Annotated in this window: 35 protein-coding genes and 2 tRNA genes (1 of these 37 only partly in view); 11 read left to right on the top strand and 26 right to left on the bottom strand. The window is 57.4% G+C overall.

Translation table 11 applies throughout. The features are described 5' to 3' along the window. Nucleotides 1-628: 628 nt before the first annotated feature. The 13 genes from DXD77_RS04210 to DXD77_RS04150 all read right to left on the bottom strand — a co-directional run bounded on the left by DXD77_RS04210 (nt 629) and on the right by DXD77_RS04150 (nt 13,747). Entirely contained in the window at nt 629-1,447 is an 819-nt protein-coding gene (locus tag DXD77_RS04210; protein WP_117647841.1) for a TraX family protein, read from the bottom strand. Between the two features lie 193 nt (nt 1,448-1,640). After that, a tRNA-Lys gene (locus DXD77_RS04205) sits at nt 1,641-1,716 on the bottom strand. Nucleotides 1,717-1,744: 28 nt separating this feature from the next. Next, the gene (locus DXD77_RS04200) at nt 1,745-3,025 is read right to left on the bottom strand and encodes an aminopeptidase (RefSeq protein WP_117647839.1); all 1,281 of its coding nucleotides are present in this window, start codon (nt 3,023-3,025) and stop codon (nt 1,745-1,747) included. Nucleotides 3,026-3,114: 89 nt separating this feature from the next. After that, nucleotides 3,115-3,690, bottom strand: coding sequence for a hypothetical protein (locus tag DXD77_RS04195; protein ID WP_117647837.1), 576 nt, complete (start codon nt 3,688-3,690; stop codon nt 3,115-3,117). After that, nucleotides 3,691-4,569 (bottom strand): phosphoribosylaminoimidazolesuccinocarboxamide synthase, encoded by an 879-nt coding sequence (locus DXD77_RS04190; protein WP_035136481.1) that lies wholly within the window; start codon nt 4,567-4,569, stop codon nt 3,691-3,693. It abuts the gene before it with no gap. Between the two features lie 118 nt (nt 4,570-4,687). Next, nucleotides 4,688-6,253 carry a cell wall metabolism sensor histidine kinase WalK gene (locus tag DXD77_RS04185; protein ID WP_117564000.1) on the bottom strand — a complete coding sequence of 522 codons (1,566 nt, stop codon included), beginning with the start codon at nt 6,251-6,253 and terminating at the stop codon, nt 4,688-4,690. 11 nt (nt 6,254-6,264) lie between these two features. Next, complete coding sequence (locus tag DXD77_RS04180) at nt 6,265-6,987, bottom strand: response regulator transcription factor (protein WP_006236208.1); 723 nt, start codon at nt 6,985-6,987, stop codon at nt 6,265-6,267. 153 nt (nt 6,988-7,140) lie between these two features. Beyond that, a complete protein-coding gene (locus tag DXD77_RS04175) occupies nt 7,141-8,352 on the bottom strand; it encodes a twin-arginine translocation signal domain-containing protein (protein WP_117647835.1) in 1,212 nt (403 codons plus the stop codon). Beyond that, complete coding sequence (locus tag DXD77_RS04170; protein WP_089572560.1) at nt 8,352-8,615, bottom strand: TIGR03905 family TSCPD domain-containing protein; 264 nt, start codon at nt 8,613-8,615, stop codon at nt 8,352-8,354. The genes DXD77_RS04175 and DXD77_RS04170 overlap by 1 nt, the downstream gene beginning before the upstream one ends. A gap of 113 nt (nt 8,616-8,728) precedes the next feature. Then, nucleotides 8,729-10,528, bottom strand: a complete 1,800-nt coding sequence (locus DXD77_RS04165) for a GGDEF domain-containing protein (protein WP_117647833.1) — start codon at nt 10,526-10,528, stop codon at nt 8,729-8,731. Then, entirely contained in the window at nt 10,525-11,361 is an 837-nt protein-coding gene (locus DXD77_RS04160) for an ABC transporter substrate-binding protein (protein ID WP_158549080.1), read from the bottom strand. The genes DXD77_RS04165 and DXD77_RS04160 overlap by 4 nt, the downstream gene beginning before the upstream one ends. A 141-nt stretch (nt 11,362-11,502) precedes the next feature. Continuing rightward, nucleotides 11,503-12,849: an adenylosuccinate lyase gene (gene purB / locus DXD77_RS04155; RefSeq protein WP_117647831.1), complete on the bottom strand. Its 1,347-nt coding sequence runs from the start codon at nt 12,847-12,849 to the stop codon at nt 11,503-11,505. 823 nt (nt 12,850-13,672) lie between these two features. Beyond that, nucleotides 13,673-13,747 (bottom strand) — tRNA-Gly (locus DXD77_RS04150). 297 nt (nt 13,748-14,044) lie between these two features. Between DXD77_RS04150 and DXD77_RS04145 the strand changes: the two genes are divergently transcribed. Further along, nucleotides 14,045-17,476 carry a SpaA isopeptide-forming pilin-related protein gene (locus tag DXD77_RS04145; RefSeq protein ID WP_117647829.1) on the top strand — a complete coding sequence of 1,144 codons (3,432 nt, stop codon included), beginning with the start codon at nt 14,045-14,047 and terminating at the stop codon, nt 17,474-17,476. Between the two features lie 66 nt (nt 17,477-17,542). Here DXD77_RS04145 and DXD77_RS04140 read toward each other — a convergent pair whose 3' ends face one another. Further along, nucleotides 17,543-17,761, bottom strand: a complete 219-nt coding sequence (locus DXD77_RS04140; protein WP_022094153.1) for a hypothetical protein — start codon at nt 17,759-17,761, stop codon at nt 17,543-17,545. Between the two features lie 21 nt (nt 17,762-17,782). Beyond that, nucleotides 17,783-20,959, bottom strand: a complete 3,177-nt coding sequence (locus tag DXD77_RS04135; RefSeq protein WP_117647827.1) for a hypothetical protein — start codon at nt 20,957-20,959, stop codon at nt 17,783-17,785. 198 nt (nt 20,960-21,157) lie between these two features. Between DXD77_RS04135 and DXD77_RS04130 the strand changes: the two genes are divergently transcribed. Together DXD77_RS04130 and DXD77_RS04125 are read left to right on the top strand one after the other, a co-directional pair. Beyond that, nucleotides 21,158-22,180, top strand: coding sequence for a YafY family protein (locus DXD77_RS04130; RefSeq protein WP_117647825.1), 1,023 nt, complete (start codon nt 21,158-21,160; stop codon nt 22,178-22,180). Continuing rightward, nucleotides 22,167-23,084: a YafY family protein gene (locus DXD77_RS04125; protein WP_117647823.1), complete on the top strand. Its 918-nt coding sequence runs from the start codon at nt 22,167-22,169 to the stop codon at nt 23,082-23,084. The genes DXD77_RS04130 and DXD77_RS04125 overlap by 14 nt, the downstream gene beginning before the upstream one ends. Here DXD77_RS04125 and DXD77_RS04120 read toward each other — a convergent pair. Both DXD77_RS04120 and DXD77_RS04115 read right to left on the bottom strand, forming a co-directional pair. Next, the gene (locus DXD77_RS04120) at nt 23,081-25,975 is read right to left on the bottom strand and encodes a helicase C-terminal domain-containing protein (RefSeq protein WP_117647821.1); all 2,895 of its coding nucleotides are present in this window, start codon (nt 25,973-25,975) and stop codon (nt 23,081-23,083) included. The genes DXD77_RS04125 and DXD77_RS04120 overlap by 4 nt on opposite strands. Further along, nucleotides 25,969-26,934: a D-alanine--D-alanine ligase gene (locus DXD77_RS04115; protein WP_117647819.1), complete on the bottom strand. Its 966-nt coding sequence runs from the start codon at nt 26,932-26,934 to the stop codon at nt 25,969-25,971. The genes DXD77_RS04120 and DXD77_RS04115 overlap by 7 nt, the downstream gene beginning before the upstream one ends. 85 nt (nt 26,935-27,019) lie before the next feature. Here DXD77_RS04115 and rlmN point away from each other — a divergent pair, with 85 nt between their 5' ends. Next, nucleotides 27,020-28,072, top strand: coding sequence for a 23S rRNA (adenine(2503)-C(2))-methyltransferase RlmN (rlmN, locus tag DXD77_RS04110; RefSeq protein ID WP_055251319.1), 1,053 nt, complete (start codon nt 27,020-27,022; stop codon nt 28,070-28,072). A gap of 199 nt (nt 28,073-28,271) precedes the next feature. Here the strand turns inward: rlmN and DXD77_RS04105 are convergent, their stop codons facing one another. The 9 genes from DXD77_RS04105 to rpmH form a co-directional block, all read right to left on the bottom strand. Next, nucleotides 28,272-28,526 carry a hypothetical protein gene (locus tag DXD77_RS04105; RefSeq protein WP_089572569.1) on the bottom strand — a complete coding sequence of 85 codons (255 nt, stop codon included), beginning with the start codon at nt 28,524-28,526 and terminating at the stop codon, nt 28,272-28,274. Next, entirely contained in the window at nt 28,516-29,421 is a 906-nt protein-coding gene (locus DXD77_RS04100) for a ParB/RepB/Spo0J family partition protein (RefSeq protein WP_199408998.1), read from the bottom strand. The genes DXD77_RS04105 and DXD77_RS04100 overlap by 11 nt, the downstream gene beginning before the upstream one ends. Then, complete coding sequence (locus DXD77_RS04095) at nt 29,414-30,214, bottom strand: ParA family protein (RefSeq protein ID WP_117647817.1); 801 nt, start codon at nt 30,212-30,214, stop codon at nt 29,414-29,416. Before DXD77_RS04095 ends, DXD77_RS04100 begins: the two co-directional genes overlap by 8 nt. 134 nt (nt 30,215-30,348) lie before the next feature. Further along, nucleotides 30,349-31,086, bottom strand: a complete 738-nt coding sequence (gene rsmG / locus DXD77_RS04090) for a 16S rRNA (guanine(527)-N(7))-methyltransferase RsmG (RefSeq protein ID WP_233506732.1) — start codon at nt 31,084-31,086, stop codon at nt 30,349-30,351. Nucleotides 31,087-31,182: 96 nt separating this feature from the next. Continuing rightward, complete coding sequence (locus DXD77_RS04085) at nt 31,183-31,752, bottom strand: R3H domain-containing nucleic acid-binding protein (protein ID WP_117647813.1); 570 nt, start codon at nt 31,750-31,752, stop codon at nt 31,183-31,185. Nucleotides 31,753-31,797: 45 nt separating this feature from the next. Further along, nucleotides 31,798-32,568 carry a YidC/Oxa1 family membrane protein insertase gene (locus DXD77_RS04080; RefSeq protein WP_117647811.1) on the bottom strand — a complete coding sequence of 257 codons (771 nt, stop codon included), beginning with the start codon at nt 32,566-32,568 and terminating at the stop codon, nt 31,798-31,800. Between the two features lie 29 nt (nt 32,569-32,597). Next, nucleotides 32,598-32,822: a membrane protein insertion efficiency factor YidD gene (gene yidD, locus DXD77_RS04075; protein WP_117584026.1), complete on the bottom strand. Its 225-nt coding sequence runs from the start codon at nt 32,820-32,822 to the stop codon at nt 32,598-32,600. Next, nucleotides 32,819-33,157: a ribonuclease P protein component gene (gene rnpA / locus DXD77_RS04070; RefSeq protein WP_117647809.1), complete on the bottom strand. Its 339-nt coding sequence runs from the start codon at nt 33,155-33,157 to the stop codon at nt 32,819-32,821. The genes yidD and rnpA overlap by 4 nt, the downstream gene beginning before the upstream one ends. A 20-nt stretch (nt 33,158-33,177) precedes the next feature. Then, complete coding sequence (gene rpmH, locus DXD77_RS04065) at nt 33,178-33,312, bottom strand: 50S ribosomal protein L34 (protein ID WP_019127408.1); 135 nt, start codon at nt 33,310-33,312, stop codon at nt 33,178-33,180. Nucleotides 33,313-33,657: 345 nt separating this feature from the next. Between rpmH and DXD77_RS04060 the strand changes: the two genes are divergently transcribed. The 7 genes from DXD77_RS04060 to gyrA form a co-directional block, all read left to right on the top strand. After that, the gene (locus tag DXD77_RS04060) at nt 33,658-35,007 is read left to right on the top strand and encodes an ATP-binding protein (RefSeq protein WP_117647807.1); all 1,350 of its coding nucleotides are present in this window, start codon (nt 33,658-33,660) and stop codon (nt 35,005-35,007) included. Nucleotides 35,008-35,022: 15 nt separating this feature from the next. After that, complete coding sequence (locus DXD77_RS04055) at nt 35,023-36,747, top strand: DnaA ATPase domain-containing protein (RefSeq protein ID WP_117647805.1); 1,725 nt, start codon at nt 35,023-35,025, stop codon at nt 36,745-36,747. Between the two features lie 238 nt (nt 36,748-36,985). Next, complete coding sequence (gene dnaN / locus DXD77_RS04050) at nt 36,986-38,089, top strand: DNA polymerase III subunit beta (protein WP_117647803.1); 1,104 nt, start codon at nt 36,986-36,988, stop codon at nt 38,087-38,089. Between the two features lie 14 nt (nt 38,090-38,103). After that, nucleotides 38,104-39,204: a DNA replication/repair protein RecF gene (locus DXD77_RS04045; protein ID WP_369831494.1), complete on the top strand. Its 1,101-nt coding sequence runs from the start codon at nt 38,104-38,106 to the stop codon at nt 39,202-39,204. Further along, nucleotides 39,191-39,754 (top strand): DciA family protein, encoded by a 564-nt coding sequence (locus DXD77_RS04040; RefSeq protein ID WP_117647799.1) that lies wholly within the window; start codon nt 39,191-39,193, stop codon nt 39,752-39,754. The genes DXD77_RS04045 and DXD77_RS04040 overlap by 14 nt, the downstream gene beginning before the upstream one ends. 105 nt (nt 39,755-39,859) lie before the next feature. Beyond that, a complete protein-coding gene (gene gyrB / locus DXD77_RS04035; protein ID WP_117647797.1) occupies nt 39,860-41,890 on the top strand; it encodes a DNA topoisomerase (ATP-hydrolyzing) subunit B in 2,031 nt (676 codons plus the stop codon). A 208-nt stretch (nt 41,891-42,098) separates the two neighbouring features. Continuing rightward, a protein-coding gene (gene gyrA / locus DXD77_RS04030; protein WP_199408999.1) for a DNA gyrase subunit A crosses the window boundary here: on the top strand, nt 42,099-43,541 show its 5' portion. Its footprint extends 1,269 nt past the window's final position; 1,443 of the gene's 2,712 nt are visible here — the first part of the coding sequence; it begins with the start codon at nt 42,099-42,101; its stop codon lies beyond the right edge, outside the window.

Genomic DNA, 43,541 nt, shown 5'->3' with positions numbered 1-43,541 from the left:
CCGGTCCGACCGGGCCGCGCGGCAAGGAGATATATTGCCAGACCGGAGGGGCGCCGGGGGCGGGAATCGCGCACTCCATATTTTGTTCACAAATGAATAGGTCCCTCAGTCGCATCACTGAGGTTAAAACTGAAGCATTGGCTTCTGATATTGGCGATGACCAGCTGGTTTATAGGTGTTAAGGCATCGGTCATCTCTGGAGCGCCACTTTACTCCAAAAGCATCAGCTATTTGTTTCCCGTCGGTAAAAGGCAGGTTTTGTTCGCCAAGCGTTCTTATATATAGAGAAGTTCGGGTTCGAACCCGTGGCACGGCAACAAAAAAGCGACCAGCCGGAGCCGATCGCTTTCTATTCTATGCTGGATCATCCAGAGGGCGCTTCCGAACTCATTTTCTCGCTGCCATTCATGCTTTCGAAGCATCGTTCGACCTCCACAGCCTCATGTTTTGAGGATCTGCCGTGTTTATCACTGTTATTAATGAGTGTGTGGAAGTGATCCTCATACAGATACGTGCGATCCGCCAGAGAACTGAGAAGCATCTCTCTGCAGCCCTCGTTGCCTATCCTCGCATCTCTCAGGTCTTCCGGAAATTCACAAGCAGTCTTAGAGTCAATTTGTTTCCGTTTTCAGAGACTTGTTTGAGAGTTTTTAAGACAGTTCAAAACAATAAGTGAGACACCATAAAGCAGAGCAAGATGTGCCGGATAGAAAATGTAGAAGAAATATTTGAGCTTCAGCCCTCGCTTACCATTATAAAGATTGATAAGCAGCAACGAAACGACCGCGGCAGCAACATCAGGATTAAATACATTAGCTGTAGCAAACTCAAATCCGCCGCCAACTATATGGCATGACGAAAGGAGCACTGCACATACTGCAGCAAAGAACATCTTGGCCTTGCTGTCGTGGAATAAATAGAATGCAGCCACAAGCATAATGCCATACACACCGCCATCTAGTTTAGTGTATTCAGCTGCCAGTGCTGTCAAAACAATCAGAGCAGTTTCTGCGATGTATCTTTTCCGTTTTGAAAGACTTTGTATCTTTTCCAGAACAATCAAAAAGACCAAGGAAAGCAGGAGCTCACACATAACATTTTGTTGCCGAAGGTCAAATAGTTGCCCGGTTTGGACGAAATCGTATATGGGCTCCGCAATGATTGCGAAGACAAGCATATTTCGCAGGTACTTCTTTAAGTCATGAGTATGCAAAAATCCCTGAACTATCAAAAAGCAAAATAAGGGAAATGCAATTCTGCCAAGAACATGAAGCACATCCGAAGCCTCGCTTAGAATCGCCCACTGTTCGTCTGATATCTGACTGTACGATGCGTGAGTCATGATTCCATTGGTCAGGACGATCCTGCTTACATGATCGAGAACCATCGAAATGGCTGCTATTATCTTTAATGTGCTGCCGCTAATTCCGTATCTATTTGTTTTCATTTCGTATTCCTTACTTTGGGTGGGCCGTCAGGGGTTCAGCCTGCTCCGCAGGCGGCCGCTGCGGCGCTTCGCGCCTTGCGCGCTGCGCTGGCAAACGCTCACGCGTTTACTCAGCTCCGCGCCCTTTCGGGTTCGAACCCGCGTCGCGGCAACAAAAAAGCGGCCGGCATCCGCCAGTCGCTTTTCCATTCTATGGTGGGCCGTCAGGGGTTCGAACCCTGGACCTTGGGATTAAAAGTCCCCTGCTCTGCCAGCTGAGCTAACGGCCCGCGGGTGGCATTGTACCACGGTCTGGGACTATTCCCAACTCCATTGGCCGTTCTGGAAAATCACAACTTCACGTCCATCAGGCGTAATGCCCACAATATCGATGTCGTCCGTGCCGATCATAAAATCGACGTGCGTGCTCGAGACGTTAACGCCATGCTCCAGGAGCTCCTCCTTGGACATATCATACCCACCCTCGATGCATTCGGGGAAACCGACACCCAGCGCGAGATGGCAGCTGGCGTTCTCATCATAGAGCGTGTCATAGAACAGAACGCCACTTTCACGGATCGGCGTGTTCTTGGAGATAAGCGCAACCTCACCCAGATGAGCGGCACCTTCATCGGTGTCAATAATGCTTGCAAGCGTCGCCTTACCCACGCGGGCATCGTAGTCCACTACGCGGCCCGCCTCGAACTTGATCCAAAAATCATCGACCTTGTTGCCGTGGTGGATGAGCGGCATGGCCGAGTACACGATACCGTCAGCGCGCATGCGATCGGGCGAGGTGAAGACCTCCTCGGTGGGGATGTTGGGGAAGAAGGGATGACCGTCGGGGGTCTCACCCTTACCGCCGGCCCACTCATGACCCTTCGTCATACCAATCGTCAGATCAGTTCCGTTCGAAGCGGTGTAGTGCAGGTAATCAAATTGATTATCGTTTAGAAAACGCAGGTTCTTTTCGAACGCCGCGTCATGAAGCTCCCAATCGCTCTCCGGGTCCTGGCCATCTGCGCGAGCGGTGTGCAGAATCGCATTCCACAGCTTATAGATTGCGACCTCATCGGCGTCTCCCGGGAACACCTCACGCGCCCAAGCCACGACCGGAGCGCCGGCGATACACCACGGGTTGATGTTGTAATCCAGTCCACGGCGAAAGACCTTGCACTGCGTATTCCTTGCCTTGGAAGCCGCGGCTGGCTTGGCGGGATCGATACCCTTGAGAGCTGCAGGGTCCGCACCCTCGATAAAGATAAAGCAGGCACCATCCTGGGCCAGGGAATCAAGCTGCAGGCGCTTCCACTCGGGCGTCTGCTCAAAATAGCTTTGCTCGACATGCTCGTACGTGAGCCTCGTCACGGCATCATCGGCCCAAATAACCGTCACGTGACCGGCACCGGAGGCATAGGCCTCCGCGACCACCACGCGCGCAAACGGCGCGCACTCGACCGGAGACTGAACGACAACCTCCTGGCCGGGCTTGACGTTTACGCCCTTGCGGACAACCAGGCGCGCATAGTTTTTAATCTTGGGCTCTAGGGCCTTCATGCCCTCCAGAGCCTCTTCGACCGTCAGGGCAGCTCGAATCATGTGCCACTCCATCTATCTATAGAACAGTAAAAAGGCGCGCCGCAAAAACGACGCGCCTTATATCTTAGCGATAAGTATGCATGCAAACGCTACTTCTTCTTGGAGTCCTTCTTGTCCTCCTCGGCAGCCGAGCGCTCGATAAGGGCGTTGAGCTTGTTCTCGGACATGCCCTCGGCCTGCGTGCGGTACATGTTGCGCAGGGGACGAATACGAACGAAGTCGTAAATAAAGTCACCCAAAATGACGACGTAGGACAAAACGATGCCGACCATCTGAACAGGGCTGGACACCATGCCAGCGGGAGCGAAGTACAGCGAAGCCCAAATGGCCACGACGAGCACCATGCCGATAGCGAGCACGGCCCACCAAATACGGCGGCGCTTGGTGTAGTCCTCATCCTGCTTGAGAAGGATATTCGACACCGTGTAGATGCGATCCTCTCGGGCGCGCTGCTTGGCCTTGCGGGCGCGTTTTTCCTCCTTGGAAAGGCCTTCCAGGTTTTCGCCCTTCTCGAGCTCTTTGCGGCGTGCCTTAGACGAAGCCGGCACGACGCGGACAGAGCTCGCTGCCTGACGGGCGGGCTTGGCGGATGCAGCGGACTTGCGCGCAACCCCGGTAACCTCGTGGGATTGCGTGCGCTTGTTCGTGGCGCTACGGGTACTCACTTATGCGTTCTCCTTCATGCTTGTGAACTGGGAGCCCGTGATGATCTGGAAGGCCTCGCGATAGCGCTCGGACGTGCCATCGATGACCTCGGCGGGCAGGTGCGGGGTCTCCCCCGTCATATCCCAGTTGGCTTTGAGCCAATTGCGGACGAATTGCTTGTCGTAGCTGGGCTGAATCTTGCCCTCCTCGTAGCTGGCGGCAGGCCAGAAACGGCTGGAATCGGGCGTAAGGCACTCGTCGATCAGCGTGACCTTGCCATCGATGACACCAAACTCGAACTTGGTGTCGGCAATGATGATGCCACGGGTCGCGGCGTACTCGGCAGCGGCCTTGTAGATCTTGAGGGAAAGGTCACGAATCTGCGTGGCGATATCCTCGCCCACGATCTCGCAGCAACGCTCGAACGAGATGTTCTCGTCGTGGTCACCGATCTCGGCCTTCGTGGACGGCGTAAACAGCGGCTCGGGAAGCTTGGAAGCCTCGGTCAGGCCCTCAGGCAGCTGGATGCCGCAGACGGTGCCGTTCTCGTCGTAGGTCTTCTTGCCCGAACCGGTCAGATAGCCGCGGACGATGCACTCGATAGGAATCGTCTGGGCCTTCTTAACCAGCATGGCGCGGCCGGCGAGGTAGTCACGATACTCAGCAAACTCCTCGGGGAAATCCGCCGGGTCGATGGAAACGAGGTGGTTGGGAACGATGTCGGCAAACTTATCGAACCAGAATGCCGAGATGCGGTTGAGCACCTCTCCCTTAAACGGAATCTCGTCGGGAAGAATGAAGTCGAACGCAGAAATGCGGTCGGTGGCGACCATCAGCAGGTTTTCACCGGCATCGTAAATATCACGAACCTTGCCACGGGAATCCGGACGACGCTCCATCGTTGTCACGTGAGTCACTCCTTACCTAAATACGACAGAAATGCGGGTTCTTTCCCGCATGTTTTCGCAAACTCGGAGCGGCAGGGACGCGGCCCCTCCTTCACCGAATAGCGAAAAGCTAGTGCTCCATTGTAGTAGATGCCGCGTCCGCCGTGTGCTCGCGAGGCAGATGAATCGTAAAAGTCGTACCCTTTCCAAGCTCCGACTCCACGGAAATGTAGCCATGATGGCGCTCGACGATTTGTTTAGTCACGGCGAGGCCCACGCCCAGGCCACCCGCCTCGCGGGCGCGACTGGCGTCGGCACGCCAAAAACGACCAAAGATGCGCGACAGATCGTCCTTGGCAATACCGATGCCGGTATCCGAAACGGCAATACTGACATGCTTGCGGTCACTGAGCACCGACACCACGACCCAACCGCCCTCGGGGGTGTAGCGCATGGCGTTGCTCATGAGATTGATGACGCATTGTGTGATCATGTCGGGATCGGCTTCGACGACATCGTCGTGACCCTGGGTTTCATCTGCAAAGCGCAAGCGCAGATCGCGGTCGACAAACAGGCGCTCCTGGGCATTGACGATGGAACGCACGAAAGGAACCATGTCCACCGGCTCAAGGTTGAGCGGAGCCGTGCTGTTTTCCATGCGCGACAGGTCGAGCATCTGCTGCACCAGACGAGCCAGGCGACGCGTCTCGGAAGCAACAGTCTCCAAGTGCTCATCGTCGGTAGGATATACGCCATCCTGCATGGCCTCGACTGTCGCGAGCATGGCCATAAGCGGAGTACGAAGTTCGTGAGCCACGTCTGAGGTCAGGCGCTTCTCGTGTTTCATATCCTTCTCGAGCGAAGTGGCCATCTCATCGAAGGTCTCACCCAGCTGATCAATCTCGTCATCACCGCGCAAACCAGTACGAGCGGACAGATCGCCATCGCGAATTTGCTTGGCCGTGCTCGTAATACGATGAATCGGCTTGGTGAGCATGCGCGACACGAGCGATCCGATAACGACCGAAATGCAGATTGCAACAACCGCGGCGAGGGCCATGGCGTTAAAGGTCTTCTCCCTAAATGCAGAATCCGCCTTGGTGAGCAAGGCATCGGAGCCGATGGCCCACAGCTTTACTTGTCCGACATGCTCGCCCGAAGACGTTATGATTTCGACGTTGGCAACGCTATCGGAGTCGGTTGGAGCAGACGAGACCGGGCTATGCGATGCTTTTTTACCGCTCGAGCTGCTCGACGCCGATTCGCTCTCGCGCACATCGGCGGTCGCGCTTGCCGAAGGCCATGAGTCGTCATAGACGACAACGCCCTTCTTGTTGACGACCTGCATACTCAGGTCGTCGGATACCAAACTCGATGTCGCGACCGTGCGCAGCTCGCCCGCAGTCCAGTTGCCGTTTTCCTCATACGACGTCGCAAGCTTTTCGGCAGCAGAATTGGCGATCTCGACGATATTGGAGCGCGTGTAATCCGAAAAGACCGTGCCCCACACAACAGAGACCACGCCCACCAGCACCAATACCGTCATGAGCGATGTCAGAGCAAAAGCAAGTGCCATGCGCGAGGGATAGCTCATCGTTGGCCGTGAATCGGAACGAGGCGTGTTCCAACTAGCCTTGGAACCCGCCTCGCTCTCCTGCTTGTGCTTTTGTCCGATTTCAAAGCGCGCAGGTGTCATATGTGATTTCCCTATTTCTCGTCCGACTTATCGGTCTTGGCCGGAGCCTCGAAGCGATAGCCGACACCGTGGACGGTGTAGAGCCACTTGGGCTTCTTGGGATCATCGCCCAGCTTGGCGCGAAGGTTCTTCACGTGGCTATCGATGGTGCGCTCATAGCCCTCAAAGTCGTAGCCGAGCACCTTCTCGACCAGCTCCATGCGGTTGTAGACGCGACCGGGGTGACGGGCAAGCGTGGTGAGCAGCTTAAACTCGGAAGCCGTCAGGTCGACTTCCTTGCCCTCGACCAAAATCTTGTGGCCCGAGATATCGATGACCAGATCGCCGAAGTCGAGTACCTCGACGGCTGGCTCGTCGGCCTGATGGGCACGGCGGAACAAGGCGCGTACGCGCGCGACAAGCTCGCGCGGCGAGAACGGCTTAATCAGATAGTCGTCGGCGCCGAGCTCAAGACCGATAATACGGTCCTCGATCTCGCCCTTGGCAGTCAGCATGATGATGGGGACATCCGAGGTATCGCGAATGGTGCGGCAAACGCGCTCGCCGGGGATCTTGGGGAGCATAAGGTCGAGCACGACCAGGTCAAACTGATGCTTCTCGAACTCCTCGATCGCGGACTGGCCGTCGCCGACACCCACAACCCAGTAGCCTTCGCGCTCGAGATAGGCAGCGACGGCGTCACGGATTGCCTTCTCATCCTCGACCAGCAGAATCTTTTTTGCATCTGAAGCCATAACACGGCCCCCCTGTCTCAATCAGCTAAGAACAAGCCCATTTTAACGCACCTGAGCCCGCCGGATGCCACTATGACGCGGCAGCTCGGCGGGCGGTACTCACAATTACAACGCGTTTATTCCCCTGTTGGCGCCTTTTTAACCCCTCTAAGCTTAAAGAGAGAATAGGCGTGCGGTGACCGTCTCGGGTATACCCTGGCTGTTGCGCACCGTGGCGTACGTAAGGAATGAGTCCGATTTTCCCGCCGTAGCTGGATAATCGCCATATTCCAAAGCGCGGTCGGGCGACAACAGCGAGCCATAGGTCTTGGCAGAGGTGTCGATGAGAAAATGCGATGCCTGTACCTTAACGAGATATTTATTCTTCTTGCCGGCAGCACATGCGAGCGGCTCGCGGGACAGAAAGAGGTATGGCCCTCCCTCATTACCGATATACGTGCCCATGTTGCCCAGGCTGCCCACGCCACTATAGGTCGCCTCGATAGAAAACACGAAGGTATCGCCCATATATACGGCCTCGAAAGGCGAGACTGACGAGGGAAGGACTAGCTGGGCACGTTTGGTGTTGTTGCCATCGGTCAGATCGATTGCCGTTATGCCGTAGTAGACGCCTTCGTCGTTGCGGACACGCGGCGAGATGGTCAAAATGCCGTCGCTCGCGCGCGGGGCCGATGCAAAGCGGCCCATCGATTTCCAAACTACCTCGGCCTTGGATTCATCAAGCGAGCGACGATAGCAAAACGAATCACTACTCGTTTTATTGCCGCCTGCCGAAGGCATTTTATACCAGATGACCGATGACCCGAACGCCGTAAACAGGGGCGGATCATAGTCCTTGCCACCTCGATCGAGCTCAGTCACGTCGCCAGAGAGCGAAGCGCCCGACAGATTTTGAGCGTAGAGCTTCCACGATGAGTTGGCAAAGTTCATCTCGACCCACGCGAACACGCCATCACCCGCGCGAACGTCGTAAAACGCATAACCGGTTCCCTCAACGGGATCCTCGATAAGTGTGGTAAGCGAGCCATCGCCCAGGTTGAGCACACCAAGCGTATTGGCATGCAGGGCAGAAGCAGGCGCCATCATCGCGGCGGCGTGGTCGCCATCGCAGTAGTACAGCAACGTGCCCAGCGGCAGCGTCCACGACGCCGCCGGCTCAAGATCGATATCAACAGCTTCGTACTCATCAGTGATCGAGACAATCTTCGAATCGTCCTTGATAACCTGCGGCTCGCCGGCGGCATCGTCGCTGGTGCCCGTTTTTTTCGAGCAACCGGCAAGCACCGTGGCAGCGCCCGCGGCAGCACCGCCGAGCACAAAGCCACGGCGCGATATTCCATTCTTGATGTGGTCGGCGATACCCATTAGGCGATCTCGGCGCGAGCGGCCTCGATAGCGCGCGTAAGCTGATCGGCGCAAGAGGTCTTTTTCATACCGCAGGTATTACCGGCGAGAACCTCGATTACGCGATCGGCAGGAGCACCCTCGACTAACTTGGAGATTGCCTTGAGATTGCCGTCACAGCCGCCGGTAAACTCAACGCCCAGCACCTTGCTGCCATCGTCAGAGAGATTGAGGTGAATATTGCGAGAGCATACACCCTGCGGCTTGTAGTCAAAACTAATCATTGAGATCCCCTCTCAGAAAGAAATTTCAGACGTCTATTATCCCCGCCTGGGCCGACTTATTATCGCAAGCACCGATTCAACATCCTACGATGCATGGACTCGCGGGGGCAAGATTAGCAGTCCGCACCCTGTGCGTGGACCGTGCGCTTCTCCCGATACATATTGTGGTCGGCGACACGATATACATCGGCCAGCGTATTTCCAGCCGTCTCGACGGTCGCCACGCCAATCGATGCGCTGACCGTCAGGGCCTCATCGCTTACCGCGGCAAGACCGAGACGAAGATCCTGTTCCAGCCCGAGCGCAGACTCGTTGTCAGTATGGGGGCAAACCAGCAAAAACTCGTCGCCGCCAAGGCGCATCGGCAGATAATCCGCACCAGCCACCCGCCGCAGCACGGACGCCGTCCGTCGCAGCAGTTCATCCCCCATCTCGTGACCATAGATGTCGTTGGTCCGCTTGAGATAATTGCAGTCCAACATAATCACGCTCACGGGCAAGTCCTCGTTTACCAGGCTATCTCCGCGCGATTCAAGATAGTTGCGGTTGCGAAGCCCCGTCAGTTTGTCTTGATATGACAGCTCCTCGGCATGCTTGACCATCGATATGTTGTGCGTCGCCACGACGACCGACTCCAGCCGGCCTTGCTCATCGCGATGCTGGGGGACAACCTGTAGCGAGTACCAAGCGCCTCGACAATCTCGCACCTCGGCAGCCAAGTACGGTACGCCCTCCATACGTTCACGAAGCGAACTTATATCTACGAGTCCCACAACCGCTTCGCGGCTTTCGGGGCTCACGATATCCCGGCAGACCGTGTCCATAAAGTCATATGCCTCGCTGTGCTCGGCAAATATCTTCGCTATCGCCGGCGACATATTGATCCCCTCGATCTCGAGGGTGTCGAGATGCAAAAGGAAGGTCGAATCGTAGATGGCGCTTATGGCATTGATAATGCCGAGCTGTTTATCCTTTTCGACCAAATTGCGGTGGTCAACGATATTTCGAGCCAACAGCACCACGACCCAAAACGCAAGACACACCAAGACGCCGACGGCGACAAATGAAATCCTGTCAGACATGACCTCAGATTTGGGATATAGCGCAAACAGGCGGTAGTCCTTATATGCCGCACGCACGGCATACCATTCGTCTCCTCGATATTCGATGCGCGTCAGGCCGTCGTCTTTCCACTCAACTCCTACGCTGGTGAGGAGTCGGGCGAGCGACACGTCAGCATCGGCACTGTTGGATGAGACAATCTCCGCATCCTCCATAACAAGCACCGTGGGACCCTGGTGGAAGGTACTGTTCGAAAGCACGTCGGCTATGGCATATGAATAGTCGTCCGCCGTATCGGAAACAAGTGAGCGGTATGCCAGGGCAACGCCGTCGCCATACGGAACAGCACAGACGGCAAAAACGACACCACGGCGCTCATCGACAGTTGAGTAGGTCACTTTGGAACCTTGATACATCGATGCGACCGGCGAACAGGCCAACTCATCTCGCCACAACATGAGCGGGTCGCGACCATCGATGTCGTAGTGGGCAGCCATATGGCCATCGGAGTCCATGACCATCAGCCCCGAAAGGTTCTCGGCATGGACAAATTGCTCGATAAGATCGTCGTTAACCTCAACGCGATCAGAGGACAGGAACGTCACAAACGATTCGACCGCGGCGAGCAAATCGTGCGTCGCCTCGGTTTTTCTCCCCTGTTCGTAGCGGTCATATTTTTCGCAAGCGTTCTCCAAAAACACCATGGTTTCTTGGCCAAACCCAAGCGTTTTTTCGAGGCAGCGATGGGTTCCAACCGTATACAACAGGCCTAACAAGACGGCGCTGACAATAACGCTGGCAGCTATGACGTTCAGAGTCTTTCGACTCAAGCGGTGCTCATCAGTTGTCATGAATTTCCTCCTTGCCCGCCCGTCGTCGCTCCTGTCTTGTAATTGCCCACAATACGGTCAATCGTGCCATCTCGATCCATGTCGAACAGCGCGGTATTGAGATCCTTTACGACCGATCCTTCATAGCTGTCATCAAACGCGACGCCCAGGTCAACCGTCATAACATTGTCGGCAAACACACGGTAAACGCCGGGATACTGAGCAACGAGTCGGTCAAGCGACTGGACATCCGCCATCCAGCAGTCAACGTACCCTTTGACTAGAGCGGCTTTGCAGAGTTCGGCAGAGCCATATGATTTGATTTGAACGTCCGACGAGACCCCCAGATCCCCCGCAAGCAATCGGCGTTCACTCACCGAACCCGCAATCACCGCAATGGTCTTACTTCCATCGAGATGTGCCAAGGACTTGATGCCACTCGTTTTCTTGGCGGCAACCGAGACCGTCACGGTTAGATACGGCTCGGTCCAGTAATACTTATCCTCGCGATAACAGGGAGAATAGTCACACCACAGGCAATCGATATCACCGTTTTTGAGCAGCCGGTCGCGATCGTTCCAGTCAATATCGACAAACTGTGGCTTGAGCCCCGCACGCTTGCAGGCCTCGCGGGCGATGTCGATATCGATACCGGCGTAATCGCCCGTGGTATCGACATACACATAGGGGTCGTTATCCGTAACGCCGATTTTGAGCACCGGGAGATCTCTATCGGCTTCATTCGAGGAGGAAGAACTGCTTCGAACGGTATACGTCAGGGCGCCCGCAAAGACGGCAACAAGGAGTATGAGCGTAAACGAGACGATGGTGGCCCGCTTGATGCGTCTGGGCACGTGCCCCCTTTCATCGAAACAGCAGTCGGAGTTCATTTTATTACCCGGGCGCATATGCGACAGTAAAAAAAGCGCCTCGCCCAAGACGGGCAAGGCGCCAAAGGTTGAAATGCATCCGCAAGCGGTCGAATTAGGTTAACCCTACTCGAAGCTCAGCTGCTCCAGGCGATCGAAGACCGTATCGATGCGGGTGAGGAAGTCCCACGGATCAAAAATCTCGTCGAGCTTCTCCTGGCTGACGGTGCAGCGCGGATCGGCCTCGAGACGCTCCTTAAAGGTGGGGCCAGAGACACAATCCTGCACCTCGTGCCAGGTTGCCATGGCGTTCTCCTGCACAATGGCGTACGCATCCTCGCGGGTGATACCCGTATCGACGAGGGCAAGCAGGACCTTGGAGGAGAAGATGAGGCCGCGGGTCTTGTTGAGATTGGCCATCATGCGGGCCGGATACAGCTGCAGGCCGTCGATAACGCGAATGAGGCACTGGAACATATGGTCAAGCGCGATGAAGCTATCGGCCTGGGCGACACGCTCGGCGGAAGAGTGCGAAATGTCGCGCTCGTGCCACAGGGCGACGTTGTCGAAGGCGACCTGGGCGTTGGACTTCACGACGCGCGACAGACCGCAGACCTTCTCCATGGTGATGGGGTTGCGCTTGTGCGGCATGGCGGAGCTGCCCTTTTGGCCCTTGCGGAAGGGCTCCTCGGCCTCGAGTGTATCGGTCTTCTGCAGGTTGCGGACCTCGGTCGCGATGCGCTCGCAGGTGGCCGCTGTAGTGGCAAGCACGCCGGCAAGATAGGCGTGGTGATCGCGGCTGATGACCTGCGTGGACAGCGGGTCGTGAACCAGACCCAGGTGCTCACAGACGTACTCCTCGACGAACGGCTCGATGGAGCTGTAGGTGCCGACGGCACCGGAGATGGCACCGAAGGCAACGTTCTTGCGAGCATCCTCAAGACGATCAAGGTCGCGCTTGAGTTCCCATGCCCAAGAGCCAAACTTCATGCCGAAGGTCATCGGCTCAGCATGGATGCCATGGGTGCGTCCGGCGCAGAGCGTATTGCGCTCCTCGAAGGCGCGGCGCTTGCAGATCACGCCGAGCTTCTTGACGTCCTCGATAATCAGGTCACACGCCTGAGTAAGCTGATAGCACAGAGCAGTATCACCCAGGTCGGAGCTGGTCATACCGTAGTGAACCCAGCGACTAGGCTTGGGCTCGCCCTCGGGAACATCGGCGTCGATATATTCCTTCATGTTGGTCAGGAAGGCGATGACATCGTGGCGCGTGACCTCCTCGATCTCATCGACCTTCGCCTTCTCAAAGTTGGCATGGTCGCGGATCCACTGGGATTCGTCTTTAGAAATGCCGATCTTGCCGAGCTCCGCCTGGGCCTCGCAGGCCAGGACCTCGATCTCCTGCCAAATGGCGTACTTGTTCTCGAGGGAGAAGATGTGTCCCATCTCCGGGCGGGTATAGCGATCGATCATAGCGGCTCCTTTTTGGTTATTGGCACGTTGGTCGTAACCCAACCATTGTACCGTGCGCAGGTGCAAGTATGGGCAGCAGGCATGAACCTAACATTTTGAAGCAGGAGCGGGCAACGGGACGTCCGTGCGTCCGCGTCGCGGACGCACGCCGGCTGTGGTCAGCATGCCCCGGTCCTCAAAGCCGTCGAAGGAGACCGGATCGAACCGAGTGTCCCAGCATCCCCCTTGGCTGATGGAGCGGGCAACGGGACGTCCGCGTATTTGCTTCGCAAATCCGCACCGGCTGCGGCGACACACCCGGACCTACACCCATGCGCGGGCAAAACGGGTTGAATCTGACGCCCCCGGCTGTCTCCCGTGCTCGGTGGAGCGGGCAACGGGACATCCGCGTATTTGCTTCGCAAATCCGCACCGGCTGCGGCGGCCCACCCGGACCTACACCCATGCGCGGGCAAAACGGGTTGAATCTGACGCCCCCGGCTGTCTCCCGTGCTCGGTGGAGCGGGCAACGGGACATCCGCGTATTTGCTTCGCAAATCCGCACCGGCTTCAGGCGGAAAAACTTGGCCCTACGCACACGCGCGGGCAAAACGGGTTGAATCTGACGCTCCCGGCTGTCTCCCGTGCTCGGTGGAGCGGGCAACGGGACATCCGCGTATTTGCTTCGCAAATCCGCACCGGCTGCGGTCGCCTATCGGCGACCTTGCCTGCTCGCTATAAACGCTTCGCGTTTATTTAACGCTCGCACCCTGGCGGGTTCGAGTCCCGGCACTTTATTGAAAAAAGCACGGCACCGTGATGGCGCCGTGCTTGTGCTTTTTACTGGAGCGGGCAACGGGACTCGAACCCGCGAGTGTCAGCTTGGGAAGCTGATGCCTTACCACTTGGCGATGCCCGCTTGTGTGTTGGCTAGTATAACGCGGTTGTCTTGTTCGATACAAGGGTGGCGATACTTGTTTTAGCTGTGGAGATTCGTTTGAAAATCGCATCAATTGTGGAGACGAGGACCTTTGACCTCCTTTTCTCCTTATCTTCTACCTGCGCTTTTGCTTGATTGTTGTATTTGAGCTCTATTTGTCAGGAATTGGGCAAGCTTTTGGTCAGGCTCCGGTACTTACCCGCATGAACCTCGGGGGTAGCCTCATCCTACGCGCCGCAACCTCCCCATGCGGCGCACGAGGGATAAGGAGCAGCCATGTCCAACGCACCCACGCACTCTGTCCACAGCGCAATCGCAACAGGTCCGCTGCTCCTGCTCCTCTTCCTGCTTTTCGGCTGCCTGGCACCGGGAGCCGCATTTGCCGTCGATGGCTACGACCAGCTCGGCTTCCGCACTATCAGCGATGATTGTGGGCCCTTCTTTATCGGCAAGTATGAAGCTCAAGACGCCTCGATTGCCTACTGCATGAACCAGGAGCGTCCCGGCCCCACCAAGCCGGGCGGCCCATGGCTCAACTTTGATCAAGGCTGGGTGTGGCTCGACGACGAATTCGCAGCAATCGTTTGTCACGGATATCCTACCGCCACGTCGTTTGGCGGTTACCATCTTTCACCCGATCGCGCCCGCGCCGCCACCCAGCTTGCCGTATGGATGCTCAACGGCACCACCCATGTCGACGGCACCTACTCCTACACGACCGCTCAGGGCAAAACCAAGAGCGGGCGCTTTACCGCCGACAATGAAGTCGTGGCGGCTGCGCGGTGGCTCCACGACAGCGCAAAATCAGGAAGCATCAAAGCCGCTCCGCACCGCGCGCGGCGCTATCTAGGAACCGTATCGGGCGGCAGCAGACGTCAAGATATGCTCTATGTACTGCCGGCGGTCTCTGTTTCCTTCCAAAAGCAGTCTGCGAACACCGTTATTACCAGCGGAAACAATACCTATCAGTTTGACGGGGCAACATTCGATGTTTTTGAGAACGCCAGCGACGCACGTGTCGGCACCATCCAGATGGACGGCAACGGTCGAGCACAGGCAACACTTCTGCCCAATACGGCATACTACCTAGTTGAAACGAAGGCGCCGGCCGGCTATGTCCCCCGTCGTGATCGCATCGCCTTTACCACGGGGAATGACGGTGGACAGGTCGCCATTGAAGAACAGCCCGGCACCATCAACCTGTGTATCGTAAAACTCGATGCCGCGACGAATGCCGGCCCCCAGGTGGGATCTTCACTCGCGGGAGCAGAGTTCACGTGTGTGTCGCAATCAACCCCTGGATGGGCGCAAATCCTCACGACCGACGAAAGCGGTCGAGCCACCCTCAGCGATGTCCCCCTAGGAACCTTTACCATCTATGAATCAAAAGCCCCCGAGGGCTACCTGCCATCCAACGATAGCTGGTCCTATACCGTTAGAGCCGACCAGCTCGGCGATTCAGGCGTGGTCGAGATCGAATCGCGCGTTTCCGATATCCCCATTGCGTTTGACCTTGAGATTTCCAAATTCAAGGACTACGGCAATAGCAATCAATCCGGCCTGGAGCAGCCGGCGGGAGGTGTTGTCTTTGAGGTTGTCAGCAACAGCTCTCAGCAGGTTGTTGGCACACTGACCACAAACATCTATGGTTTTGCCTCCACCAAAGATCAGCCCGAAGCATGGTTCGGCGCAGGCAAGCGACCCGCCGGTGTCCACGGAGCCATCCCGTACGACCGCGCCGGCTACACGGTTCGTGAGGTTCCGGAAACCGTCCCCGAGGGTTTTAAACGTGCGGGGGAATGGACCGTCGAGGCCAATCAGATTTCCGACGGCGCCGAGCTTCAATATATCGTGGACAACCACGCTCTGTCGACGCATCTCCAGATTGTAAAACGCGATGCCCAAACAGGCGCCTCTGTTGCCCTAGCCGGATTCACCTTCCAACTCCTCGACAGCAATCACAAACCTGTCTCACAAACATGCTGGTATCCAGCATATAACGTAATGGACACCTTTACGACTGACGCGGCCGGGACCGTCACACTGCCCGAATCGCTCGTGCCGGGCACCTATTATGTACGCGAAACCTCGGCCAAAGAGCCCTATCTTGTCGGCGGAGAGATCGAGGTAAACATACCCGCCGATATAAACCTAACGCCCGTTGCAATCGTCTCGTATTATAACCACGCCGCGACCGGAAACATCAGGATCGTTAAAACCGATGCCGTAGACGGCAGCAGCCTCGCGGGCGCCATCTTTGAGATCCGTGCCTCAGGTGATATCGTGCGCCCCGACGGTAGCATTGCCGCGCTCGACGGCGAGGCTGTCGCTACCGTCACGACGGATGAAACTGGAGAAGCACGCGCGGACGACCTCCCGCTGGGATCTGGCACCGCACGCTACGAGGTTGTCGAGACTCAAGCGCCGACCGGCTTCTTGCTCGACCGGACGCATCATATCGTCGACCTAACCTATGCCGACCAGAAAACACCCGTTGTGGAAGCACGGCTTAACGTATCCGACGATTACACCAAGGTTGATATCTCCAAGGTCGATGCAAGCGGAGAGCAGGAAGTGAAAGGCGCACAGCTCGCCTTATATGGTCCCGATAAAACCGAAATAGACTCCTGGACCTCATCCGACAAGCCGCACCGCATCGAACATCTTGCACCCGGCACCTACTCGTTGCGCGAAACGATGTCTCCGCGGACCTATGACCTTGCCGAGGAGATAACGTTTGAAATAAAGGGTACGGGAGAAGTCCAATCCGTCGCGATGAAGGATGCGCCCATCGAGATCAAAGGACAGGTCGACAAGCGTCAGGAACTTGTCCAACCTATCGGGAAGGGTCTGTTGGCTAACGGCGATGGAAAAAACCGCGCCGCGATGCAAACCAATACGGATGGGCTTTTCTCCTATACCATCGATGCTCGAAACGATTCCGCTACTTGGGTTGATGAGTTTACGATTACCGATGATCTTGAGTGCGCCAAAGACGGCACGGCGAGATTCGTCTCAATCGAAACCCCCGTCGCCATCGGCGACCTCAACGGTCTGTGCAACGTGTGGTATCGCACGACGCCGTTGGACTCGACAGACGTCGATGAGCCGGCAAACGCGACGCTTGACGATGGGCACGAAAATCCTTGGCTTGAGTCCGACGAAGTAAAAGAGAGTCTGGGTGAAGATTGCCGCCTCGTCGATTACGACGGCTGGCACCTCTGGAAGGCGGATGTCTCGACCACGGAATCCGCCACACTCGAGGCGAAAGAACTCGACCTTGCATCCAATACCGTCGTAACGGGCATTCGCATTGAATACGGTGCGGTAGCCGCCGACTTTACGACTCGAAGCGATATGGATTCTTGGACCCGCGATGATCTCAAAGATGAGCACGACGACCTTGACGATGCCAAAGCAATCCTTGGCACAGATGCTCGGGGCGCAGTCGTGCACATGCAGGCAACGTCGGCTTACACACCCCAAACTGCACTCACCAACAGCACACGCGTCGATCTTTGCCGCAACGGCGGCGGCGATAAACTTGAGTCACATGACGAGGACCGTGTCATTCAACGCTGTACCCTACCGCAGGACCTACCGGCAACAGGATCAGCTCCCATCGCCGCTTGCATCACCGCGCTCCTGACCTCGGGTGCCGCAGCCCTATGGTTCGCTCGCCTTAGGTCAATCCCAAAGAAGCGCTAGCGCGATGAAAAAGCGGGCGAGCCAGTCCCCCGGCTCGCCCGCTTTCAATCATTTAAATCGCCGCATCTACTCTGCAGACGAAGATCCACCATCAACGATTGCTTGCTCGGACTCAGGAATCCCATCGGCACCCGTACTCTGTTCTTGCTCCACCTCTTCGCTGATTGCGGAGGCGGGGGTCGAGCCCTTCGCGCCCACGATGTAGGCAGCTCCAAACCCTAACGCAATGGCAATCAAGGTCAAAATCACGTAGACAGGCCAATGGCGCTTAATATACGAAAACACGTTGACTCCTTAGAGCTCCGTCTACGAACGGCGGATAACCTCGGTCACGACCTCGGATACCGTGGCAATGTTCGTCGGGTTGACATTGTGGGGCAGGTCGTCCTCGGTACGAGCGCAAGCCAGACGCGTGCCGTCCACGCCGGCGATGGTGAGGGCTCGGCGGCTCGCCTCGAGCGCGGCGTAGGCATCGGTCTTGGCATAGGGCATCTCGAGCGCGCCACAATCGACATGGAACGACTTGCACACCTTGCTGACCAGGTTCATGATGCGGCGATCGCCCTTGAGCAGCTGCTGTTCGCCCTCAACCGTCACCACCGAAAGCCTACCGGCACCGACGGATTCAAGATTGATGAAGAAGACGCCGCGGAGCTTATCGCGATGCGAAGCCAAGAAGGCCTTCATACCGGCGCCATCACAATCCGAGGCGCCCGTTGCCACAAACCAGATATCGTGACCGAGCAGCTCATCGTCGCCCATAGAAGCGACAGCCGAGAGCATATCTTCGGAAGAAGCACCGTCGGAAGACGTAGCGCCGCCCTTCCAGCCATCGTTATCGTCCTCGAAATTATCCCACGAACCGATGCCGCGACCGGACTTCTTGGCATCGTAATCGTCTTCGACGCCCAGCCAGTCACTCATGCTGTCCTGTTCGTTTTTCTTTTTACGACCGAACAGGCCGCCCAGGCCGCGCTTGCGAGACTTGGGTGCCGCCGGGGCGGGAGCCGAAATGGTCTCGATCGGCTGAGCGCCCGACGCAACGGGCCTAGGAGGCGCAACGGGTGCCGATGTGGGTTCGGGACCCTGAGCGGTAGCAAAGGGGTCGTTGACCTGTGCGGAGGGGTCGGGAAGGTCGAACAGCGACGTGCGAGACGCAACGTTTGCCTGCTTCATCGACGGCAGCGACGGATCGGGGACCGAAGCCAGCGGAGACGAGGAAGGTGCAGGCGACGGAGCCAACGCCGGATCGGGAACATTCATCTGCGGACGTGGTGATGCCTGGGAGGAAATCTGGGCCATAAGGGAATCGACCGTTTCGTCCTGGGTGGGAGCAACATCGGCAACCGTGGCACCGGAACCACTCGGGGTCGGCATGGTGAAAATCTGCGTGGAGTAAGGCCTCGACTCATCTGTCTCGGGAGCCTCGGAAACCGCAGGCACTTCCTCCTGCTCGACCTCGGTCGAATCATCTTGCTCGGCTGCCGCGTATTGCTCTTCGTCAGAGTTGGCCTCGACGGGCTCGTCCTCGGCGGCATCTTGGATTTCGGCAGCATCAATAGGCTCGTCATCGTCTGCCGCGTCGCCCTGCTCATCGGAAACAGGAAGGGACTCGGCAATCGCGGTGCCTTGCTTTTCAAACGTTATCGTGGAATCGAACTGCGCGGCATCAAACGACATGGTGCTATTGACGTGCTGCTGAGCCTCGAAAGACGTCGTCGCCTCAACAACATCCGCGGACGCCGGTTGCTGGGACTCAAAGGACGTCGTAGCTTCGGCAGCGTCGACGGGCACGGACTGCATAGCCTCGTTCTGCTCGAACTCTTGCGCCGCGAGCTCACGTGCCGCCTCAGCTGCCTGCTGCTGAGCGATAGCTTCCTGCTCGGCAGCCTCGCGTGCAGCAGCGCGCTTCTCTTCGAAATCGTCGACAAATTTCTTGCCCTTTGCAAGCGCGCCCTTAAAGAAGTTGGAAGCGCTGGCGCCAATCGAAGAGAACGCGGATGCAATATCGGCATGGGGCGTTGCCGCGGGAATCTCGGCCGAGAAATCAGTGTCGCTCTCGTAAGACACGCGCCTCGGCTGTTCAACGTAATCGTCGTCAGACTCATCCGCAACGTCTTGCGCCGGCGCGGCGGGAGCCAAAATGTCCAGTCCTGCCGCGGGATCGATCGCGGACACCGCCTCGGACTCGGCAACGGCAGCGGTGACCGCGGCAGACTCATCATCCACGGTCACGACGGGGGCAGGCTCGGGCTCAAACGTCGGCTCCTCGCCCTCCTCGTAATCGAGCGTGCAGGACTCGGGAAGCATTCCGAGCGCACGGATGGCATCCGAACCAAAGCGGATGTTGCCGGCGGCATTGCGATAGAGCTTGGGCTCGGGCTCGGCCGCGACAGGCTCCTCCGCCGGCTCGGCAGCGGGAACCTCGTCATTGAGCTCTTCGGCCTGGACAGCCTGATTCTGATCCTCGGGCACAATGGCGCCAATCAGCGTCTCGTCGGCAGACGCACCCTCAAAGCCCTCGATCTGCTCGTCGAAAGCCTCACCCTGTTCGGGCTCGGCCTGAGCGTCGGGAGCAATCGGCTGACCGAACTCGTCCTCGGCGTAGGTAGGCTCTTCATACTCGATGGTGTTGCCGTAGTCGTTTTGCTGCTGGGCCGCGGCATACTCCGCCGCTGCGCGCGCCATCTCCTCGGCACGACGCTTCTGCTCCCCAAAATAGGTATCGAACGGAACATCGTCGGGAAACTCGTTTTCGCCCTGGAAGGGAGCAACGTTGTCCATAACGCCGAGCATAGCGGCGACAGAAGACTTGTTGCACACTGCGCCGGACGTATAGGGAAGCACAAAACGGTTAGAAATGATGTTTGCCGCGTTGGCGAGCGCAACGAGGGAAGCGAGGATCGCGACAATCCACAGCAGAACCTTGAGCGCGCCGGGGAGCGGCAGGATACGCAAGATGGCAACGGCAGCAGGGGCAACCGTGGCAACGGGCAACAGCTTGGCGATGAGCGCACGATACGAAGCATAGGGCTCGCGGGCGAGCAGCTCAGCACGGGGAGAGTCGTAGTGTGCGACAACGACCACCGGGCGGTTGCGCGGAGACGCGAGCGGGCCCGAGGCCTTGTGGTAGGCGATGACATTTTGGCTCACGCCCGTCTTGCCCAGGCGCGAAACCACGGGGTGGCCCGCGCGCTCGAGCACGTAAAGAACGGCGCCGACAATGGCCAGCAAGGTGCCGACCAAGCCGATGCCGCCACCGATGCCCATCAGCAGGGCGCCGGCAAACGCAAGAATACCGGTAACGGCAAATGCCAACCTGCTGGGCGCCGGGGCATTGAACTCCTGAACCTCGGGATCAAAGCCGTGGTTGCGGAAGATCTGAGCGATATCCTCGGCAGCCAAGCGCTCTTCTTCGCTGCATGCCGGCGTGATGCCGGTGTTCTGCAGCAGGTGGTTAATATAGTTCTGGGTGTTCGCCATGTGCGCTCCACATCCATAATCCGACAAATAGGCCCAATGCATGCACATTAGAACCGTATATAGTCGAAAGTATACCCCGAGCGAGCGCAAACGACCGAATTCGGGCCATCTTAACGCCCCGAGCGGACAAGGATATAGCCTAATCTCCATATCGGACTAAAATCATGGCAGCAAACCACCTTCTCATGCGAGGACTCTATGACGGCAAGCGACGCGACCGCGACAATTAAAAAGGGGAATTCGGAGCCCAGTTTCGATAAAACGGCTCAGCGCATCCTCAATCTTTTCTTTGTGCTCAACAGCTCCCCCGAACCGCTGACGACCGAGCAGATCGTCTTGGATTCTGACCTGGGATATGGCTCGGGCAATATCGACTCGGATAAGCGCAAGTTTCGGCGCGATCGTGACAAACTGCTCGAACGCGGCATCTTAATCAAGGAGGTTCGCCCCGCCGGCGCGCAGGAGACCGAGGAAAGCTCATGGACAATCGACCGCGAGCACACGTTTGCGGCAGGCGGCCTCATCACCGCAGACGACGCCGATATCCTGCTCAACGCTATCGACCAGACAATAGCGGCCGGCTCATCCACTTTTGCCGCGCCGCTTGCCGATATTCGTTCCAAGATTGCCTACCTCACCGGCAGGACGACGGCGGACGAAGCACCGATCCGCCGCTCTCCCACCGTCGATGCGGTATGGAGCGCCTTTGCCGAGCGATGCGCGCTGCGATTTTTATATCAGAACGGACGCGGTGAGCAGAAAGAGCGTACCGTCTGCGTCTACGGCATGTTCGAGCGCGAGGGCGTTGCGTACTTCTGCGGCCTCGACAATGCCACCGACGACATCAGGACATTCCGCTGCGACCGTATCGTTCGCGCTTGGCGTCCTTCGAAGGCCTACGCCATCCCTGCAGACTTCAATCTCAACGACTACCTGTTCTTTGAATTCGATTTTGCCGACCGCCCGCCCGTTGCGGCTACGTTCTCGTTCGCCCCGCAGACGCAGATCGATATGATCAACGGCCTCACGCGCGGGCGAGGTGAGCTCGCACACACCGATTCGGGATGGACTTGGACCGTTGACGTGCGAGATCTTGAAGCCGCCGCCTCATTTTGCATGGCCCACGCCATGGACGGCATGAGGCCCATGGCCCCCAAATCGCTCAAGCAGGCGTGGAACCACCTCATTGAAAGGACGGTGCACGAGCATGCCCGTGCGTAAACTCACCAGCGAGCAGAGGCTCTCGCGCGCCATCGACATCATGGAGGCCCTCTACGCCGCCGGCGAGAGCGGCATGACACGAACTGAGATTTGCAGTCGCTTTGACATCACGGGAGTGTCGCTCGACGAGATTCTCGAGATCGTCTCGACGCTCGCGGACCGAGAATCGGGTGCGCGCATCATCTGCGAATGCCACGGCGAGCGTGTGGTCCTCACCGGTGACGCCGGACGTGTGCTACCGCTGCGCTTGAGTACCGCCGAGGGCGCTGTGCTCAACCACGAACTTGAATCGTTGGGGATCGAGCCGCAGACGGCAGCTCGGATTCGACACGCTCTTCTACCCGAAGAGCTCGGCTATAACCAGCGCGTCTTTGACACCGTCAACCACGGGTCGCACTGGCAGCAGCTGAGCTGCGCCATTCAGGACGGCGTTCGCTGCCTCATCTCGTATCGCTCGATGGACGATGCACGGCCACGCGAGCGTCTGGTCGACCCCTTGCGCATTACGGCAAACGGCGACCAAACATACCTGATTGCCTGGGACATCGCGGTCGATGAGCAGCGCACCTATCGCATGGATAAAATCGAGGGACTCACCTTGACGGAAGACTCCGTCGTGCCTCACGCACCGGACGTCGCATCCCTCCACGATTCCCTTGCCCGGACGCAGCGTAGCGCAAAGCTCTTGATGCCATTCGATATGGCGGAGCATCTGGACTGGGCCGGCATCACCCTCATCGAGCGCAGCGGGGCAGACATGGCAACGGTAACCGTGCATTACGGCTCCGAGCGTTGGCTAATGAGCCAGATAATCGCAGCGGGCGGAGCCATCCGCATCTTGGATAACCCCACCCTGTCAAAGCGTCTGTGCGATATGGCAAAAACTCTCGTCTGTCCGCTTTAGCGCCGCCGCTCGTGGCGTGCGCGCCACAGTTGCAGATAGTGCCCGATCTGCGCCGATTCGATGCGCTGGTAGGAGCTCGTGGGCAGCGACGTTAAGAACTTCTTGCCATAGCCCTTCGTCACCAGGCGAGGATCCGCCAAGATCAGCACACCGCTATCGGTCGACGAGCGAATCAAACGCCCCGCGGCCTGCTTAACCTCGAGCACCGCCTCGGGCAGCGAATAGCGCGCCCATGCGCGGTCTTCGCGCAGGTTGCGCTCGCACGAGAGCGGGTCCGTGGGGCTCGAGAACGGCAACTTGGGAATGATGACGCAGCGCAGCGTCTCGCCGCTGGCATCAAACCCCTCCCAGAAGGCCTTGAGCGCAAAAAGCGACGAGGCCGGTTCGTTGATAAACCGGTCGCGCAGGCGACGAGGAGATGAGTTGCGCTGCTGGCAGTTGAGCTCCAGACCCGCACGGGCCATCTTGGGCTCAACGCGGGCGTATAGGTCCTCCATGTCGCGCCGATTGGTGAACAACGTGAGCACCGATCCGCCCATGGCAAGATGGGCGTCGACCAGTACGCGCTCGAGCGCCGTAAGATAGCTCTCACGATCGCGCGGATCGGGGATATCGCCCGCAACGACTACAGCCATGTTCGAATCGAAGTCGTAGCTCGAATCCAAGTGCAGCGATGACGACGTTGAAGCACCGATGCGATCAAGGCCGACCGCATGGTTAAAGTGCTCAAAGCTTTTGGACACCGTCATGGTCGCCGAGGCAAAGATAGCCGTGTGAACCTCGGGTAGCCACTCGGTTGCCAAAGCCTCGCCAATGTCGATGCGCTCTGCGGTCATCGACTCTCCGCCGGCACGAAGTCTGCGATTGACCTGCAGCGAGTACACGTAGTGTTCATCGGTGCCATCAATGATGAGTTTGAGGTTCTCGGCCAGCTCGTGCAGGCGGCGCGAGATATCACCCAGGTCGACAACAACCTCGGGCTTGTCGGCGGCGACGGCTTGCACCAGCGCGTCGACGCTCTTGTCAGCTTGTTCCAATGCGTCGATGCCAGTGTAGGCCGACTGTAAGAAATCATGCCAGTCGTCTGATTCGCGCAGCTCGGGGCCAATCCATAGATTGGCATTGTCATAACCCCCACGCGCACGGCGGCCGAGCTCGCGAACGCCATCGAACACGTCGGCGATTGCCATGCTCGCGCGGGCAACCGTCGACGTCGCCTTGGCAGTAAGGCCCAGATAGAGCGTAGGGCCCTCGGAGGTTGCCAAATCACGGGAAACCTGGCTTAGTGCGCCGGTGCTCGAGCCACCCAGGCGCTCGAACAGGACGCGTGATTCGTCCGCCGACACCACGCGCGCCCACTGACGGCGCGCCTCGCGCTCGATGGAATGGGCCTCGTCGATTACCCAATGACGAATCGGAGGCAAAATCCTGCCCTCGGCCGCGACGTTACGGAACAGCAGGGAATGGTTGGTGACCACCACATCGGCATGCGCCGCACGACGGCGAGCACCGTGGACCAAACATTTATCAGGGAAAAACGGGCAGAGGCGACGAGCACACTCGCGCGAGGCCGTCGTAAAGTCGGGACGGTTGACGCTGCGCCACCGAATGCCGAGCGAGTCGAGGTCGCCATCGGCTGATTGGCAGACGTACGCCATAATGACCGCGACCGCCGTGAGCGTGTCCGCCGGATCGCGCTTGGTGGTGATCTCGACCTGGCCGCGGCTCATGCGCTCGAGCTTGCGCAGGCACGGATAGTGGTCATACCCCTTGAGAGCGCAAAATGACAGACCACCGTTCAGTTGCTCGGCAAGTTTTGGCAGCTCATGGTACATGAGCTGGTCGGCAAGATTGTTCGATTTGGTCGCAATACCAACCGTGATGTTGTTACGGCGTGCTGCCTCGGCAAAAGGCACCAGATAGGCCATCGATTTGCCGACGCCTGTGCCCGCCTCAATTACACGATGAGTGCCCGTGACCAGCGCATCGCGGACCTCGAGCGCCATCGCGATCTGCTCATCACGCGGCTCGTAGGTGGGATACATGCGATTGACCAGGCCACCTGGCGCATAGTCCGCCTCAATCTCCTCACGACTCGGCATCTTGAGGACCGGCAGTTCGTCGGCGTCCACCCGATCGTCGGCGCGATCGGCCTTGAGAACGTCAGCACGAGCGGCGCTGAGGGAGAAGATAGAACCAGGGTTCTGCCCTGCCAAGAACGAGAAGATAGGGCGATAGGACCAAGGCACGTCCGGATGCATGTCGGCTAGGCGCGCCATGAGGCCCTGGGGCAAGTCGGTGAGCGCCACGAGCAACACGCGCCATACGCCACACAGGGCGTCGACGTCGGCATTGGCACGGTGTGACACCGAGTCACAGCCAAACAGATCGGCCATAAAAGACAGCTTGTGCGAGGCCAGGCGCGGAAGCGCGATGCGCGACAGCGCCAGCGAATCGATCCAAATATCGCTCACGTTGACGCCGCCTTTGACCGACTCGATAAACGAGCGGTCGAACGTGGCGTTGTGTGCGATCACCGGGCAGCCACCGACAAAATCGGCGAGAGCGGCGACGGCCTCAACCGCCGACGGGGCATCTGCCACATCGGCATTTGTAATGCTCGTGAGCTCGGTAATCTCGGCGGGAATCAGCTGTTTGGGATGCACGAAGGTATCGAAGCGGTCGATGACCTCGCGGCCCGAAAGACGGGCCGCCGAGATCTCGATCAGCTCGTTGTCCTGCACCGAAAGACCCGTGGTCTCGGTATCGAGGACAATCACATCTTCCTCGATAAGGCCGAAGGACTGCGTTTTGGCGCGGTCGGCAAGCGTGGCATAGGAGTCGATGACAAACTGCGGCGTTCCTGACGAAACCGCGTCCTCGATTAGCATGCAATGCCCGCTCGACGAAGGCCCATACGGATCAGGCTGTCACAGACCTGCGGGAACGTCATGTCGTCGGTGTGGCGGATCTCATCCGGATACAGCGACGTATCGGTCATGCCGGGAATGGTATTGGTCTCGAGGATAACGGGGCCGTCCTCGCTCACAATAAAGTCGCTGCGCGAGATACCCAGGCAACCGAGGGCCTTGTGAGCGGCGCAGGCAAGCTCCTGAGCGCGAGCGTAATTCTCGGGTGAAATCTGCGCCGGAATGCGATGGATATCCGTAGGGTCGACATACTTCACGTCCAGATCGTAGAACTCGCAGTCCTCGGGCTTACGAATCTCGACAATCGGCAGGGCGCGCACGTCATCTTCGCCGTATACGCCGACGGTGATCTCGGTACCCTCGATGCACTTCTCGACCAGCACTTTGTCGCCGTACTCAAACGCCTTGGCGATTGCCGCGGGCAGCTCGGAGGGCTCATGGACCAGGGAAATGCCATAGCTGGAACCGTTGACGGCCGGCTTCACAAAGCAGCGCTCGCCACAAACCTCGACGATATGATCGATATCGACTTCATCGCCCACCTCGAGCGCAAGGCCGGGGGCAATGGGAATGCCCGCCTTGGCGTATAGGAGCTTAGAGACCTCCTTGTCGGCACCGCAGGCGCTGGCAAGTACGCCCGAGGCCGTGTAGGGGATACCCAGGGTCTCCATGGCACCCTGCATGGCGCCATCCTCACCGCCGGCGCCGTGCATGGCGATAAATGCCACATCGAATCCGCCGTTCGCCATGGTTACCATAAAGTCATCAGCGGCCGTGTCAAGCAGCTCCACCGAGGTGTAGCCGGCTTCCTTCAGTGCCACCACAACGTTCTTTCCCGAATCGAGCGAGATCTCGCGCTCGGCGGAATGACCGCCCGCCAAGACCGCTACGTGCATGTTCTCTAGGCTTTTACCCGGCATGGGCAGACTCCTCCTCTATAATTTCTGCAGCTGATACCATATTGTAGCGATACCCTCTACGTTTCCCCAAAATCGAAAGGCTTCCATGAATCCCAGGACTAAATCTCAGGACATTCGCGACTTGAGCCAAAACGATATTCGCGAGCTCGTGGCCGAACTTGGCCAGCCCGCCTTCCGCGCGAAGCAGCTCATCGAATGGGTCTTTGAGAAGAACGTTTGTTCGTTTGACGATATGACCAACCTCCCCAAGGCTTTCCGTGAGCAGCTTAAAGAGGCTTTTGCCTTTGATACGCCGACTGAACTCACCAAGCAGGTTTCCAAAGATGGCTCGCGCAAGTATCTGCTCGAGTACCACGATGGCATTTCCGTCGAGACTGTCGGCATGCCCCGTCGTAACAAGCTTTCCGTCTGCGTTTCCACCCAGGCAGGCTGCGGCATGGGCTGTGCCTTTTGCGCTACCGGTCTCAACGGCCTCAAGCGCTCTCTGACCGCTCAAGAGATCGTCGACCAGGTGCTTCATGTATCCAACGACTTTGGCGAGCGTGCCACAAGCGTTGTCTTCATGGGCCAGGGCGAGCCGTTTGCCAACTACGACGAGGTTCTCAAGGCGCTGCGTATCCTCAACGACCCCGATGGCATCGGTATCGGCGCTCGTCACCTCACCGTCTCTACCAGCGGCGTTATTCCCGGTATTCGCAAATTTGCCGATATCCCCGAGCAGTTCACTCTTGCCGTTTCCCTGCATTCCGCCATCCAGTCGACGCGCAATAAGCTCATGCCCGGTGTTAAGAAATACACGCTGCTTCGCCTTCACGAAGCGCTTCAGCTCTACACCGAGAAGACTGGCCGCCGCCCGACCTATGAGTATGCCATGATCGAAGGCGTCAACGATACGAATCCCGAGATGCAGGCGCTCTGCGACTTCTGCGAGGGAACGCTGTGCCACGTTAACCTGATTCAGCTTAACGACATCGAGGGCAGCCCGCTCAAGCCGTCGCCGATTCATAAGGTTGAGGATCTTCAGCGTCGTCTTGAGTCCCGTGGCATCGAGACCACGATTCGTAACTCCCGTGGTAACGATATTGACGCCGCTTGTGGACAGCTGAAGCAGCGCTTCAAAGTTCAGAAGAACGCATAGGGGAGTCGCACCCCAATACGTTTCATGTGAAACATCGAACGGCCCCGGTTGCAGGATATGCAACCGGGGCCGTTTCATTTATCGACCTCAATTTTGGACCAACTGCTACCTATCCCATTTTTTACGGACAAAATAAAGGGCCCTTGCCTCATGAATCAGACAAGGGCCCCTCAAAATATGCAGGGTAATTGTTAGGTACCTAATAGCCTACATTTTCCCATTGGTTGCTAACCCAACCTTGATTAATCTTGGGATTCTTCGTTACCTGAGCAGTACGCATGGCAACATCTTCTGTCATAACATCCATTTTCTTCTTTGAAGTATCGACGATATCTTGCGCGCTACGAAGCAAACGACCCCGAAGTTCATCGTCTGTCGCGATCTTATAGCCAGCAAAGGCACCAGCCGCGACAGTCGTCGCCAATGCAATCGCAGTTATAATCTTATTCCTCATCTTGGCCCCCTTGATCAAACTGAATCATTTCACCAAGAATTCGAGAAAGCTCTTCTTCGTCTTTAAACTCAATTTCAATCTTATTCTTTCCACGCGAGCTCTTCACACGCACGTTGGTATTAAATACCTGGCGAAGCACACGGGCAGCCTTTTTAAAAGACTGAGGCGTTGCAGGCCTCGGCGTCTTAGGCGTCTCTCCGGCAGAAAACAATGGAGCAAGATTTTCTGTCGCTCTTACGGAAAGGCCCTCTGCAACAACCTTTTCTGCAAGTCGAATTCGAGCATCCTCATAGGGAACTGCAAGAATCGCACGTGCATGACCAGCAGTAAGTTTACCCTCAAAAATCATCTGCTGAACTACTTCGGGGAGATCAAGAAGGCGCAACGAATTTGTAATTGCAGAGCGTGATTTGCTTACTGCCTTCGACAATGCCTCCTGGGTCATACCGCTGGCATCAATGAGCTGGCGATAGCCCTTAGCCTCTTCGACGGGATTCAGATCAGAACGCTGAAGGTTTTCGATAAGAGCAAGAGCCAGCATCTCTTCATCATTAACATCTTTAATGATGACAGGCAGTTCCTCAAGACCAGCAAGCATTGACGCCTGGTAACGACGCTCACCAGCGATGATCTCATAGCGGTTTCCATGCTTGCGAACCAAGAGCGGCTGCAAAACGCCATGCTCTTGGACTGACTCGCTCAACTCGCGAAGTTCAGTTTCATTAAAATGAATTCGCGGTTGATTAGGGTTGGGAACGATATCCTCAATAGGTAGTTTTGTTACAGATGCGGCATTTGAAGCAGATACAGCAGAACCACCGGTCTCATACTCGGCCTCTGAGACCAAAGCATTGAGTCCACGTCCCAATCCGCCACGTTTCTTTACACTAGGCACGCTTGATCACCTCTTTTGCAAGGTTCATATACGCTTTTGCACCCTTATTTTGAGGTGCATAGGTAATTACCGGTTCTCCAAAAGACGGAGCTTCGGAGATTTTAACCGTACGGGGGATTAGCGTCTTAAATGCCTTATCACCAAAGTACGATTGAACCTCATCAACAACCTGATTCGATAGAGAAGTACGCGAGTCATACATGGTCATAAGCACACCATAGGTGTCTAAGCCCTTGTTCAGACGTGATTTGACCATCTTCATTGACTCTAGCAGCTTCGTAACGCCCTCGAGTGCGTAGTACTCGCACTGGATCGGAATCAAAACGCTGTCTGCTGCGGTCAAGGCATTAATAGTAAGCAGGCCGAGCGAAGGAGGACAGTCAATGAAAATGAAATCGAACTCGTCCTGAATCGGCTCAAGCAAATCTTTGAGGCGGGTTTCACGAGCAATTGCGCTTACGAGCTCAATTTCGGCACCTGCAAGCTGAATCGTAGCTGGAATTACGAATACCTTTTTGCAATTTGTATCAAGAACAAGCGATTCTGCCGGCACATCATTCAACAATGCATCATAGATGCAGTGATCAAGGTCTTCTTTTTCAATTCCAAATCCACTGGTACTGTTTCCCTGCGGATCAAAATCGACAATCAGTGTCTTACGACCCTGCTCACCCAGTGCTGCTGCAAGGTTTACAGCCGTTGTTGACTTACCGACGCCGCCTTTTTGATTGATGATTGCAATGATACGCGTGTCTATTGCGTTCTTAGAACGCTTAACGTCGCGAAATCCCACGGTCCCTCCTGGTGTGTATTAAAGCTGTCAAACGGAGGATGTTTCACGTGAAACATTCCGATTCGATATCAACTGCCATGTTTCACGTGAAACACTGCAAGTTGTTAGTATCCATTATGTTTCACGTGAAACATCTAGGCAAGCGGATTCTTCTTTGCCATGCCATTTGCACGAGGCAATGAAACAGATGCTGGATGACTCTTCTTAAGAACAATGAACTCCCTGTGGCCCAAGCCCTCAGGCAAATCGATTGCGTCATTAAGAAGCAAAGTGAAGCCGCAAATCTTAGCTGCTGACATGCCGGAAGCAAGCTCCTCATCCGAAGGATTACCCTTGGTGATAACAAATAGCCCTCCGTCTTTGAGGAACGGAGCAGCATACTCAACAAGAATCGGTAGAGGGGCAAGTGCGCGGGCGGTTACGACAGAAAACTGCTTCTTATGGCTTCGAGCATATACTTCAAGGCGATCATGAACCGCATGAGCATGTTTCAATCCAAGAACATCAACAAAAGAATTGACAGCATCAACCTTCTTACCAACAGAGTCAATATAAGTAGCTTTACGATGCGTGGTTATGGTTAACGGAATACCAGGGAAGCCCGCACCTGTTCCCATATCGAGCAAAGCTCCCTCAGGAGCCTTATTGATATAGGGGAGCAAAACAAGTGAGTCGAGGATATGAAGTACCACAGCATCTTCTATGTTAAGAATACGAGTGAGATTGGTTGTCTTATTTGTTTCCAGAACCAAATCCAAATGTTGAATACATTTCCTCAGCTCAGTATCAGTTAAGCTCAAGGAATACTCTTTGCAATAGGAAGTTAGACGACTCAACATCTCGTCAGCCTGCTGATCAGTAAGTACTAACAACGAAAGCTCCTTTCTGACAAAAATCAGTGTATCGAGAACTTTTGACAAAAAAAGGGGACGTGGAAACCACGTCCCCTTAGCATAAGCTCGAGTAGATTATCGAGCAACAATCACCACATGGCGATCAGGATCAGAACCCTCAGAATGGGTATCGACAGCATCATTGCCACGAAGTGCAATATGAACCAGTCGGCGCTCATAGGCATTCATGGGCGGAAGCGAAACACTCTTATGGGTACGGATGGCAAGCTCGGCGGCCGACTGAGCCATAGAGGCAACCTTGTCCTGACGACGGCTCTTGTAGCCCTCAACGTCAACCACAACCGGATACCTAAAGCCAAGCTTGCGGCTCACCAGCAAAGAGAACATGACCTGAAGAGCATCAAGAGTACGACCATGACGGCCAATGAGAACAGCAAGATCAGGAGCGGTAACATCCAAAATCAGCTCGCCCTCGTCGCCCTCATACTCATCAATAGGAGAGTTGGCGGCATCGAAGTGCGAAAGGATGGAACGCAGAATGGAAATCGCAACATCGGCAATGGTGTCGAGCTCCTCGTCGGTCAGCTCTTCACCGGCCTTGTAGCGCTGTGCAATCTCGGGATAATCGCCCGCAATCTGCGGGGCAACCTCCTCAAGCATATCCTCGATGATCTCTTCAGACATAACGTACTCCAAAAGTTAGGTACCTAAATAAGATTGATATCCCGACTACTTCTTCTTGTGCGGACGCGGCTTCTTCTCGCGACGGGTAACCTCGACCTGCAGCGGAGCGTTCTTGAGGCGCTCCTCCTCATCGGCCTTGGCCTTGTCGATAACCTTCTGCGTCACGAAGATCTGCTGGATAACCTGCCAGGCAGAAGACACATCGTAGTACAGCAGAACGCCGACGGGCAGGCTCCAGCCCATCCAAAGCATCATGACGGTCATGACGACAGCCGTCATGCGCATGCTCTGAGCCTGCTGGCCGGTCTGGTTGCGCGACATATAGAGCTGCGGAATCAGGGTCAAGACAGCGAACAGAATCAGGCAAACCAGCGCAGGCAGCGCAACCATAAAGCCATCGGCAAAGGAAGCGCTCGGCGTGGTGGTAAGGTCAGGCAGGATATTGAAGAACGAGAACGTGCCGTCGCTAAAGTAGTTCGGCAGGTTACGCAGCAGCGTAAGCAGGGCGAACAGGACAGGCATCTGGATCAACAGCGGCAGACAACCAGCCATGGGGTTGAACTTGTTCTCGCTGTAGAACTTCTGCATCTCCTCGGCCTGACGCTGGGGATCGTCGGCATAGCGCTCCTGGATCTCGAGCATCTTAGGCTGCAGCACCTGCATGCGAGCCGTCGACTTGGTCGACTTGAGCATGAGCGGCGTCAGCAGCAGACGGATGATGACCACCAGGATGATGATGGACAGGCCCCAGTCGACCGCAAAGGTCTGGATGAGCTTGAGCAGCTCGAAAAGGATGTTAACGATCCAATCCCACATGTAAGTTTTCCTCCGATAGCGAGTGCCCGCTAAGGCACAGGGTCATAACCGCCGACGTGCAGGGGATTGCAGCGAGCGATGCGCCTCACGGCAAGCCAGCAGCCTCTCAAAACACCGTACTTCTCAATCGCCTGGATAGCGTATTGCGAGCACGTTGGGTAATAAATGCAGGCGTCAGGCAATAAGGGCGAAATAACCTGTTGATATATGCGAATAGGAGCGATGGCAACACGTCGCAAAACGTGATTGCTCATCGCTCCTCCCCGGCAACGCCGGCGCGTTTCATAAGCGAACGCAACGCCTTGTCCATCTCCTGCGGCGAGGAAACCCTCGTCTTGGGAGTCGCGAACAAGATGATGTCATGACCCGCAACGGGAAATCCACAGCTGCGGGCGGCCTCGCGCATCACACGCTTAGATCGGTTGCGCACCACAGCACAACCGAGTCGTTTAGCACCAACGAAGGCGACCCTTCCGGAGTCGCCTTCGCCAACCGATTCACATATGGTCATTCGAATCAGAGGGTGATTGAAACGACGCCCCTGACTGAACACATGCTCGAAATCTTGCCGAGACTTAATAGTCTTCATGCGAGATGTGTGTATCGCTGCTAGACAGTGAGACGCTTGCGGCCCTTGGCGCGACGACGGGCGAGCACGGCACGACCACCCTTAGTGGCCATACGGGCACGGAAGCCATGGGTCTTGGCACGCTTACGCTTATTAGGCTGATACGTACGCTTCATCTTAAGTTCCTCCTGCTGCATTTCGAGTGTCCGCGGGGGCGCGGACGCAGATATAGACACGTGAGCTTGAAGATTGTAGGGAAATCAATGTTCAAATGTCAAGAAATCAAAGGTAAAAGGTTGCAAAGAGTACACGGTTCCCCCATAAGCAGAATCGGCATTTGAGGCAGCAGGCAACTTTTCACGAAATTTCATCGAGTTTTCAACAGGTCGTGTTGGAAATGTTGAGAACTTTTCGTCCGTTTTCCAAAGTTTTCAACAGGTTTTGAAAACTTGTCGAAAGATGAGAAACATTGCGCAGTGAGCTACTATTTGTTCAAAACCTTTTGAAAGATTGCGAGCGGCATGTCTGACGACTTCTACACCATGGTCGATTCCGGTGATCCGGCACCCGACAACGAGCACATCACCGGCGTGCGCGAAGAACGCAACGAGGGTGAGCAGATCACCGCACAAGCACCGAAGGCCATGTATGCAGCGCGCATCGCGGTCTACGATGACATGCTGTCGACACCGCGTGTCATCGTCATCGAACCGCAAGACGTACGTACCTACCTGGAAGAGACAACCAACACCGTCTACCAGTGCATGAAAGAGCAGGGAGGACGCATCTCGCTGATGGTTATCCGCGAGATTGTCGAAAACTTTATCCACGCGCATTTTGCAGAGCCCATCATCTCGATTCTCGACGGTGGCGATACCATCCGCTTTGCCGATCAGGGCCCGGGCATCGACGACAAAGAGCGTGCCTTCGATTTTGGCGTAACCAGTGCAAACAGCAAGATGAAACGGTATATCCGCGGCACCGGAGCCGGGTTTCCCATGGTACAGGAGTACTTGGAAAACGCCGGCGGCGCCGTCTCCATCGAGGACAACATGGGCAACGGCACCGTCGTGACGGTAAGTCTGAACCCCAAGCGCGTGCAGGAAATCGAGCGTGCTGGCGGGCGCGGGGCAGCCGTGCGGCCCGAGACGGAGCAGACGGCATATCCCCTATCCAGCACGTTTGCACAGCAGCCCGTGGCGCAGCAAATGCAGCAGCCCGTGGCACACATGCAGCAGCCTGGAAGTTTCCCCATGCAAGACCCCCAGGCACCGCTGGGCAGCGCAGTGCAAAACATGCCAGAGAGCATAGGCTCGGCAGATCTGGACACAGGCACCGTGCAGCAGACGGCGGCCATGCCAAACGCCCCGCAAATGGGCTATCAACCGTACCCGCAAGGGTATCCTCCCCAATATCTGCCGCAGCAGAGATACGCCCAGCCGTATCCCCAACAGTATCCTCAGGGATACCAGCAGCCGTACCAACAAATGCCCCAGGCGCAGTACAACCCATGGGCCCAGCAGATGCCTCCACAGCCTTACCAACAGTGGCCGCAAAGTTTTCAACAGCAGCCGCTGCCCATGCAGAGTTCTCAACAACCAGCAGCTCAAATGATGTATCCTAATGCGGCGAATCAATATGCACAGCCGCAGCAAAACGTATTTGTGAGCGAGCGCGGCGAAGCGGCACTGGGCTATCTGGCTCAAAACCAGGAGTGTGGCGCAACCGACCTGGCACGAGCGTTTGGAAACTCAGCGCCCACGTGGTCGCGAACGCTCAACGACTTGGCACAGGCCGGCTTGGTAATCAAACATGGCCAGAAATATCATCTGACCGAAATAGGCAGCGCTCGCGTGCGAGCCCAAAGCTAAGGAACGGGAGAAACAGTGGACGAGGAAGCAAGCATCATCCTGGGAGATGCCATCGCCTTTTGTCAGCGCGACGGCCAAGATGCGCGCCTCATCAATATGCTGGGACAATCGCGCGCCGTGAGCCTGACCGAGGACACTCTGACGATTGAGGCCCCTTCACGCTTTGCCATCGCTCAGCTCAAAAAGCATCAGCCGACCATCGAGGCGTACCTAGAAGAGATCGCCTTTGCACCGATTGCGCTCAATATCGTGGCACCGCAAGGTGCCTCGGCAAATACGGCCCCGGACACTCACCCGGTAGCGACCGCCACCGCAGTAGCAACGCCGGCGCCCGAGCCTCGACGCGACGATGTTTCCCGTGAAACCATGGCGCCGCAGCCGACCGCTTCGGTCACACCGGCGGTAGAGCCAGCCCCCTCGCCCATCCCGGCCGCCACGCATATGCCCGTCGCACACGAGGCGACACCCGGCGAGGAATCGGGCATTGCAATCAAAAACACGTTGTCCGCCGACGATTTCCGCCGCATGATGACCCAAATGAATGGCAGGCCGCCGGCGAAAAGCGCGAGTTCGTCCGCAGCGCCGGCAGCGCCTTCGGCGGCGGCACCGGAGGCAGTCGAGAAAAACGCGGACGGGGCGCCCCTCGCAGCGAATTCGAAATTCACGTTTGAAAACTTCGTCTTCGGACCGGAGAACAGCCTTGCCTACCGATCGGCGCTCAAATTCGCCATGCTTGCAGACACGCCCGGCACCTGCACGTCGCTGTTCATCTACGGCAAATCGGGCCTGGGCAAGACGCACCTGCTGCTCGCGATCAAAAATGAGCTGGCAGAAAAATCGCCCGAGATCAAGGTGAAGTACGCCAACTCGCAGGCATATCTAGACGACTTGATGACGGAATTCGACCGCCAAAAGAAGAGCAACGCCCCCATTATGCAGGCGTACCACGGCGTCGACGTGCTTATCATCGATGACATCCAGAACATCATCGGCAAGCGCGCGAGCGTGGATTACTTTTTCCAGTTGATGGACGAATTTATCCGTAACAACAAGAAGGTCGTGATCGCCGCCGACCGCGCTCCCAAGGACCTTAATATGGACGAACGCCTGACCAGTCGCTTTAATGCCGGTCTGCTGTGCCTGGTGGCGGAGCCCAGCTATGAGATGAAGTACAAGATTTTGCAGCGTTATTACGAGAACACGATCGCCGCCGCACCCGAGGCAGGCAACGACTCGCTGTTGGCGGCCTACGGGGGCGACGGCGGACATCTGACCGACGCGCACTTTAAACACATGGCCGAGGTCTCAGGCACCAACATTCGCGAGCTCGAGAGCTTTTGCGAGCGTTGTGCCGGCGAAGCGGGCGATCGCGAGCGCGAGGGCGGAGAGCTCACCTTTGATGACATCGACGCCATCGCCAACCAGTACTTCGACACATCGGCCAAGAAGATCAATGTGCAGACGGTCCAGTCCGTCATCGAGGAGCAATACGGTGTGACGCACGAGGAACTCATCGGGCCTCGCCGCAACGCCAATATCGCCAAGGCACGCCATATCGCTATCTACCTGGCGATTGAAATGTGCGAGATGACGACGACGGCCGTGGGCGCCGAGTTTGGCAACCGCAACCACTCGACCGTCAGCACGAGCTATAAAAAGGTTCAGAAGATGATTCAGGAAGACCGGACTGTCACCGAAGACCTCAAGTCGCTGCGCGATAAAATTACACTGCGCTCGTAGGTAAATGGACACAGCTGTTGAAAACTTGTCGAAACGGCGGTTATAAGATGTCAAAAACTCGAGCCGCGGTGATGAAAAGTTTTGCGCAGGTTTTGAACGTGGAAAACATACCCGGTTGCACACAGGTTCCTGTCGATTCTCTTTTTAGGGCTGACCTGCACTTTTAGGAGTAATCAACAGTTTCGTCAGTACTATTACTATTATTAAGATATTTATATCTATAGAAAGGTATTAAAAGATGAAGTTCACCGTCAGCCAGAGCTCGCTTACGCAAGCCATCGGCGTCGTTATGAAAGGCGTCGCTTCGGCATCCACCCTTCCCATTCTGTCGGGCGTGCTCGTTAAGGCACAAGACGGCATCTTGGAATTCCAGACCTCCAACTACACCATCTCGATTCGTCACCGCATTGCGGCTCATGTCGAAGAGGAGGGCGAGATGGTGATTCCCTGCAAGATGCTCTCCAACATCACCAAGACCCTTCCCGATGCCCCGGTCACCTTTGAGCTGTCCGAGCGCCAGGTTTTGATTGGCTGCGAGAAGAGCTCTTTCCGCCTCAACACGCTCGATGCCAACGACTTTCCCGAGTTCCCGGCATACGCCATCGAGAGCGCCGTCGAGCTGCCGACCGATATCCTGTCCGAAATGGTAAGTCGCGTATGGCGCGTCACCTCGACTGACAAGGCCCGCCCCATCCTGGGTGGCGTGCACATGAAGGTCGAGAACAACACCGTGCGCCTGGTCGCGACCGACTCCTTCCGACTGGCCGTGTGCGATACGCAGGTCGAGACCTCGACCCTCGAAGGTTCCTTTGAACTCAACGTGCCTGCCGACGCCTTCAACGACGCGCTGAGCATCATGGCCAGCCAGGCTACCATCATGATCGGCGCCACCGACACCCAGGTTGTCTTTGAGGCCGGCAACACCACCTACGTGTCGCGCCGCATCGAGGGCGTATATCCCAATTACAAGCAGCTCATCCCCGATTCGTGCGTGACGAGCGTTAAGATCGACGTGGCTGCCTTTAACGCCGCCCTTAAGCGTGTGGCCGTTATCGCGAGCGCCAACCCCGCCGTCAAGTTTGAGATTGACGTCGAGAACGGCCAGATGGGCCTGTCCTCCATTTCCAACGACCAGGATCTGGCGCAGGAGACGATCGATGTCGAGGCCGAGGGCGAGTCGGGCACCATCGCCTTCAACTACCACTACATCTTTGGCTGCCTCAATGCCCTGTCCAAGGAGAAGGAGATCACGCTGGAGCTCAAGAGCTATTCGCAGGCTGGCATCTTCAAGTCCTACGACAAGATCAACTACCTGTACCTGGTCATGCCAGTACGCATCTAGCACTGCCCATGACCATGTTCGCACGCGATCTTTCCGTTGCGCGCTATCGCAGCTTCGACAGCTATCGCCTTGCCCTGAGCGACGGTGTGACCGTGCTCGCGGGTCCCAACGCGGCGGGAAAGACCAACCTCATAGAGGCGCTGCAGCTGCTGACGAGCGGCGCTTCGTTTAGGCATCCGACCGCGGCCGAGCTCGTGCACGACGGCGTGGGCTCATGCAAGGTCGAGCTGAGGCTCGAAGGCGATGGGCGCGTGCTGGACATGGGACTGAGCGTGGAAGACGGCAAGCGTTCGTTTAGCCGCAACGGCAAGCGCTGCGCTGCGTCCGGCGTGCGCGGGGTACTGCCGAGCGTTCTGTTTTGCCCGGACCACCTGGATATGGTCAAGCGGGGTGCCAGCGTGCGTCGCACCGCACTTGATGACTTTGGCGTTCAGCTGAGTGCGCGCTATGCCGATCTGGCTAGTGCCTACGGGCGCTGCGTGACCCAGCGCAATGCCCTGCTCAAGGAGACCTGGTGCTGCCGCGACATGCTCGGCGCCTGGAACGAATCTATCGCCCGCGCCGGTTCGGCCCTGCTCGTGCATCGTCTGGCCCTGCTCGAGCGGCTGTCGGGCCATGTGCGCGACGCCTATGGCCGCGTGGCATCTGGCGAGCCCGCCGGTGTGTCCTATGTGTCCACGCTTGGCGACCTGCCTCGCACCGAGGATCGCGACGAGCTCAGGGGCTGGGCGTACGAGCACATGCTCTCGGCGCTCGATGAGCGCGCCGACGAGGAGATCCGCCGCGGCGTGACGCTCGTTGGTCCGCATCGCGACGAGATCGAGTTTTCCGTCGCGGGCCGATCGGCCCGCTCATTTGCCAGCCAGGGCCAGCAGCGAACGCTGGTTCTTGCCTGGAAGGTTGCAGAAGTGGCCGTGGCGCGCGATATCCTGGGCACCGCGCCGCTGCTGCTCTTGGACGACGTGATGAGCGAGCTCGACGCCGGGCGCCGAGGCGCTTTTCTGCAACTGATCGGTGATGATATCCAGACAGTCATAACCACCACCAATCTGGGGTATTTTACCGATGACCTGCTTGATCGAGCCAAGGTGGTGAGCATGGGTGAGACGTGCTAATTACGACCGCGAGAACGGAACGGTTGCCTTTGGCGGCTTTTTGGATGCCGAGCGTCAGCGCATCCTGGCGGCCGCGACACCTGAGCGCCGCGCGCAGATGGAGGCTGCAGAGGAGTCTCGTGCGGTCTATCGCGCCTGGAATGCGGTGTGCTCGGGCACGCGCGAGGGACGCCATGTGACGGGGCTGCGTTACCTGCCCGAGTCCAATGAGCTGCTGGTGTATCTCGACTCGCCCTCGTGGACGCAGGAAATGACGTTGTTGCGCGAGATCATCCGCGCGCGCATGGAGCGCGCCGGTGCGCATGTGGACGGCCTGGTGTTCAAAACCACCGCACCCGGTCACACACCGCCCGCCGCCAAGGAGCGCCTGCGCCCGGCGACGACCGACCGCCCGCCGGCCCCGCACGCCGACCTAAGTGAGGCCGAGCGCACCGAGATTGAGCGCCAAGTGGCGCCCATCGAAGACCAAAAACTGCGCGAGGCCCTCGAGAACGCCATGAGAGCCAGTGCCGAGTGGGCCAAGGGCGTGCAAAGCAAAAAAGAGCCTTAAATCGCATCTGGTGGCCTTGTAGAGCCAAATACCCTCGTTCCCGAGGGTATTTTTTTACGATAAACTAGTAAGGCTGTACACATTTTCTTAACTGAAGGAGGACGTGTGGCAAACGAAAACGATTACGATGGCGGCGAGATTAAGATTCTCGAAGGTCTCGAGGCCGTTCGTAAGCGCCCGGGCATGTACATTGGCTCGACGAGCGCCAGCGGTCTTCATCACCTGGTGTGGGAGATCGTTGACAACTCCGTCGACGAGGCCATGGCCGGTTTCTGCACCGAGATTCAGGTGACGGTCCACGCCGACAACTCCATCACGGTCGTCGACAACGGTCGCGGCATCCCCGTCGACGAGCATCCTATCAAAAAAATCCCGACGCTCGAGGTCGTCATGACGATCCTGCACGCCGGCGGTAAGTTCGATAACTCGGCCTACAAGGTCTCGGGCGGCCTGCACGGCGTGGGCATCTCCGTCGTCAACGCCCTGTCCAAGCGCGTGGTCGTACAGGTATGCCGCGACGGCAACATCTACGAGATGGAGTTCTCGCGCGGCAAGACCGTCAAAAAGATGGAAGTCGTGGGCACTTCGGGGACGACGGGTACCACTGTCAGCTTCTGGCCCGACGACGAGATCTTCGAGACCTGCATCTACGATTTCGACACGCTGCACAACCGTCTGCAGGAGACGGCATTCCTCAACAAGAACCTCAAGATCATGCTGACCGACGAGCGCGAGGCGACTCCCCACGTGGAGGAGTTTTGCTACGAGGGTGGCATCATCGACTTCGTCAAGTTCCTCAACGAGGGCAAGGACGTCCCCGAGGCCTTTAAGGAGCCTATCTATATTGAGGGCAAATCGGATCCGGATGCGCCCGTGACCAAGATGGGCGAGGTCGAGGTGTCCTTGCAGTGGAATAGCGGCTACGGCGAGAACGTCATGTCGTTTGCCAACGACATCTACACTCCCGAGGGAGGCATGCACCTTGAGGGCTTCCGCACCGCGCTCACCCGTGTGATCAACGATTACGCGCGCAAGCAGAATCTGCTCAAGGAAAAAGACGCCAACCTGACCGGCGACGATGTGCGCGAGGGCCTTTCGGCCGTTATCTCGGTCAAGCTGCCCGACCCGCAGTTTGAGGGTCAGACCAAGGCCAAGCTCGGCAGCTCCTATATGCGCGCGCTCACGCTCAAGATCGTGACCGACGGCCTTACCGATTACCTCGAGGAGCATCCCAAGCCCGCTCGTGAGATCGTCAAGAAGGCGCAACAGGCCTGCAAGGCGCGCAACGCCGCCCGCAAGGCGCGCGAGGCGACCCGCCGCAAGAGCCTGCTCGAGACGGCGTCCCTGCCCGGTAAGCTCGCTGACTGCTCGGTGCGCGATGCCGAGCTGACCGAGCTCTTTATCGTAGAGGGCGACTCGGCAGGCGGTTCGGCCAAGGACGGCCGTCGCCGAGACATCCAGGCGATTCTGCCCCTGCGCGGCAAGATTTTGAACGTCGAACGCGTTGGTGACCATCGCGCGTTCTCGAGCGACACCATCCAGTCGCTGATTACCGCGATCGGCTGCGGCGTTACGACGAGCGCCGGCGACGGCGGAGACTTCGATATCACCAAGGCGCGCTACCACAAGATCATTATCATGACCGATGCAGACGTCGACGGTGCGCATATCCGCATCCTGCTGCTGACGTTCTTCTACAAGTACATGCGTCCGCTGATCGATGCCGGCTACGTCTATGTTGCCTGCCCGCCCATCTTTGGCATTAAGGTGCGCAACAAGATCCACTACGTGTATCCCAACGGCCGCCAGCCCGAAGACGAGATCCTGCGCGACACCATCCAGAGTCTGGGCCTGAACCCCGACGATAACGACGAGGACGGCAAGGCCAAGGACGGCAAGATCACCAAAAAGCGCAAGGGCTATACCGTCCAGCGCTACAAGGGCCTGGGTGAGATGGACCCCAAGCAGCTTGCCTCGACGACGATGGACCCCAAGACCCGCATTCTGCAGCGTGTGTCGATCGAGGACGCCGTGGTGGCAGACCGCGCCGTGCGCGAGCTGATGGGTTCCGAGGTCGGCTATCGCCGCGAGTACATCGAGAAGCACGCCCATGACGCACGCTTCCTAGACGCCTAGCTTTCCCAGGCACCCCATCTTGCCCTTCAGGATTTCGGGCGCCGCACGCAAGGCGTGCGCCCTCATCCTTCAGGGCAACCTGGGGCACCTGGAAAACCTAGGAGGGTTATCCGGCATTCCCGGTAATCCGTCTCCGTGGTAGGGAACTAATGGACCACGCAAACCATGAGGAGGTAACGTGGCAGACGATATCAACAATAACGAGGGTATGGGCGAGGCCGGCGATGCCGGCATGCCCGACGATCTGAAGCGCCTGCTTGCCCGTGCTGAGCAGGGCGAGGACGGCGATCCTGACGCCTATAACCCCGATGCCGATGATGACGAGGAAGAGGACGACGACGGTGAGCTCGAGGAGAGCTTTGGCGAAGTCGATCGTGGCGCCTCGGCCGGCGAGGATATAAACGGCGGCCAGCTCCAGATTTCGGAGTTTGGCCGCGAGATGAAGCAGTCATTTATCGAGTATTCGATGTCGGTCATCACGGCGCGCGCCCTGCCGGACGTGCGCGACGGCTTAAAGCCGGTGCACCGCCGCATCCTGTACGCGATGAACGAGAGCGGCATCTACCCCAACCGTCCGCACAAGAAGTCCGCTTGGACGGTCGGCGAAGTTATCGGTAAGTACCATCCGCACGGTGACTTCGCGGTCTACGAGGCAATGGTTCGCCTGGCGCAGTGGTTCTCCATGCGCACGCCGCTCATCGACGGCCACGGCAACTTCGGCAACATCGACGGCGACGGCGCCGCTGCCATGCGTTACACCGAGAGCCGCCTGGCAAAGCCCGCCATGGAGCTGCTGCGTGACCTGCAGAAGGATACCGTCGACTGGCAGCCCAACTACGACGAATCGCTCGCCGAGCCTCAGGCGCTGCCCGCGCGCTTCCCCAATCTGCTGGTCAACGGCAGCCAGGGTATCGCCGTCGGCATGGCCACCAACATCGCCCCGCACAACCTCACCGAGGCGATTGAGGCCACCTGCTACCTGATCGATAATCCCGACGCCACTGTCGACGAGCTCATGCAGATCATGCCCGGTCCGGACTTCCCCACCGGCGCTATCATCATGGGCAGCGCCGGCATTAAGCAGAGCTACGAGACCGGCCGCGGCTCCATTACCGTGCGCGCCAAGGCCCACGTGGAATCCACCAAGACCGGCCGCAACCGCCTGGTCTTTACCGAGATTCCCTACATGGTCAACAAGGGCACCCTGCAGGAGAAGATCGCCCAGCTCGTCAACGACAAGCGCATCGAGGGCATCTCGGACATGCGCGATGAGTCCAACCAGAAGGGCATCCGTCTGGTCATCGAGCTCAAGAAGGGCGTCATTCCGCAGGTCGTGCTCAACAACCTGTATAAGTACACCTCGCTGCAGACGACCTTCGGCGCCAACAACCTGGCGCTCGTCAACGGCGTTCCCAAATGCCTGAGCCTGCGCGAGATGCTGCAGCACTACATCGACCACCAGGTCGACGTCGTCACTCGCCGCACCCGCTTCGACCTTAAGAAGGCCCAGGCCCGCGCGCATATCCTTGAGGGCTACTTGATGGCTCTCGACCATATCGACGAGGTCATTAGCATCATTCGCTCCTCGCAGACCGATTCTGAGGCCAGCAGCCGCCTGATCGAGCGCTTTGGCTTTACGCCCGAGCAGACC

The sequence above is a fragment of the Collinsella sp. TM09-10AT genome, from assembly GCF_003436275.1.
Lineage (GTDB): Bacteria > Actinomycetota > Coriobacteriia > Coriobacteriales > Coriobacteriaceae > Collinsella.
This window is presented reverse-complemented; position numbering and strand designations above follow the sequence as displayed.

Coding starts and splice junctions, on each gene's coding strand:
- DXD77_RS04145 (WP_117647829.1), top strand. CDS start 14,045: ATGTCCAACGCACCCACGCACTCTGTCCACAGCGCAATCGCAACAGGT.
- dnaN (WP_117647803.1), top strand. CDS start 36,986: ATGAAGTTCACCGTCAGCCAGAGCTCGCTTACGCAAGCCATCGGCGTC.
- DXD77_RS04080 (WP_117647811.1), bottom strand. CDS start 32,568: ATGTGGGATTGGATCGTTAACATCCTTTTCGAGCTGCTCAAGCTCATC.
- DXD77_RS04125 (WP_117647823.1), top strand. CDS start 22,167: ATGCCCGTGCGTAAACTCACCAGCGAGCAGAGGCTCTCGCGCGCCATC.
- rlmN (WP_055251319.1), top strand. CDS start 27,020: ATGAATCCCAGGACTAAATCTCAGGACATTCGCGACTTGAGCCAAAAC.
- DXD77_RS04165 (WP_117647833.1), bottom strand. CDS start 10,528: ATGACAACTGATGAGCACCGCTTGAGTCGAAAGACTCTGAACGTCATA.
- DXD77_RS04130 (WP_117647825.1), top strand. CDS start 21,158: ATGACGGCAAGCGACGCGACCGCGACAATTAAAAAGGGGAATTCGGAG.
- DXD77_RS04170 (WP_089572560.1), bottom strand. CDS start 8,615: ATGATTAGTTTTGACTACAAGCCGCAGGGTGTATGCTCTCGCAATATT.
- DXD77_RS04180 (WP_006236208.1), bottom strand. CDS start 6,987: ATGGCTTCAGATGCAAAAAAGATTCTGCTGGTCGAGGATGAGAAGGCA.
- DXD77_RS04190 (WP_035136481.1), bottom strand. CDS start 4,569: ATGGAGCGTCGTCCGGATTCCCGTGGCAAGGTTCGTGATATTTACGAT.
- DXD77_RS04115 (WP_117647819.1), bottom strand. CDS start 26,934: ATGCCGGGTAAAAGCCTAGAGAACATGCACGTAGCGGTCTTGGCGGGC.
- rpmH (WP_019127408.1), bottom strand. CDS start 33,312: ATGAAGCGTACGTATCAGCCTAATAAGCGTAAGCGTGCCAAGACCCAT.
- DXD77_RS04135 (WP_117647827.1), bottom strand. CDS start 20,959: ATGGCGAACACCCAGAACTATATTAACCACCTGCTGCAGAACACCGGC.
- DXD77_RS04120 (WP_117647821.1), bottom strand. CDS start 25,975: ATGCTAATCGAGGACGCGGTTTCGTCAGGAACGCCGCAGTTTGTCATC.
- DXD77_RS04045 (WP_369831494.1), top strand. CDS start 38,104: ATGTTCGCACGCGATCTTTCCGTTGCGCGCTATCGCAGCTTCGACAGC.
- DXD77_RS04175 (WP_117647835.1), bottom strand. CDS start 8,352: ATGGGTATCGCCGACCACATCAAGAATGGAATATCGCGCCGTGGCTTT.
- purB (WP_117647831.1), bottom strand. CDS start 12,849: ATGATCGATCGCTATACCCGCCCGGAGATGGGACACATCTTCTCCCTC.
- DXD77_RS04210 (WP_117647841.1), bottom strand. CDS start 1,447: ATGAAAACAAATAGATACGGAATTAGCGGCAGCACATTAAAGATAATA.
- yidD (WP_117584026.1), bottom strand. CDS start 32,822: ATGAGCAATCACGTTTTGCGACGTGTTGCCATCGCTCCTATTCGCATA.
- DXD77_RS04185 (WP_117564000.1), bottom strand. CDS start 6,253: ATGACACCTGCGCGCTTTGAAATCGGACAAAAGCACAAGCAGGAGAGC.
- DXD77_RS04060 (WP_117647807.1), top strand. CDS start 33,658: ATGTCTGACGACTTCTACACCATGGTCGATTCCGGTGATCCGGCACCC.
- rnpA (WP_117647809.1), bottom strand. CDS start 33,157: ATGAAGACTATTAAGTCTCGGCAAGATTTCGAGCATGTGTTCAGTCAG.
- DXD77_RS04200 (WP_117647839.1), bottom strand. CDS start 3,025: ATGATTCGAGCTGCCCTGACGGTCGAAGAGGCTCTGGAGGGCATGAAG.
- DXD77_RS04085 (WP_117647813.1), bottom strand. CDS start 31,752: ATGTCTGAAGAGATCATCGAGGATATGCTTGAGGAGGTTGCCCCGCAG.
- DXD77_RS04105 (WP_089572569.1), bottom strand. CDS start 28,526: ATGAGGAATAAGATTATAACTGCGATTGCATTGGCGACGACTGTCGCG.